Genomic DNA, 57671 nt, shown 5'->3' on the forward strand with positions numbered 1-57671 from the left:
TATCCATATGATTTACCTACTAAAAATACGATTTATAACGTATTAAATTTCAATTTTATTAAGGGAGTTTATTTTTATCAGTTTTATCATATAATTGGTGGATTTTTGCTTGTTTATGTCTTATTAAGCTCGAAAATATTGCAAAAGTTCTTCTCACATAAGGTAATGCTCTTTCTTGGGAATATTTCATTTTCGTTGTATGTCATTCATTTAGTTATATTATGTTCTTTTTCAACAGCGTTATTTAAAGCATTACTAGGTTATTTTTCCTATAAAATCAGCTTTTTATTAATGTTTGGCTGTTCAATGGTAATACTATTTCCATTATCTTATTTCTCTTATAAATACATCGATCTCTCCAGTGTGAAATTTGGTAATTTCGTTTATTCTTATTTAAAAGGTGATAGAGACAAACAACATAAAAATATCCCTGTGAATAACAAATCTGCTTAAGGAATTAATCTTGTGGTTGATATTTACAAATGAAATCAATTATACTCGTTTTAGCCAAATGGCAGGGGCCTGTTCATGACGTCATCGACGATTCAGAAAGGTTCTTGCCTTTTTTCTTATAATAAAATTGGCTATTTACATTTTTAAAAGAGAAGAGTGAAACTTATGAAGGAAAATAAAGTTAACATTTTAAACGTAATGTTTAATTCGGTTAATAGAGAGAATATACTTAATATCCTAACAAAACGGATTGAAGATAATATGAAGACCTTTTTGGTGACGGCGAACCCCGAAATCGTCATGCAGGCGAATCAAGACCATGAATACATGAAAAATATTCAACAGGCAGATTATGTGATTGCGGATGGAATCGGGATTATCATTGGTTCAAAAATTATTGGAGATCCTCTACCTGAACGTATTCCAGGATTTGAACTGATGCAGGAATTACTGAAGAAAGGAAGCGATTCACACTGGAGCGCATATTTCCTTGGAGCGAAACAGGAGGTAGTCGAAAAAGCAGTGGAGAATAGTAAACAACAATATCCAAATTTAAAGATTGCCGGTTTCCATAATGGTTTTTTTGATTGGGATTCAAATCAGATTCAAGAGGAAATTAAGCAATTGAAACCGGATTTGATTTTCGTTGCTCTTGGATTACCACGCCAAGAAAACTTTATTGCCAAAAATCTGGCTCAATTCGATCATGGCCTATTTATTGGTGTGGGTGGGAGCTTTGATGTTCTGGCCGGCACGGTTAAACGTGCACCTATCATTTGGCAAAAGCTGAATCTTGAATGGCTTTACCGGCTTATGAAGCAGCCTAGCCGCTGGCGCCGCATGCTTGTTCTTCCACTGTTTCTCATGCGCATGCTTCAATTCAAGCCAAAGGGTTAAACAAGTGAATTCCTTGATTTTTACGTATAAAGGAGACATCGACAATGAAGGTATTGCATCTAAATGCAGGCAATGAAACAGGTGGGGGAATGGTACATATCCTCTCCCTTTTAAAAGAGCTTAATAGAGAAGAATTTGTGCTCGGTCTTTTAGAAAAAGGAATATTTGAGGAAAATGCAAAAGCTGCCGGTATCCAAACGATTACCTTTGAGCAATCTTCAAGGTACGATTTATCGGTTCTCTTTAAGATCATTTCCTATATAAAAAAAGAAAACATCAGTATTCTTCATACACATGGAGCACGGGCCAATTTATATGGTTATTTTCTGAAAAAATTCACCTCCGTTACATGGATGACAACCGTCCACAGTGACCCAAGAAATGACTTTCTTGGCAGGGGTATAAAAGGGGACCTGTTTACAAGGCTCAATTTAGTTGTGTTAAAAAAACCGGATCATTATTTTGCGATTTCAAAGAGATTTACGGAAATGATGGTGGAGTTTGGCGTCAACCTTACGAAAATAACAACGATTTATAATGGGATTGATTTCAATGCTTCAGTGTCAACAGAGCTATCCAGGGAAGAATTGAAACTTTCTCCGAATGATTTCGTCATATTAATGGTAGCCCGATTGGATCCGGTAAAACGGCATTTTCTCGCTCTTGATGCTGTTGAAGAGGCGATCAAGCTTCATACGGAGATCAGATTGCTGTTAGTCGGAGATGGGCCAATAAAAAATGATATTCAAAGTTTAATTGTAAAAAAGGGTCTCGAGCACCATGTTATGCTTTTGGGGCACAGAGAAGATGTCGATGCACTCTACCAAATAGCTGATGTAACACTGCTGACTTCACAGACGGAAAGTTTTCCACTTGTTTTATTAGAATCAGCAAGAGCAAACACACCAGTGATTACGACTGACGTTGGCGGTGTTCGAGATATGATTCCGGAACCATCGTATGGTTTTATTGTCAATGGCGATGAAAAAGCAGAAATTGTTTCCTCGATTACAGAAGCAATTGATATGAAGAAAGCAGATGCCCTTTCGAAAATGGGAAGCAAATTTAGGGAATATGTATCACATCATTATTCCATACAATCCTTCGTGGACAGTATTTATCAAGCATATAAACAATCCCGGTAATGAATAGCATATCGTCCATAATGTCGAAATCTTGGTAAAAAAAGTATTTTTAATAATAATTTGGCGAATCTGCAACTTTTTCATGATCATTTCGTCATATTTCATGGTATAGTAATTTACATACAAATCCATTTAAAATAAATCCCTCCTTAGTGGGGATTTTTCCTGACCTTTCTCTATTAAAATAGTATTTTGTTAGGTTTAATGGATTAATTCAATATTTACTAAATCGCATCATGAGGAAATTCTATTTAAAATAGATAGTAGTTGTGTTATAATCCACATGGTACTTATATTCACTATGTTTGAAAAGGATTGTTAAATAGATAACTAACTTTCTAGTAACCTAGATGGTTGCTCCATTTTGCCTGTTTTCTTTATCTGAAATAGGTTAAATAGTTATGAGGAGGATCATGATGATCTATATCACCCTGATATTATGCTTTATGTGTTCGATACTTCTTACACCTTTTGTTAAGAAGCTTGCATTTAAAATTGGTGCAACAGATAAACCAAATCAACGAAAAGTTCATCAGAAAATTATGCCCCGTCTGGGTGGTTTAGCCATATACTTAAGTTTTATTATCGGTATGCTGGTGCTTCGTCCAGGTGGCGATTATACGCTGCCAATCATCGTTGGAAGTATGATCATCGTAATTACAGGAATACTAGATGATATGATGGAGCTTTCAGCAAAAGTAAAATTTATTGCTCAAATTGCAGCAGCGGCTGTCGTTGTCATTTGGGGTGGCATTGACGTTGATTTTATCAACGTGCCATTCGGAGGCAAAATTGAATTTGGATATTTAAGTGTCCCATTAACAATCATTTGGATCGTCGGCATTACAAATGCAATTAATCTGATCGATGGCCTAGATGGATTAGCAGCCGGTGTATCCTCGATCGCTTTGATTACTATTTCCGGGATGGCGGTCATCATGGGTGATGGATTTGTAACAGCTATTGCCTCTATCGTGTTAGCAAGTACACTTGGATTTTTGATTTACAATTTCCACCCGGCAAAAATCTTTATGGGTGATACGGGCGCATTATTTCTAGGTTACATGATATCAGTACTTTCATTACTAGGTTTTAAAAATGTAACCATCATTTCCTTTATTGTCCCGATTATTATTCTCGGAGTACCAATCTCTGATACATTTTTTGCAATTCTTCGCCGAATTGTTAATAAGAAGCCATTATCAGCACCTGATAAATCGCATTTACATCATTGTCTGCTTCGATCTGGATTCACCCATCGCCAGACAGTGCTGATCATCTATGCAATGGCAGCCTTCTTCGGATTGGCAGCGATCATCTTTTCGCAGGCCAAACTCTTGGGCGGCTCACTCTTTATCGTCCTCTTATTGATTATGATTGAATTATTTGCGGAAATGATTGGCCTCGTCGGCAAGAATTATCGACCGTTGATCAAATTTATGCGTGTTATATTAGTTACAACTGTCCGAAATAGATAAACAGTGGAGAGCCTGACCGACATCGGTCAGGCTCTTTTGTGCAAGAAAAAGCCGTCTCACAATAGGTGAGACGGCCATTGCTGTATTCCCTTAATTTTCATTCGATGATGTTTCATCATCTGTTTCAGTACTGGAATTAGTATCATTTAAACTGGCATTCGCTGTATTTGAACCGATTTCCAAATGTGTTTTCAAAATCGTTTTAGTTTCTTTAAGCGATTGTTCATCAAGCTTATAATAGTAGATTTTATTTATATATGCATCGTCTCCCTTAAGGTTTAAGGTTTCAATGTTTAGGCCGTTGCCTGTAAGGCCATAATCAATTAACGATTTCATATCATTAAATGACATATTCGTTTGCATATTGTCGCCAACAGCCTCGATAATGTCCGTGTGTTTTGAAATTGATTGTAAAGAAAGTGCTTTTTTCATTAGTGCTTTAATAATTTCCTGCTGCCTCATCCCTCGCATGACATCCGTATCGTGATGCCTTGTTCTTGCAAGTGCCAACGCCTCTTCACCGTTCAATGTCTGCATACCTGGTTTCAAATTAATGGCGTTTGGATGGTCTTCTGAATCCTGTTCAGATAAAGCGTAAGGGACATCAACATCGATTCCATCTAAGGCATTGACCACATCCATGAATGCATAAAAGTTTACTTTTACATAATAATCAATCGGAATATCGAGAAGCTCCTGGACCGTTTCAATCGTCATTTTTGGACCACCGAAGGCATGGGCGTGAGTAATTTTATCCTTCTTATTTTTCCCTGGGATATAAACATAAGAATCACGCGGAATGCTTAACAGCTTTACCGATTTTTCCTTTTTGTTAAAAGTTGCAACTAGAAGGGCATCAGAGCGAATAGCTTCTCCATATTGTTTTGCCCGGCTTTTGCTCTCATCAACCCCGATCAGCAGAATCGAGATATTATCCAAATCTGGATTAACCTGAACCGGTCGTTTGGAAACGGTTTTGACAGGCTTGTACGATTTACTAACAACTGATTCGGCTTTTTTTAGTAAAACGGTCGCATAGGCTGCCCCGCTTAATGCCACGATTAATATTGGAACAAAAATCCACATAAAAATACGCTTCTTACGGCCTTTTTTCTTTTGATTTGATCGATTTGAACGTTGAAGTTCAGACATATGATTTCTCCTTTATATACAAATCTGTATGAATATGTTTAAAAACAAAAGTCCAGCTTTCATTTTACTTTATTTCAGCCTTCACGTAAATTGAATTTTTTTGTCGAAAATGGAAGACAATCATATTTTCTATTATTCTACCTACACCACACCTTCACAAAATAGACGGTTTCACTTATGTCGAAGTTACATGTTCACGTTAAAAAATTTGTCAAACAGACCCTTATAAACACAAGATAAAATTCATAAGATTCAGAGTATATAACGTTTACAAACTTTCAATAAAATGCCCGCAAATATTTTACAAAAAAGACTATTAATCTACTGAAATAATTAGTAGAATAGTCATGCAATACAAAAATTTTTGTCGAAGGGCGGAAAAAGTGTGAAGAGAAAGATAAAAAGAAGCATGAAAAAACGAATGCTTAATAGTTCTCTAGCTGTTGCATTAGCTCTAACAACAGTTCCGTTGAATATTTTCCCACATGCTGCTAAAGCTGAAGGAACTGGAAATACTGCTACACTCCGTATCTTGGAAACTACGGATTTGCATTCGAATGTAATGCCGTATGACTATTTCAAAGATGCACCAGTAACAAATTATGGATTAGCAAAAACAGCCACATTGATCCAACAAGCTAGGTCGGAAGTTGCAAATTCAATGCTATTTGATGCTGGTGACACGATTCAAGGAAATCCTCTTGCCAGTTATGTTGCAAAAGTGAATAAATTAGGGCCAAATGATACTCACCCTATATTCAAAGCAATGAATCATTTGAAGTATGATGCCGGTATCGTTGGAAATCATGAATTCAATTATGGATTGGACTATTTGAATGACGTTTTGGGAGAAGTTCAGTTCCCGATTGTAAACGCTAACATTTACAAAGACGATCACGATAGTAACCCTGATAATGATGTTAACTACTTCACTCCTTACCAAATTATCGATAAAACGATTGTAGATTCCTCTGGTAAAGAGTCAACCATTAAGGTTGGAGTAATCGGATTTGCACCACCGCAAATTATGAGGTGGGATAAAGACAACCTAAGTGGTAAAGTTATTACCAAGGATATTAAGAAACAAGCTGAGAAATTTATTCCTAAAATGAAAGCAGAAGGCGCTGACGTTATTGTTGCGATTGCGCACTCTGGTTGTGACATTGCCGAAGCAGGACAAGAAGAAGCTGAAAATGCTGTTTATGATCTAACAAAGGTTCCTGGAATCGATGCGATGCTGTTTGGACATGCCCACTTGAACTTCCCTGGTGATGCCTCATTTAACGGCAAGAACGGAATCGATAATACGAATGGAAAAATCAACGGTGTACAAGCTGTTGAAGCAGGCTTCTGGGGAAATAACCTCGGCGTACTTGATTTAGCTCTTGTTCAGGATACAAACGGCAAGTGGACAGTTGATAAAGCCAACTCGAAATCCGTTAACCGCCCTGTTGATGCTAAGACAGCTGTTGATTCTAAAATTGAAGCTGATGTGAAGGAAGTTCATGATGCAACAATAGCTTATGTAAATGGAAAAATTGGTGAAACTGAGATTCCAATGCACAGCTTCTTCACCCGTGTAATGGATGATGCGTCAACACAAATTGTTAACGCAGCGCAAATGGATTACGTGAAAAAATGGATAAACACAAATGCACCAGAATATAAGAATGTTCCCGTTCTTTCTGCCGCAGCACCATTTAAAGGTGGTCGTGGTGGTGTATCTGATTATACGAACATCGCAAAAGGCCCGGTAGCCATCAAGAGTGCAGCCGATTTGTATTTGTTTGATAATACATTAAAAGCTGTTGAGGTTACTGGCGATCAAGTTAAGCGCTGGTTAGAAATTTCTGCCTCACAATTTAACCAGATCGACCCGAATAAAGAAGGGAATCAAGATTTACTTGATTATGATTTCCGTCCATACAACTATGATGTCATCGATGGGGTGAAATACCAAATTGATGTGACTAAACCGGTTGGGCAGCGAATTATCAAGCTAACGATGATGGATGGTACTGCTGTTAACCCAGCTCAAAAATTCATCGTTGCAACAAATAACTACCGTGCAGGTGGCAGCGGTGGTCTGCCTGAGTTGAAAGATGCGAAGGTTGTCGTGGATTCTCCATTTGAAAACCGTCAAATCTTAATGGATTATATTAGCGCAAAAGGCACAATCAACCCAGTTGCAGATAATAACTGGAAAATTGCCCCTGTTGGCGGCGTGGCGAAATTAGTATTCCACTCTGCTCCAGAAGCAAAACCATACCTAGGTCAGACACCAAATGTAAAAGACCTTGGCGCATCAACAACGAAATCAGGATATGACCTGTTTGAATTAGACCAAAAAGTACATGTTCAATTATTGGGAATTAACGACCTTCATGGCCAATTGGATTATTCAGCAAAGGTTTCTAACCGTGATGTCGGAGGAATTGAATATTTAGCAGCTTACTTAAAACAAAGAGAAGCAACAAACCCATCTAATACTTTAATGGTACAAGCTGGGGACTTAGTAGGTGCAAGCCGTCCGGTATCTGCCCTATTACAAGATGAGCCGACAATCCGTTTCATGAATGAAATCGGAATGGACGTTGGTACAATCGGTAACCATGAATTCGATGAAGGCGTTGCCGAAATGAAGCGTTTAATCTACGGTGGTGCGCATCCAAAAACGGTGGATAAATATGGTGAATTTGAAGGAGCTGCCTTCCCATATGTTGTCGCAAACGTAGAGGATGAGAAAACCGGTGAGTTAATTTTACCTCCATACGTAGTAAAAGAAGTTGACGGTGTTAAGATTGGCTTTATCGGTGTCGTGACAACTGAAACACCAAGTATCGTTACAGCAAGCGGTGTTGAAGGTGTTAAATTTACTGATGAAGTAGCAGCAGTCAATAAGTATACGGCAGAATTAAAAGCTAAGGGCGTTAAGTCCATTGTCGTTCTTGCCCATGACCCTGGAACTTCAGCATCAAATGGAGATAATCCAACAGGTAAAGTGGTCGATATGGCAAAAGCTATCGATCCGGAAGTAGACGTTATTTTTGGTGCCCATGACCATAAATACTTAAACTCCACTGTAAATGGTAAATTGCTAGTTCAATCATATTCTTATGGAACTGCTTTCTCAGATGTTGACCTTACGATTGACCCGGTAACACAAGATATCGTAACGAAAAAAGCTGTGGTCGAATCAACTTTTAAAGATAGCATTACACCTGATGCAAAAATCAAGGCAGAGCTTGATAAATATAAAGCAGATATCGCACCGATCATTGGTGAAGTAGTTGGTAAATCTGCTGTTGCGCTTACACGTACACAAACTCCTGCCGGCGAATCATCATTAGGTAACTTAATTGCTGATGCGATGAAAGAACAATCAAAAGCAGATTTTGCCTTCATGAATTCAGGCGGTATTCGTGATGACCTTAAAAAGGGTACCATCACATGGGGCGATTTATTCGCAATTCAGCCATTTGGGAATGACGTTGTAACCCTAAAGATTACGGGAGAGCAAGTAAGAACATTATTAAATCAGCAATTTGCCGCTGATAGAAACCGTATTATGTCGATCTCAGGATTAACCTATACGTGGGATGATAAATATGAAATTGGCAAAAAGGTAGAAGATATTTTCTTACCAAACGGTCAGAAAATTGATCCAAAAGCCGAATACACGGTGGCTGTCAACAACTTTATGGCTGATGGCGGTGATGGCTATACCATCCTTAAGCAAGGTAAAGAACGCACAGTATTAAAAACGGACCTAGACACGTTGATTGATTATGTAAAAGCTCAATCAAGACCGATTTATGCTGAAATCGAAGGCCGTATTACAGTACTGGATACGACAGCACCTGTGGCACCAGTGGTAGCTGAAGTAACAGATCAAACAACCAAAATCACTGGTAAAACTGAAGCAGCAGCAAAAGTAGAAGTAAAAGTTGGCTCTACAGTGCTTGGGACGGCTACTGCAGCAGCAGACGGAACTTTTACAATTAGCATCCCTGTACAAAAAGCAGGCACAAAAGTTGTCATTACAGCAGCAGACGCAGCGGGCAACGTAAGCAAAACAGAAGTAACGGTTAAAGACGTAACAGCACCTGCAGCACCAACTGTTAACCAAGTAACAGAAAAGGCTTCGAAGGTTACTGGTACTGCTGAAGCTGGAGCATCCGTAAACGTCACTGCAAATGGTGTATTACTTGGAACAGCCACTGCAGGCGAAGACGGCAAATTTACAGTAGAAATTGCTGCTCAGGAAGCAGGAACTGTCCTTGTCATTACTGCAGGAGACACTGCTGGCAATATCAGCGCTGAAACAAAAGTGACAGTTGCAGATGTAACAGCACCTGAAGCACCATTTTTAGACTTTGGAGTAACACAGTTTGACACCTGGGTAACAGGACAAGCTGAACCGGGTTCAACTGTAGAAGTGAAAGTAAACGGAACGGTAATTGGTTCTGCAACTGCAGATGAAGATGGTGTATTTGAAATTGAGTTCCCTAAACAAGCAGTTGGAACTACATTAGTTATTACTGCTACAGATCAATCAGGAAACGTAAGTGAAGCAACAGAAACAACTGTTTATGAAATTCAAACAGGATGGATTCCATTCGAAGGCGACTGGTATTATGTAGACCCGGCTACAGGTGAATTTGTAACTGGATGGCTTTATGTCGGTGGTATTTACTATTATATGGACGAAGAGACATACACGATGGTAACTGGCCAGCAGACAATTAATAGCGTTAAGTACGTATTTAAAAATTCAGGTGCATTGGCAACTGGATGGGTATCGATTGATGGCAATTGGTATTACTTTACAAAATCTGGCTATGTGCAAACTGGTTGGATTCAGGATGGTAAGAACTGGTACTACCTTGAAAAATCTGGCAAAATGAAAACAGGCTGGGCTCAAGTAAATGGCAAGTGGTACTATCTTGTAAAATCAGGCGAAATGAAAACAGGCTGGGTGAAAGACGGCAATACTTGGTACTTCCTTGCAGATTCTGGTGCAATGCAAACAGGCTGGGTGAAAGTGAATAACAAGTGGTATTTCCTTAAATCATCTGGTGCAATGCAAACAGGCTGGGTACAAGTAAGCGGCAAATGGTACTTCCTAAACAATGATGGAAGCATGGCTGCTAACACTTCAGTCGGCGGATACAAATTAGGAAAAGACGGAGCTTGGATCAAGTAATCCGTCAGCAATAAAGAGGTGGTTCCTTCGGGAATCGCCTCTTTTATTTTTTTGAAAGATAAGATAGAAATTTCGACTTTGAGAATTGTCTAGCTCCAGCGCCAAGGCGCTTCCGCTTTTCTTCAAATTTCCGTTTTTTACTATCCTTTGTTTGTTTTTGTTTTGTCTATAATGGACAAACTGACTAACAAGGAGGATGTTTAATGCTTTATCTTACCTTGATAGTATGTTTTGTTGCCTCTATTCTTATAACGCCACTTATAAAAAAATTAGCCTTTGTCATTGGTGCAACAGACAGGCCAAATCATCGAAAAGTTCATCAGTCGATTATGCCAAGACTTGGAGGCTTAGCGATATTTATTAGTTTTATGGCAGGTATTTTCCTATTAAGACCCGAAAACAGTTACTCCTTCGCTATCATAATTGGCTGCTTAATTATTGTTATCACCGGCTTTTGTGATGATCTGTTTGAATTGCCGGCTAAATACAAGCTACTAGGTCAATTAGCTGCTGCTTGTAGTGTGGTTTTTTTAGGCGACTTGCAAATGGTGTTTATTAACCTGCCGTTTGGCGGACAGCTCCAATTTGGTTTTTTTAGTATTCCCTTCACCATTCTTTGGATTGTCGGCATCACCAATGCCATTAACTTAATTGATGGTCTCGACGGATTGGCTGCGGGTGTGTCTTCGATTGCCTTAATTACGATATCAGGGATGGCCATGATTCAGGGGAATTTTTACGTGGTAGCGGTCGGTTCGATTGTCTTAGCGAGTACACTTGGGTTTTTATTCTACAATTTCCATCCTGCAAGTATTTTCATGGGGGACACGGGAGCACTTTTTTTGGGGTTCATCATTTCGGTCCTATCGCTCCTTGGTTTTAAAAATGTAACCTTTATTTCGTTTGTCATTCCCGTCATCATCCTCGGAGTCCCAATTTCCGATACCTTATTTGCTATTATCAGAAGAATCATTAACAAACAGCCATTGTCCGCACCGGACAAATCCCATCTGCATCATTGCATGCTGCGCATGGGTTATTCCCATCGTCAGACCGTTTTACTTATTTATGCGATGGCAGCCTTTTTTGGTCTCGTCGCCGTGATTTACTCTCAGGCAAGGATCGGCGGGGCGCTTTTCTTAATCGGAATGGTGGTCCTCATCATCGAAATCATTGCCGAAAAAATTGGCTTAATGGGGAAGGATCATCGGCCATTGTTAAATATTGTTCGTACACTAAAAACAAGCACCGCTAAAGACCGTTCATAGTAGTGCTTGTTATTAAACAAAGGGACTCAGGTCAAATGAACCGAGCCCCTTTCTGTTTTTTTTCCCAATTGCCTTCTAATTGAAAACCAAATATAATCAACCTCAAGAACTACCGTTTTTTACCTCATAAAGTCACTTTCTAGATAAACGGTTTCTCCTTTTTCCATTGTGCATTGGCCATTTGTCAGTTCTACCATCCATTCCATGAATGCAGGGGCATGACTTTTGTCCACATATGTTTCAACTTCAACAGTATCTAAGTAATGAATTTCTCTTATGGTGTACTCGGAGGCCCGCAATTCCTTTTCAATTTTCCCAAGCCAGGTATAGTCTATTTTCACGTTGATAATTTGCGTGAGTTTCCTTTCGACGATGCCAACTGCGTCTAGACCCTCTGATGTTGCTTTGCCGTAAGCGCGAATCAGGCCTCCAGCGCCTAATTTAATCCCGCCAAAGTAGCGGGTAATCACCACAACCGTGTCCTTCAGCTTTCTTTTTTTCAAAACCTCAAGAATAGGGACGCCGGCGGTTCCGCTTGGTTCGCCGTCATCATTGGCTTTTTGTATTTGATCATGCTCGCCAATGAGATAAGCAGAGCAGTTATGGGTGGCATCCCAATGCTGTTTTTTCATTGCTTGAATGAATTTCTGGGCTTCATTTTCCGTTTCAGCTCTTTTAATATGGGCAATAAATCGGGACTTTTGGATAATAATTTCGTGTTCCCCCGTCTGTTTAACGGTATGGTATCGAGGCAGCATGACAAGCTCCTTCCTATTTTAAAAAAATATTGATGTAATATACCTTTAATATGGTAGTAACGTTCGAATGATATAATAGACATGGTTCAACAAGAAACTTTTATTAAAAAGAATCGTTGAATTGGATGAAATACTACTATTATACTACTTTTCATCCAAGTATGAGGCCACCTATGTCTGTTCAGATTAGCCAATTGGTACAATTCAAGGTAAAATATGTGAGAAGGCCTTAAGGAATAAGGGGGAAAGTGAACCCCTCCTGGAGGAATGAGATGAAAATTAAGCAGATTAATATGAAATCAATTGATGAAATTCGTGAAGAAATGATTGATACCGTCACATGCAGTAAAAGTGATATCTTCCGAATTGGTGAGCAGTGCCGTCAAGACTACGAGAACATGACAACAGAACTCACGAATATCAAGCAAATGATGGTCAATCTCATTGAAGAGGGCGACAAGCTAGAGGGACAAGTACAAAAAGCTCGGGTTATGTTGTCGGAAGTCAGTATGAATTTTAAACGTTATACTGAGGAAGAGGTCCGTGAAGCCTACGAAAAAGCCCACCAGCTGCAGATGGACCTTTCGATTAACTGGCAGTATAAAAAACAGCTTTTGGAAAAAAGGGACGATCTCGAACGAAGACTAGTCGGATTACATCAAACGATTGACCGGGCAGATCAGCTCATTTCGCAAATTTCAGTGGTGATGAATTACTTAACAAGCGATTTAAAACAAGTCGGCGAAGCATTAGAAAATGCCAAAGCCAAACAAGACTTCGGCTTGAAAATTATTGAAGCACAGGAAGAAGAGCGGAAACGGCTATCAAGGGAGATTCACGATGGACCGGCACAAATGCTGGCGAACGTCATCATGCGCTCGGATTTAATTGAACGCGTATATCGGGAAAGGGGACCAGATGAGGCCTTTTCGGAAATCCATGATTATAAAATAATGGTCCGTTCCGCCCTTTATGAAGTCCGGCGGATTATCTACGACCTAAGGCCGATGGCATTAGATGATTTAGGACTCGTCCCAACCCTCAGAAAATATTTACAAACAATCGAAGAATATCATAACCAATCGAAGATAAACTTTGTAAATGTTGGTCTGGAGAGCCGGCTTCCCACGAAGTATGAGGTCGCACTGTTCCGAATCATTCAAGAGTCCGTACAAAACGCGCTCAAGCATGCAAATGCCTGTGAAATCAAAGTGAAATTAGAAATAACCAATGCTGTGATTACCGTTATGATTAAGGACAACGGCGTTGGATTTGATACTGCGAAGCAAAAGCCTGAGTCGTTTGGGATGATCGGCATGAGAGAGCGAGTCGACCTGCTTCATGGAGAAATCACATTCGATTCAAAAATAGGCAAAGGAACCGATGTATTCATCCGTGTTCCATTAAACAACTAATTTGGCAAGTGATAATAAAATTGAATTTTGAAGAATGAGGGGGCGTAGCAATTGACTACCAAAATTGTCATTATAGACGATCACCAACTATTCAGAGAAGGCGTTAAGAGAATACTAGATTTCGAAAAGTCGTTTCAAGTCGTAGCTGAAGGCGATGACGGCAGCGAAGCATTAGGTCTTGTGCAAGAGCACCAGCCTGATGTTGTCATTATGGATATTAATATGCCGCAAATGAATGGGGTTGAGGCAACCCGAGAGCTTATTGAAAAATACCCAAACACAAAGATCATCATTTTATCGATTCATGACGATGAGAACTATGTGACACATGCATTAAAAACAGGTGCACGAGGCTATCTATTAAAAGAAATGGATGCAGATGCCTTGATTGAAGCGGTCCGGGTTGTGGCTGACGGCGGTTCCTATTTACATCCAAAAGTCACGCATAATTTGGTCAATGAATATCGCAAACTGGCAGCAGGTGTTGCCCGTGGCGGAGGCGGCTACGTGCCAATGGTCGAAATTCGCCGTCCATTGCACCTATTAACACGCCGTGAATGCGAAGTACTGCAAATGCTTGCTGATGGAAAAAGCAACCGCGGTATCGGCGAATCCTTATTCATCAGCGAAAAAACAGTCAAAAATCACGTTAGTAACATTTTACAAAAAATGAACGTCAACGACCGTACCCAAGCCGTCGTTGTCGCAATCAAAAATGGCTGGGTGGAAGTACGATAATTTTTTCAAAAATAGTAAAGAGCACGCTCAAGTTGGGCGTGCTCTTTTTTGATGGAGATAATGCAAATTGTTGCTTTTTCATATAAAATATAAGCAAACATAGTGCAGTTAATAGACAAGGATGGTAAAACTTTATGAAAACGGCAATTGTCACGGATAGTACCGCGTACATACCGAAAGAATTACGAGAAAAATGGAATATACATATGATCCCTTTAAATATCATTTTCGGGAACGAGGCCTATCGTGAAGAAATCGATCTTACCGCGGGTGTGTTTTATGAAGAGGTTAAGACAAAGGCACTCCCAACTACATCCCAGCCGCCGATTGGGCAATTTGTCGAGCTATTTGAACGGCTTTCGGAAGACTACGATGCCGTCATTAGTATCCACCTTTCAAGCGGGATCAGCGGCACGTACCAAGGGGCAGTCACCGCCAGTACGATGGTAGACGGTATCAAGGTTTACCCTTTTGATTCCGAAATCAGCTGCATGGTTCAAGGCTTTTATGCTCTTGAGGCCGCTGAAACTGCCTCACGCGGCGAGGATGCGGTGGCCATTATGGACCGGCTTGAAGAGTTGAAGGGTTCGGCTCGAGCTTATTTCATGGTCGATGACCTATCCCATCTGCAGCGAGGCGGCCGCCTTTCAAGTGCGCAGGCCTTTATCGGCAGCCTGCTGCAGGTTAAACCACTGTTACATTTTGAAAATAAGGTCATTGTCCCTTTTGAAAAAATCCGTACCCGAAAGAAAGCAATGAAACGAATGGTGGACCTGCTCGGTGAAGATGCTGCGAGTGGTGAACCCTATCAAGCCGTCATCATTCACGCCAATCGTGAGGAAGAAGCAGTGGAGTGGCGCAAAGAGTTGGCCGCCCAGTATCCAAACGTCGAATTCTCGATTGGTTACTTCGGCGCCGTCATTGGCACACACCTCGGTGAAGGCTCGATGGGCATGGGCTGGATGAAAAAATAAAAGAGATTAAGTATGCTGCCATTCCGGCCCTTGGGCTGGGGTGGTTTTTAATTTGGTTTCGATTGTGGAATGTAAAAAGGATAACTATGAAGCCCATTTGCGGAATAAATCATGAAATAGGCAGGAAAAAGTCAAAAGTTCGCGGAAATAAATCGAAAACCTGCGGAATAAACTCCTGAACCAGCGGAATTCCGGCCAAAACCCGCGGAATTCGACGGGAAAGGGCCAGACTCTGAAAAAATAACGGGTTGCTAGGACGGAGAATTTTTAAAAAAGGTACCATTGAAGTCAGTTCGCGGAATAATTCGGAAATCCCGCGGGAAAAATTCAAAAGTTCGCGGAAATAAATCGAAAACCCGCGGAATAAACTCCAAAACCCGCGGAATCCCAGCCGAAACTCGCGGAATCCAACGGGAAAGGGCCAGACTCTGAAAAAATAAGGGGTTGCTAGGACGGAGAATTATTAAAAAAGGTACCATTGAAGTCAGTTCGCGGAATAATTCGCAAATCCCGCGGGAAAAATTCAAAAGTTCGCGGAAATAAATCGAAAACCCGCGGAATAAACTCCAAAACCCGCGGAATCCCGGCCAAAACCCGCGGAATTCGACGGGAAAGGGCCAGACTCTGAAAAAATAAGGGGTTGCATGGGCGGAGAATTATTAAAAAAGGTACCATTGAAGTCAGTTCGCGGAATAATTCGAAAATCCCGCGGGAAAAAGTCAAAAGTTCGCGGAAATAAATCGAAAACCCGCGGAATAAACTCCAAGACCCGCGGAATCCCGGCCAAAACCTGCGGAATCTACTTAAGGATCAGTCCCCAAAATAAAGCCTTGAAAAAAGCTGCAACAAAATCAAATAAATTTCGACAAAAATGCAGGAATTTCTCCAATGAATGGAGAAATTTTAAAAAAAAGAAAAAGGAGTGATGAAAGAATTGCTTATGAAAGATCTTCCCATCCCCCAAAGACTCATATTGACTGAAATCCTAAAAAAATACCTAAAACGCGGCCACCCTATACATTCTGAAATCGATAAAGATCTAGCCAAAAGATGGGCAGGATATTGGGGCGAAAGGGCATTAGCTAACTACGTCAAAGAACTTCCACAAGAAAAGTACCTTATCTTCCACGACCTTGAACTTCAACTGAACGGCATTCATTTTCAAATTGATACCCTACTTATCTGCCAAAACTTTATCCTCATTATTGAAGCAAAAAATATCTCTGGTACGTTATATTTTGATAATGTTTTTAACCAGCTTATACGGATTAATCCTGACGGTACTGAAGAATCATTTGAGGACCCTCGTGTACAATGCCAGAGACTTCAATCCCTTCTGAGAAGGTGGCTAGTCAAAAACGGCCTCCATCTACTGCCAATTGATCATCTTGTTTTTTTCAAAAGTGCTAACAAAACGATCTTGAAATCCAATCCAAATATTAGAGCTGACTTTAGCAAAGTTTGCAAAGGAAGAGATCTATTTAATAAAATCGAAGACTGTGAGAGGCGATATAAACAAGTTAAAATAGATCCTGAGAAAATGTATGAAATAGGAAAATTAATCTTAAGTCAACACAGCCCCAAAAAAATAAATATTTTGGAAACATATGGTCTTATGGAAAAGGATATACCTAATGGTGTAATGTGCCCAAACTCTACTTGTTCAAAAATTCCGATGGAATACAAAAAAGGTAAATGGATTTGCCCTAAATGCCATACCTTATCAAAAAATGGCCATATTGAAGCTCTACTTGTACACTTCCTGTTAATTAAACCAACCATTACTAACATGGAATGTCAGAACTTACTTCAACTCCCTTCAAGAGACATTTCTCAAAAATTTCTTCTATCTCTTAATCTGCCGTCTACAGGACATACAAAAAACCGTCTGTACTAACAATGGCCCAATCCTGAGAGTTACTTCATCTTAGAAGAAAATCATATCAAACCAATTTTATGCCCCCAGAAGGTGCCACCATGCGTTTCACTATAAAGAATGGAATTTTAATACTAAGCAACACCCTAGAAGACTCCCTGCCCATCGCGAAAATTCCAACCATCCCACAGCCGCAGATAAATCCAAACTTCGCTTATAATCGTGAACTTCAGCAGCTCCTTACCGGAAAACAACTCCTCCTTGATGATATCCCATTCACTCTCGATGAAATCCAAACACATTATCAAAATGGATATGTTACATACCGGCAACCAATTGTTTACAAAGGAAAACAGCCCATCTGTGCTCGGTGCGGCAACAAGGAGCCACAATGGTTTGCAACCTTTCCATGTTCTCGATGTGAAGAAACCTGCCTTTATTGCCGCCATTGTCTCATGATGGGGCGGATCAGTGCATGTACACCGTTACTCGGCTGGAATGGTCCGGTGCCTGACACCATTTACCCTACGAAGATATTAGAATGGGAGGGAACGCTCTCAGAAGGGCAAACAGTGGCGTCGAATCAGGTGGTGGAGGCAATCCATGGAAATCAGGAGCACCTCATTTGGGCGGTCTGTGGTGCGGGGAAAACTGAGGTCCTATTCGCCGGAATCGAAGCGGCTTTAACAGCCAAGAAGAGAATCTGTATCGCCACACCCAGAACGGATGTCGTCTTAGAACTCACACCAAGACTAAAAGCGGCATTTCCTAACATAACTGTGGCCTCCCTTTATGGCGGCAGCGAGGATCGACATCTTTTTGCCCCGCTGACAATTGCCACCACCCACCAGCTGCTTCGTTTTTACCAAGCATTTGACACCATCATTTTGGACGAGGTTGATGCCTTTCCATATACCGTGGAGGAATCGCTCCAGCACGCCGCTACCCAGGCGCGCAAAACCACATCCGCGATGATTTATCTGACTGCAACACCGAATCAAAAATGGCAAAGTGAATGCCGCGCTGGAAAAAGAGCCTACACAACCATTCCCGCCCGATTCCACCGCCACCCGCTGCCGGTGCCCGAATTTGTTTGGTGCGGAAATTGGCAAAAACGACTGCAAAAAAACAAACTGCCCCAAAATGTCATTGACTGGATTCAAAAGCGACTCCGGGCTGATAAACAAGCCTTACTCTTTTTTCCGCATATTCCTTTGATGGAAAAAGCCCTCACCATTCTTCGACGGATTGCTCCAAACATTGAAGCTGTCCATGCCGAAGATCCTGACCGGAAAATCAAGGTGCAGAAGATGCGGGCAAAAGAAATTCCATTACTGTTAACAACAACCATCCTTGAGCGTGGTGTAACATTTCCAAATATCGATGTTGCTGTCATTGGAGCAGAAGATACCATTTTTACCGAAAGCGCCCTTGTCCAAATTGCCGGAAGAGCAGGGCGGAGCAAGGATTATCCTGATGGGGTGGTGACATTTTTTCATTATGGAAAAACAGACCAGATGATAAAGGCAAGGAGGCAAATTGTCTCGATGAACCGGGAAGGGGTTAGGAGAGGGTTGCTTGATCTATAAAAAGGAGCCAAAAAAATGAATCTATTCCAACAAGACCATTGTCTAATCTGTAATAATGTAATCCATCCTGACATAGGGTGGAGAGCCATTTTTTCCACTGAAGAAGAACATTTCCTTTGCACTAAATGCAAATGGAACCTTGAAAAAATTGAAGGCGAAACCTGTCGGATTTGCTGTCGGCCATTTTGCCAACTTGACGAGAAATTTCGCAAGGGGGATTTGTGTAATGATTGCTTCCGCTGGGAGGGGGATCCGGAGTGGCATGGATTTCTTGAAAAAAATCGATCACTCTTCCTCTACAATGAATTTTTAAAAGAAGTAATTGCGAAATTTAAATTTCGCGGGGACTATGTATTGGCAAAGGTATTTTCAGTATTTTTTAAAGCAGAACTCACAAAAATGAGCCCGGATTTACTTGTGCCGATTCCATTGAGTATGGAACGGCTTTATGAGCGCGGGTTTAACCAGGCAGTGGCACTCCTGAACGAATCCGGCCAACGCCCCTCGGAAATACTTACCCGGGTACACTCAGAAAAGCAATCGAAAAAATCAAGGTCAGAGCGAATTCATCTGCCCCAAGTATTCAAACTCGCCGCAGAAATTAATTTACAAGGAAAAAGGGTTGTCCTAATTGATGATATTTACACAACCGGATCCACACTAAGGCACGCGGCGAAGGTTTTAAAAGCGGCAGGAGCAGCAAGCATCCAATCGCTGACACTTGCGAGGTAGTGAAGGAGGGGGCAGAAATACCTGCCCCTCAACTGGGTCAACTCTTCATCTGAAGTGCTTTTTGCGCATTTTCGATATCATGCCCCAATAAGAGCCCTAAATCATATGCCGGATAATAGCCGTGCTTGTGCATATAATTAAAGACTCTTTCATGCCCATGGATTGCACCCATCAGCTGATTGGTGAAGGTTTTTCGTAACGAAGGTGTGGCTGTTTCGGTAATGGCGGCAGCGAGATTTCGGACCAATGTTTTCGAAAGGCCATGCAGATCTGCGGCAAAAAAGCCCATGTCTTCACGTAAATCTTCTTCCTCCCTTGCTTGATAGCCCTGTGCTGATGGATAAAATTTAAGCAGTTCTCTTAGGTTTCCATCAAGGTCGTGAATACACTTTTTGTAAAGTTCTTTAAGCTCTGGGTCAGTTACTTTTTTAATGGACATTTTCAGCTTCATTAATCCCATCGATTGGAAGGCAGTCAATTCGTGCAATTCTAATGTTTCATGCCAGGCCAGCAATTTTCGTTCTTCGTGCTCCATATAATGAAATCCCCCATTCGTTTTCACATCCATTTACCCTATTCTGGATGCATATTAGTGGCAAATTGTCCTCCTTAATATTATAATAAATATGAACAACCATTCATTTTAGTAAATATTACCTATCGATGTCAAAGGTGGTGTCAAACATTGTCACTATTTACCTGATGTATTTGTCAATAATTCGACAAAATTTTTGTTCTGATTTAGCAGGATAATCATAGGGTAAAATAGAAATGTATACACAAGCCTTAACAAAAGGAGGAGTCCACAAATGAAATATAACGTTCGTGGTGAAAACATTGAGGTAACTCCAGCAATAAGAGAGTATGTTGAAAAGAAAATTACAAAATTGGAGCGCTATTTTACTGAAGCACCAGATGCTAATGTAAATGTGAATCTAAGATTCAATCAAGATAAAACGTCCAAAGTAGAGGTAACGATCCCTCTGCCACAATTAGTTTTACGTGCTGAGGAAACAAACGTAGATATGTATGCTGGGATTGACTTGATTACTGACAAGCTAGAGCGCCAAATTCGCAAACACAAAACAAAGGTTAACCGTAAGTTCCGTGAAAAAGGCGAATTCCCAATAACATTTGCAGCAACTGAAAGCCCAGAAGTGCATGATGTGGATGAAGATGATCTTGAATTAGTTCGTACAAAACGCTTCGATTTGAAACCAATGGACAGTGAAGAAGCGATCCTGCAGATGAATATGCTCGGTCATAGCTTCTATGTATTCAATAATTCAGATACTAACCGTACAAATGTTGTTTACAAGCGTAAAGATGGCCGTTACGGCTTAATTGAAGCGCAATAATAGGAACGAGAACGCCGCTCCAGTATGGCTGGAGCGGCGTTTTTTTGGAAACATGCCTTATTTTTAATATATTATAGTCATCAGAATCTCCTGTATCAAAACCATAAAAGGTTTATAGATTAAGATTTTGATAGTAAGTTTCAAATTCCCAATATATCCAAGGCACTTATCTACGTATCTTGGGTCGTTATTCTACAAATATTCAAACGATAATGATAAATTTGAGTTAATTATCTACAAATTCCCACCATTTATCAACAGTTATACAAAACCCATCCCCAAAAAAAGAAAGCTGGCGATTTGCTCGCCAGCCCTCCACTATGGTGCTCCACAAAATTTGCGGCATTCATTTCACTCTTAAGCCGTATTTACTTCGCCGCCCCACAGCAGTTCTTATATTTCTTGCCGCTGCCGCAAATACATGGGTCGTTGCGGCCGACATCAATTTGCTTCACTTTTGGTTTTTTCTTAACAGGTTCGCCGTCTTCTTTCGGATTCACCGCTTGACCTTTTGCGACTTCTTCACGCTCAAGATTGTTGCGAATCTCAGCCTTCATAATGTACATGGCTGTCTCATCCTCGATCGATTGAATCATCGCTTCAAACATTGCGAAGCCTTCATGCTGGTATTCACGAAGCGGATCGATTTGTCCATATGCACGTAAATGAATTCCTTGACGCAGCTGATCCATTGCGTCAATATGATCAATCCACTTAGAGTCAACTGCCCTTAGTGTCACAACCTTTTCAAATTCGCGCATTTGATCAGGATAAAGGATTTGTTCCTTCTCCTCGTAGCGCTCCTGCACTTTTGCGTAAATGGCATCGACGATTTCCTCTGGATCTTTGCCCTTAAGGTCATCCACGGTAATGTCACCTTCATGAAGAAGGGTGGCATGGATATATTCGACAATCGCCTGGAGGTTCCATTCTTCCTCATCCTCATGACGTGATGCATGGGCATCAACATTACGCTGAATCGAGTTAAGAATCATTTTTTGAACAATTTCGCGAAGGTTTTCAGATTCTAACACTTCATCACGCTGGGAGTAAATAATTTCACGCTGCTGACGAAGAACGTCGTCATATTGCAACAGCTGTTTACGGGCATCGAAGTTGTTGCCCTCGACGCGTTTTTGCGCAGATTCAACAGCACGAGATACCATCTTACTCTGAATTGGCTGGGAATCATCCATTCCAAGCTTTTGCATCATCGCTTTCATATTGTCTGAGCCAAAGCGGCGCATCAGCTCATCTTCCATTGATAAATAAAACTGTGTGACACCAGGATCCCCTTGACGACCGGAACGTCCGCGAAGCTGGTTATCAATCCGTCTGCTTTCGTGGCGTTCGGTACCAATAACCGCAAGGCCGCCAAGTTCAATGACACCTTCACCTAGTTTAATGTCTGTACCACGGCCGGCCATATTGGTCGCAATCGTTACGGAGCCCTTGTGGCCTGCTTCGGCAATGATTTCAGCTTCGCGTTCATGGTTTTTCGCGTTCAAGACATTGTGGTGAATACGTTTTTTGAATAAATAGGTTGAAATTAACTCAGATGTTTCAATCGCAACTGTACCAACAAGTACTGGCTGCCCCTTTTGATTTCGTTCCGCAATATCCTCGACAACGGCGCGGAACTTGCCGTCCATCGTAGAGTAAATTAAATCGGCGCGGTCATCACGGGCAATGGGTCTGTTCGTAGGAATCACGATAACATTCATATTATAAATGTTACGGAATTCTTCCTCTTCCGTTTTAGCGGTACCCGTCATACCGGCTAATTTTGAATACATACGGAAATAGTTTTGGAACGTAATCGTTGCCATCGTCATGCTTTCATTTTGAACTTCGAGGCCCTCTTTCGCTTCAATCGCCTGGTGCAAGCCTTCGCTGTAACGGCGTCCTTTCATTAAACGCCCAGTAAACTGGTCAACAATGACAATTTCGCCTTCCTGCACGACATAATCGATATCGAGGTGCATGCTGACATTCGCTTTTAACGCCTGGTTAATATGATGGTTCAAGGTCACATGCGACATATCAAAAAGGTTTTCAATCCCGAAAGCTTTTTCAGCTTTGCTGATGCCTTCTTCTGTCAGCATAACGCCCTTCGTTTTTTCATCATACGTATAGTCGGTATCCTTTGTCAGCATCCGCACAAAGGCATTTGCTTGGATATAAAGAACAGCCGATTTTTGCGCTGAGCCGGAAATAATCAACGGGGTCCGAGCTTCGTCAATTAAAATCGAGTCAACCTCGTCAATAACCGCATAAAAAAGCGGGCGCTGGACCTTTTGCTCTTTATAAAGAACCATGTTATCACGAAGGTAATCGAAGCCAAATTCGTTATTTGTACCGTACGTAATATCGCAGGCATAGGCAGCTTGCTTTTCATCCTTATCCATGCTGTTCAAATTCAAGCCAACCGTAAGTCCTAAAAATTGATATAGTTCACCCATTTCGGTCGCGTCACGGCTTGCCAAGTATTCGTTGACCGTAACAACGTGAACACCTTTACCCGAGAGGGCATTTAAATAAACCGGCATGGTTGCGGTTAACGTTTTACCTTCCCCGGTCTTCATCTCGGAAATGTTCCCTTCATGGAGAGAAATACCCCCCATCAGTTGAACATGGTACGGATATAAGCCAAGCACACGTCGGGCTCCCTCGCGGACAACCGCAAATGCTTCAACAAGAAGGTCATCCAATGTTTCGCCCTTTTGATAACGGGCCTTAAACTCTTCTGTTTTTTCTCGAAGCTGATCGTCTGTTAACTTTTCTGTTTCAGCTGCAAGGACATCAATTTTCGCTGCAAGCTTGTCTAACCTTTTCAGCTCGCGTTTGTTCAGATCAAATACTTTATTTAAAATCCCCATCATCTGATGAACGCTCCTTTTTATCGAGACTAAAAAATCACTTTTTTAAAAATAAGAAAGTATAAATTTTGACTTTGAGAAATGTCCAGCTCCAGTGCCCTAGCGGCTAGTGTCCTTCGCTCTCCGCCCTACGATAAGTCAACATCGAATCGCCTCCGGCTCTTCGTGTTTCCTTTATTTCAGTTGGAGCGCTCCAGGCCATACGCCGCTGACCAGGGCGCTTGCGCTTTTCTTGTCAAAAATATTCGATAATTTCCCTTATCATCTTACCATTTCCACATTACAGTGACAACAATGGAAGCAAGGGAGCAAAAATTGTCATTCTACTATTATATATCAACGAACTTTTAAACCGTTATCGAATGTTCGATTTTTTGTCAAATATGACAGACTTATGGCATTTTATCTGAGAATACAATTCAGTCGAATGACATGGCAATAAAACTGAATATTGAATGAATGAATATCTGATATTTCGCATAAAGATACATTTATTTCTTTGTTTACACTATATGAATAGTAGTAATCTATCCCTTTAATAACAACGTTTTTATGTTGTTATTAGGGGAAAGCGGGACTTTTGTCTGTATGAAAAAATATTCACAAATTGTACATTGGAATATACTCTCACAATGTTAGATACTACCTTTAGAGAGGTTAATATGGAACATAAATAGAGAAAGAAACCAAAATGGGAAGGGTGAGTTAAGTGGCCATTTGGGGGAAAAAGAAAGATAAAGATAAAGATCCCGAAACGAGAGAAGATAGAAAAAAAGTTGGCCTGATTCGTGGACTATGGCAGAAATTCAGAGGTATAGACTGGAAGAACCCGGTTAACAGGTGGAAATTACTATTCGTGTCACTTGTTGGCTGTATCGTTGTTTTCGGCGGGGGATATGGAGTACTTTCCTTAACCAACTCGCCGTCATTCTGTGCTAGCTGTCATGAAATGGCACCAGAGTATTCAACGTATACAGCAAGCGCCCACAGCAACATTACATGCGTTCAATGTCATATCAAACCTGGGTTCGTCAATATGGTAACCCACAAAATGAAATCGATGAAAGAAGTGTACTACCATGTAACTGGAGTTCCTGAACAAATTGTTCAAACCGAAGAAGAAGCTATTTCAAATGAAAACTGTTTACAATGCCACTCCAAGAACCGCCTTGTCACAGCATCCGGTGACTTGAAGGTTAACCATAAAGGACATATCGAAGAAGGCATTCCTTGTATTTCCTGCCACGCAGGTGTTGTTCACGCTAAAATCGTTAGCCGTGGTATCAATACAGAAGAAGTCCGTGGACATTGGACAAAGGAAACTGCCGAAAAATTAATGGAAAAGAAATACTTGAGACCTAATATGGGATCATGTATTGACTGTCATGACAAAGTAAATAATGGCGAAAAGCCGTGGGAAGATGTTGCCTATAACGTCCCGCCAAATCCGGAGGAAATGGAGAAAAAACTCGAAGAAAAAACAAAAGAAGCATCAGGTGAAGCAGCAAAAGAGGGCGAAAGTAAAGAAGTAGACGCTGCTGTCCATGATGAAAAAACCCAAGCAATCATTTTACAAGCCATTGGTAAGCAGAAAAAGGATGCTAAGATTTCGATGGAATGTAAAACATGCCATAAACAAACAGAAATTCCTAAAACACATAAAAATGTCGATTGGAGCAATAATCACGGCACCACAGCAGTTAAAGACCTAGATAAATGTGTGAACTGTCACCAGGATTCTAAATGGGTTAGAGAAATTCCAAAAGAAGACATCATGTCCCTGCTAAAAATGGGTGATCAAAAGACAAAATATGTACCTAATATGACCCTTGTTAAAGAACAAGCAAGAACGAATAAATTCTGTAGCGCTTGTCACGCTGATCGTCCTGATAGTCATGGAGAAAGCAATCAATGGCTGACAAGTCATGCTGACAAAGCAAAAACAAATGAAATGAAAGCAGAATGCTTTGTCTGTCATGATCGTGAAAAACCAAAAGCTGACGCTGCTGAGCACAAAGCACCAACAGATGTTTATTGCCAATATTGCCATCGAACTGGCTTTAAAGACGATGTTAAAAACTAAGAGATCAAATCTGGGGGGACGCTTTTATGGATGAAGATCACAAACACGACCTGCCGGCCCCTCCTCGTTATCGTTATAAGTTAATCAAATTTGTGACTCTCGCACTGTTTTTTATCGTCGTTTTCCTCTCACTTGGGTTCTCTGGGCTAAAGGCAACCTCTAGCTCAGAGTTTTGCTCATCGTGTCATGAGATGAAACCTGAGGTCTTTACGTGGAAAGCCTCTACCCATAGTGAGGTGGATTGTGTAAACTGTCATACCGACCCAGGGATTAAGCAGATAGCGAAGGATAAAGCAGACGGAGTTATAAAGAATTTACGAAATGAAGAGGATACAACGGCAGCCATAATCCGCATGCCAAAAGAAATTCCTGATAGTGCATGTGAAAAATGTCATAATATTTCAACACGTGAATTTACACCATCAGGGGACATCATTATTCCCCACAAGCAGCATTCAGACAAAAAAATAAAATGTACACAGTGCCATAGCAGCGTTGCCCACGGCAAAATAGCCGATCGAAACATGACCTTTAAGACCGACTATGATAAATGGGACAGCAAGGTTGGAAAGGCAGCGATGGCGGATTTGAAATTTACCCGGCCAGCGATGGAAACATGCATGGATTGTCATATCGCAAGAAAAATTACAACGGAGTGCAGTGCCTGTCATACGACTGGGATGGTTCCAAAGAGCCATAAAAAAGCGGACTTTAAAACAAAAACACATGGCATCGTAGCCAAAACTGAATTAAAGGATTGCAATTCATGTCATAAGTACATGTCAACTGCACCACTGCAAGGATATGAGGAAGCTTCAACAGTTGATAAGTATTTAAATCAGGTAAATAGCGATAAAACCACTAAGAACGAGCACACATATGCAAAGGAAAATACATTTTGCCAAGCTTGCCATAAAATACGGCCAGAAAGCCATACGAAAACATTTATCGGTAATCATGGAACAGAGGCCGGTAAAAACGAACAAAAATGCTATACGTGTCACGACTCTAATAGAACAAATACATCGAGTAATAACACTGTGAATTGTTCAACCTGTCATCAGATGAAACATCTTACTAATTGGCGTAAAGGTCACCCTATTCCTGTCGATAATGTTAAGAGACCGGAAGCAAGATGCTATACCTGCCATGTCGAAAAAACCTGCACAAGTTGTCATAAAAATTAATTGTGAGGAGGGTACTTATGGAAGCACAAGAATTACCAATGATAGAAAAGCCTGAACCATCCAAGGAAACACGAACGAAAAAAAAGAATGACCACTTTACTAAACTACAGGGATTATCACTTATCATTGCTGCGTTGCTTATTAGCTTGATTGGCGGCTATTTTATCAGCGATAAATTTATTTGGACGAATAAAGACCAAAGCAGGATGGACGAACAAATTGCTTATTATGAAGGCTTAGTTAATAAAGAGCCAAATAAACCGGAACACCGAGTTAATCTTGGTTATGCTTATCATTTGAATGGCGAAAATGACGATGCCGTTAAACAATTATTAGTCGCAATTGATTTAGATAAAAAGAATGTTGGGGCATACTTCAACTTGGGACTTGTCTATAACGATGAGAAGCGCTATGACGATGCCCTTAAACAGTCTAAAAAGGCTGTTGAGCTGGCCCCAAAAGATTATAAGGGATATTTGTTAGAGGGAATGGTTTATCGCAAGCTAAAAATGTATACGGAAGCATTAACATCTCTACAAGAAGCAGATAAACTTATGCCAGTTAATAATGATATTATCTTTGAGATTGGGAGAGTTGCAGAGGATCAAGGAAAGGTTAAAGATGCCGAGGAACTTTATAAGAAGGCACTTAGCTATGACCCTCTATATAAACCAGCATCTGAAGCTTTAACAAGATTAGCAGCAAATAATAAAGATAACAACTAAAAGGAGATGACTAGAATTGAAAAAGTCCACTGTATATATTTGGATGAGTGCAATGGTTGTGCTTTCCGTAGCCCTATTCTCAGGCATCACCTTTTTGGATTTAGGGTCAACAATAAAACCAATTGTGGCCGCAGCGAATCCAGTTGGAGGGAAACCGGAATTTAGACAGTCTTTTTATGGAAGCTTTGAGGCCCCCCTTAATAAACCAATGGATGTTGCTAAGATTGGCGAGCTGATATATGTAACGGATACAAAGAATAATCAGGTACAGGTTTTTGACCAATCAGGAAATAATGTACTGAAATTTGGTAAAGCAGGAACAGAAAAAGGGCAGTTTCAATTTCCGTATGGCATAGCAGGCGATAAAAACGAAAATATCTACGTGGCTGACCTGTATAATGGGAACATTTCTATTTTTAGTCCAAAAGGAGAATTTATTAATTTCTTTCCGGATCAGGAAAAAATCATTAAAGCTCCTGGGGGGCTCAGAATCTACGATGATAAATTATATGTCACTGATATAAAAGAAAATAAGCTGTTTATCTTTAATCTAGATGGCAAAAAATTAATGGAAATCGGAGGTCCAGGGCAAGAAGAAGGCAAATTCATTGCTCCTAACGCAGTGGCAGTTGACAGAGACAATCAAATTTATGTAACTGACTCCGGAAATAATCGGGTTCAAATTTTTAATAAAGATGGGAAGTTTATTAAAATTATCAATGGTTCAGAAGATGGAAAGGGTTCACCTATATTCGTTAACCCAAGAGGGATAGCAGTCGATTCAAAAGGCACAGTTTATATTGTAAGTAATATGTCACATAATATCTATGCTTACGATAAAGATGGAAATGAAGTTGAAGTGTTAGGTGGCATGGGAACAGATAACGGGCAGCTTTACCTGCCAAATGGACTGTTTATAGATGAACGAGGTGCATTATATGTAACAGATACAGTTAACCAAAGAATCCAGGTCTTCTATTAATTCCAATGTCACTTAAGGGAGGTGGTGCCTGAAAGTAGGATTATGGTTTTTCATGCTTCAAGTTTCAAGGTAACAGAGACTAAAGAGAGAGAGAGAGAGAGAGAGAGAAAATTTTGGGAGGTTTTAGATATGAGTAAGATCAAATTAGGTTTTTCTGCACTGCTTACGCTCGTTTTATTAAGTGTGTTTGCTGCGTTTGCGTCCGCAGAAGGATCAACAGCTTTCGATCGAAATACTACAAATCCAGCACCTGGAATTAATGTGGGTGACGTTGATAGCTATGGTAACCCAAATACGCACAAAACGCATGGGAATTTTCAAAATAATACCAACTCATGTGCTAACTGTCATAGTACCCATAACGGGAGCAGTGCAACTTTACTTAAATTCCAAAGTTCGGAATATGATATGTGCGTATCCTGTCACGATGGAACAATGGGCTTTTATAATGTATTAGAAGGCTCAGGTGCTGGAACTTTCAACACAACTCATGACAGTTCTTCCATGCACAATGTTGGATCAGGAGTCAAAATTGGGTCGGCACCTGGTGCATTCTCAAATAAATCAACAGGAGAATTAGAATGTTCCAGCTGTCACAATCCACACGGATCTGTCAATGACAGATTGTTAAAAGAAGCTGTACTTGGAACGACATCGTTTGCTTCAGATGTTACTAAGGGAACAAAGGCCATCACTCTTGATTTGACACCAGATCCTGCTTTTGCAGATATCAATGCAAGTACATCGAATTCTGGATTAGTCATTACAAAATCAACAGGACCTAACAATACATCTAAAGTAAACTATTCAAAATTCTGTTCAGCCTGCCATGATGATTATATCCAAGGAAGCGGCAAACTTCGCGCTGACGGACATTACACACATACAACAAACAGCAGTTCTGCCGGTAGAAACTGTGCAGCATGTCACTTTGCACATGGTACTGACATTACACTCCTTAAAGATACACAAGGAAAAACGATTGCTGATTATATGAAACCAGTAGACAAAGGCGGAAATGGCTGGTCTGAAGCAAAAGCGAAAGCCTACATGAAAGATGTAAGCGGCAGCGGTACTTCATCGCTTAAGAAATACACAAATATGGCTGTATGCTGGACATGTCACCAATCATCACATGCTCTTGATACTCAACAGCCTGCTAATGAATTCTTAACAGATGGGGTCGATAGAAACGGCAATCCAATTAAGATATTCAAAGGAAAAAATGATATTAAATAAAAAAAGCTAACCAATAGTCCTACATATTAGTTAGCCCAGCAAAAATGAATAGTCAATAAACTAGGTAGTAATATTCGTTATTACTGCCTTGTTTTATTATTCCAGCCTGTTGGAAAATTGTCAAAAATATTTAACTTAACAAAGAAAATTAATGTTTATTCAGTTGATATAATAAATAAAGAGCCTTTTTAAACTTAATTATGTAAAAAAGAAAAGGATGAATATCATGAAAAGGATGAACTACAAACGAAAGTTAATTTCATACGTTGTTATATGGAGCGTTTTTATCGGTTCCCTCCTTTCATATTCTCCTGATAACATTGCGCTTTCAGCATCAGGTGTTCCGGAAATAAAGATTTTAACGCCGGATTTAGGGGCAGTGTTTAATGTTTCAACGGTTGAATTTACGGGAAGAATTTCCGATGATCTCACTACTCCAGACAAACTTCCAGTAAAAGTATTTGATACTCTGGGTGATTCACAACAGCCTATTGATATAACAGGTGAGGGAAAGTTATCGATTACACTAGAGGATAAATATGCTGACTTTTCCTATTCAAGAGATTTCAGTGAAGGGGCTCATACCTTAACATTTGTCGTGACGGATGAGGATGGTGTCAGTAACAAGGTTGATCAAGCCTTTACTGTTACGCTAACTGGTAAAGAAGAGGTGAATGGTACTTCACCAGCAACCGTTAATGAGGCGGTAACAAATCCAGAAAAATCTTCTGTTGAAGAACTCGGTACGAGTCAACCCTCCGCTGAAGCAACTGTTGCAAGTCTGCCTGTTGATGATGTAACAGGTAAAAGGCCCTATATGTTTAAAATGTTTCTTATTCCCAAAGATGCTGAAGATAAATATGTACCTGGAAATACCGTACCAAGCACCTACCTTCCGGCCGAGGATATGACTCGCGTTCCTTTGGGATATCAAATATTAATCGAAGTAAGAAGTACTCAACTATTAACTAAAACTCAACCATTGATAACGTTTTTTGGAGATATTACAGGAACAGAAAAGTTAGTAAAAACAACAAAGATATCAGATGAAATCAATGCATATGTATATTCATTTACACCTGATAAGCAGTTTAATCCCGGTACAACCTATTCTGTTTATTTAAATCCGAAATTCTCGAATGATTTGGGGAATGAAATCATTCCTAGATTCCTTAAATTTACAACTGTCAGTGGGAATTATGAAAACTATGAATTTCCTGCAGGCAAAGGAAATGATGTAAGGGATAAAGACTATATCCATGGCCCGTTTTCTAATGTAACCAATGCTTGTTCCTTCTGCCATAGCACCCATAATGGAAAGACACCAACGCTTGAAGGCGGAAAATATGGTGCTAAAGCCAATAATTTGTGTATGGCTTGCCATGATGGAACGAATGGATCACCAAAGCTAGAGAGCAATATGGATAACAATAAACATTATAAAGATTCAAGTGTTTCATGTACCAGCTGTCATAATCCGCATACTCCAGGGACGAAAGAAAATCCAAACAGTTTCCATAGTATTGAAAGCCCGGACAGCAATGGTAGTCACTACAAAGCTTATAACAAAGCTAGTACTGCTAAAGGTAATGCGGATGATTTCTCGTTATGTTTAAGCTGCCATAATGGTATTAGGGATGAAACAGGTAAAGAGACTTCGAATATTAAAAAATATTACACTGATGAAACTCTATTGGTACAATCAGTTCATAATTTGCAAGCAACCGAGGATAGCGGCAGTAAATTAAATGGTCAGCTTCCTTGTGCTGAGTGTCATGAGACTCACGGTTCAGATAATCTTTTTAACTTAAGAAGAGAATTAGGGAATAAACCCGCCTTACCTACAGAAAATCAATATAAGACAATTGGGACCACATGGAACGAAAAAAACGAACGGAATTTTTGTTTGAATTGTCACAATGTAGGTGCTGAGATTTATGGTAAAAAGGCAGTAATTGATAATACAATTTCAGGTCATCAGGACGATAGTAAAGCTTGTTCTGAATGTCATAGTGACCAAACAAAGACATATAAAAGCTTTAGAGAAAAGTCGATGAGTGCAGCCCATGCACCGTTCCGGGGTGTAGCCCCTTCAACAAACCCATAAACAAGGAAAACACGAGAGTTTAAAGAATTCTCGTGTTTTCTTATTTTAAGATTTATTTCATCTTCAACCACTCCTGCAGCCCGTCAATCTTCCTCCATAAATGCAGGTGCATATCGGCATAAACAATCGCTTCGTTTTCATCACCAAAACCATAATAGTCAGGGGGATAGGCGGGAAGCCGTTTTTTTCCGGTAAGGTAGGCAATTACATGTTTGTTCACTGTTTTTGCTGCTTTCAGAAGCATTTCAGCCTCCTTTGTGAAGCTGTTCTCGTGCAGCTCGAGCAAAAGCTTATTATATAAGAATTGCGCCGAAGCCTCCTCATATTGTTGGAGCAAATTACCTGCTTTTTTATATTCTTCTAAATCTACATAGGCGACAAATAAAGAGTAACGAACCCCTTGGTTATCCATCGGATTTAACTCGAGAAGTTCTTCATACTGCTCCACAGCCTCATGTTTTTTTCCTAACAGGGAGAGTGCCTCGGCAAAGTGAAGTTTTGCTCGCATGAAGGGTCTTGTTTCTATTAAGCCCCAGAAGTACCCGGTGTTTTCTTTGAAAAAGGACTTGCCGAGTTCCCTTTCCCCTGCCTTAATTCCTTTTTCATAGAGTAAAATCGCTTCTTCAAGGCTGTTTGTCCTTTCAGCCAGGATGACATAGGCATCGATACAATTGGGGTTCAGCTTTAATGCTTCTTCTGCAAATTTATAACGCTGTTTCCCATCTGACTTATATGCATCATAGATTAAGTTTCTTGCCCGTTCTTCATCTCTCCGGGGAACCTTCCGAGCCGTTTTTTTATGCGCATGATCCGAGCTGGTTAGTGTCTGGACAATAGGTCCTGTTCCTTCATGTCTTTCCTCGTTCATTGAGCCACGATTTTTAGGAAATGGAATAACGGGTGCTTTATCTTTAGCCGGCATATCAGAAGTCTCATTTACACCATATACAAGGCCCATTAATTCGGCAATTTCCTCAGCTAATTCCGATTCAAGCTCTGAAACAATGGAGGAAATACTGCCGGCTGAAACGCTGTATTGCTTTGCCAATTCCTTTTGGGTAACCATTTCTTCCATCGGAGCGATCGTTGACAGCAAATAATGAAGTGCTGCTACATAAATATTTGGATTTTGGATCCGTTTTTGCTTTTTTTGGCAAAAATTCATCCAAAGAATAATGCCCGTGTCCACGACTGGAGGGGGGAGAAGCAATTCTAGCCTCTTCTTGAAGAGATCGGCCACTTCTTTATAAATAGGTGCCGGCCAATCCATTTCATCCACTTCAAGCAGGCCGCCTACCATTGGCAGTTCACTTAAGACCTCCATAAAAAAATCAGTCAAATACTCGTGTGGGGAATCGTAATCAGCGTCAAGGCTGCTATCTTCAATGTAGGAAAAAGCATGTTCAGGTTTGAGTTCAGGTAAATCAAACGGTGATGGGAAAAAGACATAACTTTGCTCGTATGGAAGAATGATACCAATAAAGAAAGAGCCCTCTTCAATCGTGACCGGTACATTGGTAATGACGGTCTCCAGTTGTTCCAAGTTGAAGCCATCTTCGACCCTCAGCTTGTTATTTTCAACACTCAATACCTTTCCGGCAATCGTTCTGGCAGATGTCCATGTTTGTAAAATTTGCTTCAGCTTAGGGCGCTTAATTTTCCCACCTTCAACCGTGATAAATTTTTCAATAATTGTTTTTCCATCATCTAATCCTTCAAAAAGGGAAAACCAAATGGCATGAATCAGCTCATAAAACTCCTGTTCTTGCTCATTTTCGATGTCAATTATTGTTTCAAGAATTTCAAAGTCTTCGTGTATTTCATTCCCATAGTGGTAATAAGCAAAATGAAGAAGTTGTTTTTGCAGCTCGTCAATTTCGTTTTCAATAATTTGGGTGATGGAAACAGCCTCACTCTCCCCACAGCACTTTTTATACTTTTTTCCACTCCCGCAAGGACAAGGATCATTACGATTTATTTTCTCCATCTCACTCGCTCCTTTTTATGGTTTTATCTCTTTTAACCATTATTCCATTTGCGCTGCCCGTCCTGAAATTCAAAAACAAAACGGTATGTATTCATTATGTATCGATCAGTTGACTTCATAGGTGATACTTCCATAGTTATTCTTCTTTTATAGTACCATTTTTGACAGATCGATATATATAAATACTATGGAAAATTGGTGGATTCTTGCGTAAGATGCAGGACTGTTTCAAATCCCTGCTGATTGAAGTTTCACATTCCCCCATTATCACGCTATAATGAAAAAGGAACTGACCAGACTTATTTAGAATAAACTACTAAATGGATTTAATTTTAAATTTTTATAGAGGTGAAGGAAATGGAAATAGCGGAAATTCGTAATGAACTTGAAAAAACAGCTAAGAAACTAGCGGACTTTAGGGGGTCTCTTTGACCTTGAAAATAAAGAAGCCAGAATCGCTGAACTAGATGATATCATGCTCCAGCCTGATTTTTGGAATGATCAGGAGAAAGCACAGCTAGTCATCAGTGAGGCGAATGGCTTAAAAGATCAGGTAAATGAGTTTGTCGAATTGAATGACTCATATGAAAACCTGGAATTGACCTATGAGCTTATCAAAGAAGAAAATGATGAGGAATTAAGGGCGGAACTGGAGGAAGAACTCCAGCAGTTAACAGGCCGCTTGAATCAATTTGAACTTCAGCTTCTCTTGAGTGAGGAGTATGATAAAAATAATGCGATTTTGGAGCTTCACCCTGGGGCTGGAGGGACAGAATCACAGGACTGGGGCTCGATGCTCCTACGGATGTATACCCGCTGGGCGGAGAAAAAGGGCTTTAAAGTAGAAACACTTGATTATCTTCCCGGTGATGAAGCCGGAATTAAAAGCGTGACACTAGCGATTAAGGGCCATAATGCTTACGGTTATTTGAAAGCGGAAAAGGGCGTACATCGCTTGGTACGGATTTCGCCGTTTGATTCTTCTGGCCGCCGTCATACATCGTTCGTATCCTGTGAAGTGATGCCTGAGTTTAATGAGGAAATTCAGGTAGATATTCGGACAGAGGATTTAAAAATTGATACGTACCGTGCCACTGGTGCGGGTGGACAGCATATCAATACCACGGATTCGGCCGTTCGGATTACCCATTTACCAACAGGGGTTGTTGTCACATGCCAATCAGAACGTTCACAAATTAAAAACCGCGAGTCAGCGATGAAAATGCTTAAAGCTAAGTTGTATCAACGAGAAATTGAGCGGCAGGAACAAGAACTTTTGGAAATCCGCGGCGAGCAAAAGGAAATCGGCTGGGGGAGTCAAATCCGTTCCTACGTTTTCCATCCATATTCGATGGTAAAGGATCACAGGACAAATACCGAGAGCGGAAATGTTCAAGCCGTCATGGACGGAGATTTAGATCAGTTTATTAACGCTTATCTGCGTTCAAGAATTTCGTAACTAGATGAAAATAGTAAAGCCTTTGTCGACCCATTCGGCAAAGGCTTGATTTTTGGGATTTATTGCCGATCATGGTGAGAAAACGAGGCACGTGATTAATGTTAAATGTCTATTCCTTTTTTGAAGATGTTTTAATGTCGAATGGGGGTAATTCAATTACTTCATTAATAATGCCAAGCATTGTTCCATTTCTGTCCAGTTTATCTCCAATATGACGGAGATGACTTCGAAATTCAGAGGCATGATTGTTAACCGTATTCTCTAGCGAGTAAATGCTTTCTTCCACCTTCTCTAATCGCTGGTTCACCCCAACAAACTGCTGGTCCATGCTATCGAAACGCTGGTCCATTGCTTCGAATTGCTTGTTTATTTGTTCCATCATTTGCTTCAACAATTGCTCCATTTATTCCACCTCCTTCTCAACAGATTATACCATAATATGATAAGATTTTTGGTATTCTATTTGGGCAATAATTTATCAAATTCGCTTCCTTATGAAAATGAGGTCATTGGCAAAAGCTAATCTTAAATTTAGCCCTTTACCACGTCACTTTACTGCCATTTACACCATATTTTTCCCATGCTATACTCACTTTCGGTTAAAAGAAATTATAGTAGAAGAAGGAATTTTTGAGGAGAATATCGGTATGAATATTTTAAGCAATCTTACACAAACCTTTCCGAAAACGAGCGTGGCAATTGATTATCTTTTTGTTCTGATTGGTGCCGCAATTATTGCCCTGTCGTTTAACGTGTTTTTGCTCCCTAACCAGGTGGCTTCAGGCGGCGTTAGCGGAATCAGCACCATTCTAAAAACAGTGGTTGGATGGGAGCCGGCCTATGTCCAATGGGCCTTTAATATTCCTTTATTTATTGCCGGTGTCGTATTATTAGGAAAGCAATTTGGCGTGAAGACACTTGTTGGTACGATTTTTTTACCGTTTGTTGTTTTTTTGACAAAGCATTTGGAGCCATGGACTCATGACGCATTGTTAGCTGCTTTGTTCGGGGGAATTGGCGTGGGACTTGGCCTTGGGATTGTGTTCCGGGGAAAGGCATCTACCGGCGGGACAGACCTTGCTGCGCAGATTATTAATAAATATACAGGTTTTACACTTGGCAGATGCGTGGTCATGATCGACGGATTGATTGTCCTAACGGCCGCCATTGTTTTTGATATTGAAAAGGGATTGTATGCATTAATTGCCCTGTATGTGACAAGCAAAACGATTGACCTTATTCAAGTCGGGTTTGGCCGATCCAAAATGGCAATGATTATTACCAATAAACAAGAGGAAGTTCGTGCAGGAATTTTGAATAAAATTGACCGTGGTGTGACAAAACTATCTGCATATGGTGGTTTTACTGACCATGAAAGGCCGGTTCTAATGTGCGTGGTTGATCAAACTGAGTTCACAAAATTGAAACAATTGGTCAAAACCCTTGACCCATCTGCCTTTGTGGTCGTTATGGATGCAGCAGAGGTTCTAGGTGAGGGTTTTAAACGCTCATAGTCACTGGTATAATAACACAGTGGTGGTATTTATTTCTGAAAGGGGATTAGTTATGAAGAAAAAGCTACTAACATTGCTGCTGGGAACTTCCCTAGTAATGGGTCTTGCTGCTTGTGGGGGCGGCAATGATAACACAACAAAAGATAAAGGCAACGGCGGTGGAACCGAAACGGCTTCAGCAGGTGATGCCCAAAAGATTTACGATCAAAAATGTTCAAGCTGTCACGGCGGCGATCTTAAGGGTGCAGTTGGTCCAGATTTAACAAAGGTCGGAGCAACGTACTCCAAAGATGAAATTCTAGATATAATTAAAAACGGTAAAACCGGTGATAAAGGCACAATGCCTCCTGGGATGGCCTCTGGCGATGACGCTGATAAAGTGGCAGACTGGCTTTCAGGGAAAAAATAAATAATCAAAAAACGTTCTGTTAGAAATTAGTGAACTGCACCCCAATTGTTAGACACAATCTAACAATAAGGGGTGCAGTTTTTTGTATGACTAAATTTACCGCAGAAGATAAATTAGTAGCTGTTCAGCGTTATTTAGAAGGTGGAAAGAGTTATCCATTGATTGGAGAGTCCCTTGGTACATCTACTAGTGTGGTTATGAACTGGGTTATGCAATACCAGCATCATGGGGTTGAAGGGTTATTAAAAAAATCCTATACAAGCTATTCTGCACAGTTTAAACTAGACGTACTTAATTATATGAATGAACATGGGACGTCTCCGAATGAAACAGCTATGATTTTTAACATTACTTCTCCTGCTTTAATTCGAAAATGGAGAATACAATTCGAATCACAAGGAATAGACGCCCTCGAATCAAAGAAAAAGGGGCGTCAAACCATGAAGAACGAAAAAAAGAAATTAACACCCGTTGAAGGTTCCGTTGAATCACTACTAGCAGAAATAGAACGATTACGCATGGAGAATGCTTACTTAAAAAAGTTGAATGCCTTAGTTCACGATAAGGAAAAATTACAAAGCAAGACAAAGCGAAAGTAGTTTTTGAACTAAGGGCTGAATTTCCTGTAAATGCATTACTCAAACTAGCTGTTATTCCACGTAGTACGTACTATTACTGGGTAAGTACATTCAATCGCCCTGACAAAGATGCCGAATTAAAAACATTGATTCAGGCTATTTATCACGAACATAAAGGACGGTACGGGTACAGGCGTATTACGGATGAGCTAAAGAATCAAGGGCATAGGGTGAACCATAAAAAAGTACAGCGACTAATGAAAGAGTTAGGGTTAAAGAGCATTGTTCGCATGAAAAAATATCGTTCATATAGAGGGGAAGCCGGCAAGACAGCACCAAATATTTTAGCGCGTAACTTCCATACAGAGGAACCAAATAAGAAATGGGTAACCGACATTACAGAATTTAAATTGTTTGGCGAGAAGCTCTATTTATCCCCCATGTTAGATCTATATAACGGGGAAATTATCATCTATACTATCGCTTCAAGACCAAAATATACTCTTGTTAAAACAATGCTAGAACAAGCATTTGAACGACTATCAGAAGGAGATAAACTTCTTATCCACTCGGATCAAGGTTGGCATTACAGAATGCCCCAATACCAACACGCATTAAAAGAAAATAACATTACGCAGAGTATGTCACGTAAAGGAAACTGTTACGATAACGCTGTAATGGAGAACTTCTTTGGTATCCTAAAATCGGAATTGTTATATACACAGGAGTTTGAAAGTGTTGAACATTTTAAACAAGAATTAGCGAAATATATTGATTACTATAATCACAAACGAATTAAGGCAAAATTAAAAGGTTTGAGCCCAGTACAATACCGAACTCAAACCATAGAAGCTGCCTAATCAAAATAAATGTCTAACTTTTTGGGGTCACTTCATTAGCGGAGCGTTTTTTATTTTTCGATAATGGAGAATTTTGTCGACTTTTGTATTGTTTGAAAAGAAACTGTAATAATTTTACCGCTTTTTTTAGCGAATTATGATGTTATAATAAAACCATGCGAAATTATGCACATATTATTTTGTATTTTAATTCATTTTGCAAATAAACAAAGATTATTGTCGAAGACCAAGATTCGAAAATAACTTTAACTATAGGTGATAAAAATGATAGAACTGCAAGAGGTATATAAAAAATATCCGAATGGTGTCACAGCCATTAATGGAATAGACGTCCGAATTAACCAGGGTGAATTTGTTTATGTCGTGGGCCCAAGTGGTGCAGGGAAATCGACTTTCATAAAAATGATGTACCGTGAAGAAGTACCATCTTCCGGGACTATTTCAATGAATGGCGTTAATCTCGCCAAATTAAAAATGAAAAAGGTTCCGGTTTTTAGAAGGAACCTTGGTGTGGTTTTTCAAGACTTTAAACTGCTTCCGTCCTTAACCGTATATGAAAATGTAGCCTTTGCCCTTGAGGTCATTGAGGCACAGCCGAAGTTCATCAAAAAGCGTGTAATGGAAGTTCTTGATCTTGTTAACCTAAAGCATAAGGCGAGAATGCTTCCGACTGAGCTTTCCGGCGGGGAGCAGCAGCGTGTTTCGATTGCCCGCTCGATCGTCAACTCACCAAAGGTTGTGATTGCGGACGAACCTACGGGAAATCTTGATCCTGAAACTTCATGGGAAATCATGAATATTTTTGAGGAAATTAATACAAGAGGAACAACGATTGTTATGGCAACCCATAACAGGGAGATTGTTAACACATTGAAACATCGCGTCATTGCCATTGAAGGCGGCAGGATTGTTCGCGATGAACAAAGAGGTGATTACGGTTATGAAAATTAGAACAATTGGCCGTCACGCCCGTGAAAGCTTAAAGAACATTAGCAGAAATGGCTGGATGACCTTTGCATCCGTGAGTGCCGTGACTGTGACCCTAATATTAGTCGGTGTCTTTTTCGTTATTATGATGAATCTAAATAGAGTGGCACAAACCATAGAAGATGACGTGCAAATCCGCGTTCACATCGATGTTGCTGCGAACAAACAAGATCAGCAATCATTAAAAAGTGAGATTGACAAAATTTCAGAAGTGAAAAGTGTTAAATTTTCACCGAAAAAGAAAGAACTAGATAATTTAGTTGATAGTCTCGGTGAAGATGGAAAGGCTTTTAAGCTTTTTGAACAGGATAATCCGCTAAACGATGTATTTATCGTAAAAACGAAAAACCCGGCAGACACAATGAAAGTCGCAAATAAGCTTGAAAAGTTCAATTATGTGGCAAAAGTAAAATACGGCCAGGGCAAGGTTGAAAAATTATTTAAGTTTATTAATGCAAGCCGTAACGTTGGTATCGTCTTAATCATTGGTTTGTTCTTTACGGCCATTTTCTTAATCTCGAATACAATTAAAATTACGATTATTGCTAGACGACGAGAAATTAAGATTATGAGATTAGTAGGGGCAACGAATACCTTTATCCGCTGGCCATTCTTCCTGGAAGGTTTATGGCTCGGCATTCTTGGATCGATTTTGCCAATTATCCTTATTTCGATTGCCTATTATCGTGCCTATGATTATATTGGCCCGAGGCTTGAGGGAACATTTATTAAGATCCTGCCTTTTGAACCATTTGTTTATCAGGTTTCCGGCATTTTGATTTTAATGGGGGCTTTGATTGGTGTATGGGGCAGCGTTATGTCCGTAAGAAAGTTTTTAAAGGTATAAATTTCTTCAGGGAGGACGTTTTTCTGTCCTTCCTGGATTTAGTTTAATAGAAAAAATTCTCAGAATAACAACTTTTGATTTACATAGATAAAGAACGGTTTATCTGTACATAGCGAGATGGAGGGGAAACATCAGAAATGAAGAAGTCAGTGATCACGATTGCCGTTGCTGCAACGGTCGGTTTGGGGACGATTTTTGGAGCGGCTCCTTCAAAAATTGAGGCGGAATCGATCTCAAAATTGAAAGGTGAACAAAATAAAATTCAAGAGAAGCGTTCCGATTTAAAATCAGGTATTAATCAAGCGAATGATAAAATTAGTGATATCCAAAATCAGCAGGCAGACGTGAAGAGTGAAATGAAACGGATTGATTTTGCGATTGGTGATACAACAACGAAAATTAATGAAAAAACAGCCAAAATAGAAGAAACAAAAGCCGAGGTTGCGAAATTACAAGAAGAGACGAAGGTCATCAAAGAGCGCATTGAAAAGCGTAATATGCTTTTGAAGGATCGGGCCCGCAGCTATCAGGAAACAGGCGGAATGGTCAATTATTTAGATGTCCTAATGGGCTCAACAAGCTTTAGCGATTTCATTGACCGTGCAAATGCTGTCGCAACGATTATGCAGGCAGACCAAGATATTTTAAAGCAGCATGAGGCCGACAAAAAGGAGCTTGAGTCAAAACAATCTCAAGTTGAAAAAGAACTGGCTAGTCTGGAAACAATGCTAGCAGACTTAGAAAAAATGAATCAGCAATTGAGTGCGCAAAAAGCGGAAAAAGATAAATTATTAGCAACATTAAAAAATCAAGAAGCAGAAGAACACGAACACATAATGGATTTGACGGAGCAAGAGCAACTCCTAGCGGCGCAAGAGGCTGCGATCCAAAAGGCAATCAAGATGGAGCAGGAAGCTCAAGCCAGAGCCGCTGCAGAAGCTGCAAAAAATAACCAAGCAAGCGGTGGCGGTGGTGCCTCTACGGTGATTCCGAACAATTCAAGTGGATATTGGACCCAGCCCGCTGTCGGGCGTTTCAGCTCAGGTTTTGGAGGCCGTAGTGGTGGCAATCATTATGGAGTCGACATTGCCAATGCTACGCAAGTACCAATTGTTGCAGCTGCTGATGGTGTTGTGATTAAATCCTATAGTTCTACGAGTTATGGAGAATGTATCTTTATATCACACTCAATTAATGGCCAGGTTTATACAACTGTCTATGCTCATATGTCTTCACGTATAGCCAGCAATGGTGCTGTAGTGAAAAAGGGCCAGCAAATTGGCGTCATGGGGAATACTGGTGCTTCTGAGGGCCAACATTTACACTTTGAACTTCATAAAGGTCCTTGGACACAGGATAAACGATATGCCATTGATCCAGTGGGCATCGTGCCGCTTCCAGGACGTTAAGCTGTTTGGGAGAAGCTTTTTGCTTCTTCTTTTTTTTGCCTATCAATTACTCATAACTCGTCCATTCCTCACATATAAGTTAATAATCGGGCAGGAATTCGGTGCCTTTTTATTCAATTAATATGACAGGTAGTTAATTTGAGGAGGATTCTGGATGAATCGTAAATGGATTGCCCTATTGGTAACGGGTTCGCTTCTTACAGGCGCAGGGGGCACCTATGCCGGAATGAACGTTTTAAATAAAACCGAAGCAGCCCCCAAATTGGAGCAGGTGGGAACACCTAAAGAAAAAGCTATTAATTCCGAGGCTGATACAGATGAACTGGAGAAAGTAGAGCAAGCCTATGATCTAATAGTAAACCGCTATGTTGAAAAAGTGGATCAGGAAAAGTTGGTTGAAGGTGCGATCCAAGGGATGCTTTCGGTTTTAAAGGATCCATATTCCGTTTATATGGATAAGGAAACAGCCCAGCAATTCACGCAAACACTGGAATCGTCTTTTGAAGGAATTGGAGCAGAAGTAGGTATGGAAGATGGAAAAATTGTCATCGTCTCACCTTTTAAAAATTCTCCCGCTGAAAAAGCAGGCATCAAACCGAATGATCAAATTTTAAAGGTTGACGGGAAAAGTGTCGAAGGCCTAGACCTAAATAAAGCAACGCTTAAGATTCGTGGAAAAAAAGGGACAACAGTAAAATTAGAAATTGCTAGAAAAGGGTTAAAAGAATCTCTATCCATTGATGTCAAGCGTGATCAAATTCCGCTGGACACCGTGCACGCTTCCATTAAGAAGCAAGACGGCAAAAAGATTGGCTATATTGAAATAACATCTTTTTCTGAAGATACGGCGGCAGATTTTAAAAAGGAATTAAAAGCGCAGGAAAACGACGATATTAAAGGCCTGATTATTGATGTACGCGGCAACCCCGGCGGACTTTTAGACAGTGTCGGAGAAATCTTAAAAGAATTTGTCCCGAATGATAGGCCATATGTTCAGATTGAAGAGCGTAACGGAAAAAAACGACGCTACTTCTCCACCATTTCCGAGAAAAAGGATTATCCCGTGCTTGTCCTTGTCAATAAAGGCAGTGCTTCCGCATCGGAAATTTTAGCAGGCTCATTGAAGGAAGCGGCCGGCTATCAGCTTGTTGGCGAAACGACGTTTGGCAAAGGAACAGTCCAGCAAGCGGTGCCAATGGGGGATGGCAGCAATATTAAGCTGACATTAGCGAAATGGCTGACCCCGGATGGAAATTGGATACACAAAAAGGGAATCAAACCGGATGTGGCGATCAAACAGCCGGCCATATTCGCAACCCATCCGATTCAAGTTGAGAAAACACTTGTTGAGGATATGAACAATGAACAGATCAAAAACGCCCAAGAAATATTAGATGGTTTGGGATTTGCACCTGGACGGACAGATGGATACTTTAGTGCCAAAACCAAGGTAGCCATTAAGGGCTTCCAGCAGCAAAATGACATCGAGCCAACTGGAAAAATTGATGCCAAAACCGCTGCTAAACTTGAAGAAGCAGTTGTGAAAGAAATGAAGAAAGAGAAAAATGACCTTCAGTTGCAAATGGCGTTGAAGATGATCACGAAATAACCAAAAAGCAGAGGCTGCGGCCTCTGTTTTTGTGTTTATTTTCGTAAATTAGGACTTTGGTGGAAATAGTGTCTAGGTTGGCGGAATTATCGGGAATTTCCGCGGAAATAGTAGTTGAGTTGGCGGAAATAAGTCGGAATCTTGCAGAATCCAAGCAATATTTGGCGGAATCTGCATTTAATCTGTCGAGAAAACTAGAATTAAACTCTTCAATGACAACTGAAAACTAGAATGCTACGACATTTTCACTTTTTTCTAGAAACTAGCAATAGGTTTTATGGTTCTAATTTGGTAAAATAATCTTTAAGAGACTTTTATATCATAACTTACTAGAAACTTTAATAGAGGCAGGTGACAGGAAATGGTGCAAATATGGCTTGTGGAACTTCTTAAAGGAATTGGCAAGTTATTTCTTCATCCTGTTTTATACTATCTCGTTTTCCTTGCAGGGATTTTAGGTGTAATGAGGGTAAAACGTGAACGGAAAAACTTTCATATTCGGGCACAAGATGCTTATTTCGAGCTCCGTCAGGTATTCCCCTTAGGACTTGTTGTTGGAATGTTTCTATCCATTGTTGTGGTTGCAGCAGGGATCACCGTACCATTCGCGGCCATCCTTCTTATTGCAGGATTTACGCTATTGTGGTCACTGACCACAAATGTTCGGTTGATGTCACCGGTATACACGGTTGGCGCTGCATTTTTCACCATTATTTTACTTGCAGAAAATAACTGGTCGATACCACTTTTTTCAAAAGCATTTGATTCGATTAGTGATAAGGTTTATCCTTCTGTTGTTGTTGTTCTTGGCCTATTGCTAATCGCAGAAGGAATCCTCATATTTAAAAATGGAAGCAAGGGGACTTCACCAAAAATTACAAAAAGCAAACGCGGTCAAAGCGTTGGTGCCCATGAGGTGAAACGGCTTTGGATGCTGCCTTTGTTCTTGCTGATCCCCGGGGATGCACTCCAGCTTCCCTTCGATTGGTGGCCGGTCTTTCATTTAGGAGCCAACGAGTACTCGCTAATTCTTGTTCCATTTGCGATTGGCTTTCATCAGCAAATCAAAGGGATGCTTCCGAATGAAGCCATCGAGCTTCATGGCAGGAGGGTGATCGTACTCGGAGTGCTTATATCGCTCCTTTCGATCGTAGGTTATTGGTACCCGCTCCTATCGATCGTGGTTGCCGCACTTGCTGTGATTGGGCGGGAATCATTAGCATTAATCACTATTATGAAGGACGATAGTTTACCGTTTTATTTTTCAAAAAAAAATAATGGCTTGATGATTATTGGGATTATTCCAGAATCACCTGCTAATAAAATGGGTCTTAAGACGGGGGAGATTATCACAAAGGCTAATGGAGTACTGGTTCGGGATGAAAAAAGCTTCTATGAAGCACTGCAAAAAAACCGTGCCCACTGCAAGCTCGAAGTCTTAGATACCAAGGGCGAAATTCGCTTCGTCCAACGCGCCCTCTACGAAGGCGACCACCACGAACTCGGCGTCCTCTTTGTCCAAGATGAGCGAAAATACAAGGAAAAAATTGGATAATGGTGCCTGACACCCTTTTTAAGATTACCACTTAGTCTATATTGGCTATGTGGTTTTTTTATTTCTTGATAGGAAATGTTCCCTTAGCTGCTTAAGAGACAAAATTGTTGACAGGATGAGAAAAATATTATATTATTATCTCGAATTGATAATATTTTAATTTGAAATACATGAATTAGAGATTACTTTTTAAGGTGGTGTAAGGTATGGGTTTTTTGGATAAATTATTTGGGAAAACAGTTGAGGAGGAAACGACAATGACAAAATTAAACATTGGTATTATTTTAGGAAGTACACGTCAAGGACGCGTAAGTCCACAAGTAGGAGAATGGGTGAAAGGGATTGCTGACAAACGTGGTGATGCAAATTATGAAATCGTTGATATTGCAGACTTCAAATTGCCATTCTTGGGCACAACTGATGGTTCAGAACCAGGCATCGCAGAATGGAACCAAAAACTTGCTAACTTAGACGGGTTCGTATTCATTGTTCAAGAATACAACCACAGTATCACAGGTGCATTAAAAAATGCCCTTGATTTTGCGCGTGAGGCATGGAATGACAAAGCTGCTGGGATCGTAAGCTATGGTTCAACTGGCGGTGCTCGTGCAGCAGAACATTTACGTGGAATTTGCGGTGAATTGAAAATTGCCGACGTTCGCACACATCCAACATTGTCATTATTTACAGATTTTGAAAACGGAAGTGTCTTCAAACCAGCTGAATTGCATCTTACAAATGTAAATGCAATGCTTGACGAAGTTGTTGCTTGGAGCGGAGCATTAAAAACTATTCGATAAGAAAAGCGCAAGCGCCCTGGTCAGCGGCGTATGGCCTGGAGCGCTCCAACTGAGATAAAGGAAACACGAAGAGCCGGAGGCGATTCGATGTTGTACTTATCGTAGGGCGGAGAGCGAAGGACACTAGCCGCTAGGGCGCTGGAGCTGGACAATTCTCAAAGTCCAAATTTATATATTCTTATCTTTTAAAAAAAGAGAGGGGATGAGTATTCATCCCCTCCTCCTTATAATGTACGATACTTTTTCAATGAAAAGATGTTAAGCAGGATGAATAGTGCAGCGAAGACCACTAAGGCCATAAGGTCCCCGCTAATCTCACTAACACTGTATCCCTTATACATAACGCCTCTTAATGCATCCCCTGCATAATACATCGGGAACACCTTCGCAATCACCTGGAGCCAATTCGCCATCCCCTCAAGCGGGAAAATCCCGGCAAAAAATATTTGTGGAATGACCGCAATCGGGATAAATTGCATCATTTGAAATTCGGAAGCGGCAAACGTCGATAACAATATGCCTAAAGATAATGCCACCAATGCTAAGAGCAGATTAATCAAAAGGACATTCCATATCGATCCAACGAGCACAATATCTAAAACAGTAATCGAATAGAAAACAACAATAACCGTTTGAATAACCGCAAACATGCCATAGCCAATCAAATAGGCTGTAACGATTTCGCCCCTTTGGATTGGAGTAGATAATAACCGTTCTAATGTTCCTGTTGTCCGCTCGCGCAATAATCCAATCCCTGAAATGATAAAAACAAAGAAGAAGACAAAGAAACCAACCAATATCGGGCTTAATACATCAAAAAACACTGTGTCTTTATTTCCATAAACATAGTTTGTTTCAATCTTTTTTGGCATCATCCCTGCTATTGCCGGATTTTGCTGGATCAGTTTGGCTTGTGCAAGGGCTGAAACAGTTTGGTTTACCTTTGCTTGTAGGCCCTTAGCAGAACTAGGATCGTCATTCTGAAGCGTTAATTCCATGGTGCCGTCTTCCTGCTGCAACAATCCGTTCAGGTCATCATCAACCACGGTGTCTTTCGTTACCGTCTCATATTCCTTCACCTTTATATCGGCATCTTTAAAGGCTTTAACAAGACTGGAATCAACCCCGACAACACCTAATTTCGGTTCCACGGTATTGCCATTAAATAAAAAGTACATCAGGGTCAAAATTAATAACGGAGCGACAAACATCAAAGCTAAAGTTCGTTTATCGCGAAGCATTTGCTGACAGATTCTTTTGATTAGCGCGGTAATTCTCATGACTGTTTCACCCCCGCTTTCAGGAAAACCTCATCGAAATCGTCTGTTCCGTATAACGCTTTTAACTCGCTAGGTGTGCCGCTTGTAAGAATGCAGCCATCACGTACCATGGCGACATAATCGCATTTAACCGCCTCATCCATCACATGCGTAGTCACAATAATGGTTTTTTCTTCTTCATTTTTCAAACGTAAAAATTCCTTCCAGATCGACAATTTCAATTCCGGGTCAATTCCCACGGTTGGTTCATCTAAAATTAAGATTTTTGGGTCTTGAATGAGCGCGATTGCCAGTGATAAGCGTCGTTTCATTCCCCCTGAATAGGCAGCTACACGCTTCTTTAGATCCTCCGTCAGATTTACTAAATTGGCCACATAGGCAATCCGCTTTTTCTGTTCGCCCTTATTTAATCGATAGAGGGAAGCAAAAAACTTCAGATTTTCTTCACCTGTTAACTCGACATACAAGGCATCGGACTGCGCCATATAACCAATTTCCTGTAATAACCGTAGATTCGGCATTTTTTCACCCAAAACATGTATTGAACCTGTATCCGCTTTTTCCATTCCGACAATCATTTTTACAAGTGTTGTTTTCCCGGCACCTGACGGACCGATTAACCCGAATAATTGGCCTTTCGGGATGGTTACGTTAACATCATTCAAAACCGGCCTTTTTCCAAAGCTCTTATTCACCTGTTCAACTTTAATGGTTGGATTCATTGTCATTCCCCCCTAGAGGTAAAATCATTCTTATATTTATTTTACAGCTTCAGGCAATTTTAACAATGAACAGATTGGTGAATTATGTCTATCATTTCAAATTGAGGTACCCAAAGTGCACCCACAACAATGTTTATGGATGAACTTTTTGAAAAATGCATCAAATGAAAAAAAGAGGTGACAAATCGTCACCCCTAAGACAGTTTAATTTTCTGCAAATTTATTTACCACTTTTTGTTCAGTTGATTTCACTTCGTTTGGATCCTCCGCTTGTTTTGCGCGTTTAATAAAGAAAGCAAGGATAAGCGCAATACTGGCAATTCCAACCGATACAACAAATGAATCATTAATTCCTTCCAACATCGCTTTCATGGCAATCTGTTGCTTCATGTCAGCTAACAAGGCTGGAGTAGGCTGCTCGGTTAAATGTTTCATCGCCGCTGCGCCTAGATCCACCGCATGTGTTTTTGTCCGATTGGTCATGATGGTCACGAGCAGCGCCGAACCAATTGCGCCCGAAACCTGCTGCAATGTACTGTTCATCGCAGTACCGTGCGGATAATACCTGGCCGGTAATTGGTTTAAACCATTTGTCATGACAGGCATCATTACCATTGACATCCCAAACATCCTTGCTGAATATAAGAGAATTAAATGGGAATAAGAGGTATCAAGTGCTAATTTACTGAAAAAATAACTTGTTACAATCGTAATCGATAGGCCGATAATCGCTAAAATGCGGCCGCCAAACTTATCAAATAATTTTCCGGTAATAGGTGACATGATCCCCATCAATATGGCACCTGGAAGCATCATCAAGCCGGATTTCATAGGAGAAATCCCACGTATTGTTTGAACATAGATCGGTAAAAGCAGCATCGCTGAAAACATCGCCATCGAAATGACAACCGAGATAGCTGACGATAAAGCAAACATTGGGTATTTATAGATTCTAAATTCAAGCATTGGTTTTTCAAGTTTAAATTGACGTAAGATAAACAAAATTAATGAAATGGCGCCGACGATAATCGTGCCATATACTAGTGAACTATCCCAGCCCTTATCACCGGCAGAGCTAAATCCATACAGCAATCCGCCAAAGCCAAGACTTGATAACACAAGTGATAGGGCGTCAAGACTGATCTCGACTTTTTCTTTTTTATCTTTAAGTAAGAAAATACCGATTAAAAGAACAATCACGGCAATCGGTGATACGAAGTGGAATAACATTCTCCAGTCGAAATGCTCAAGCATCCAACCGGATAATGTCGGGCCAACAGCCGGTGCAAAAATGAATATAAGCCCGAAAAGCCCCATCGCTCCGCCTCTTTTTTCAGGTGGAAAGCTTGTTAACATGACGTTCATTAACAGCGGCATCATAATGGCAGATCCGGAAGCTTGAATGAGCCGCGCAACTAACAAGACTGGAAAGGCGGTGGAGAAACCTGCAAGAAATGTACCTACTGTAAATAAACTAATTGCGGTTAGGAATAAACCTCTAACAGAGTATCTTTGAATCAAAAAGGCTGTTGCCGGAATCATAATCCCATTCACCAGCATATAACCTGTTGCAAGCCATTGGACAGTCGATGCCCCGACATCTAAATCCTTCATGATCGAAGGAAGTGCCACATTTAAGAGGGTTTCGTTTAACATGGCAATAAAAGCCCCAATCATCAGGATGGCAAGTATCCCATATGGTGGCCGTGCATGATTTGTATTGACGTTTTCCATTATTGTCCTCCTTGAACTAGTAGTCTACTTTTTTGTACCTTTATTTCAAGTACCAACAATAATATCATTTGCGTCTCAATTTGTGCAACAAAAATATTTTCCATTTCTGGTGACACTATTTCCCATCGTCATTTTCCATTTAATCCCGTAACCTGTCTAGGACCCAATAGGGTGATGCGCGATAAGATCAGGGCCATTTCTTGAGGGGATTTTTCCATTCCGCTTTCAAGCCAATGCTGGATCACTCCGAGGTGGGCTGAACTTACATAGGCTATAAGAAAATCAACGGGAACCAGCATCTCCTCTTGTTTTAACGAGGTAATGATTTTTTGAAAAAAAGTCCCTTTAATGAAATCCTTCAATTTTACCTGAAATGCTGCATCTCCATTTGGGCCGAGGACAACCTTCATAAAACTGGAATTCTCATGCAAGTATTCAAATAAGTAAACAATAAATGGAAAGGGCTCCTGTTGACCATCAAAGGTTAAGGCATCCTTAGGATTGATATTATGCGTAAACTGTTTGATCCCATTGATAATCTCATCTTCACATTGCTCTAATAAATCGTATTTATCGCGGTAATGTAAATAAAAGGTGCCGCGATTAATATCCGCAGTTTCTGTTAAATCACGGACGGTAATCGCTTCAAATCCTTTTTTCTCCATTAGCTCTGTAAGCGCATCGCGGATCATCCGTTTTGTACGAATAATTCGTCTGTCTGACAATCGCTCTGTCATGTCCACATACCTCCAGCAAACCCTTTTTATCGAAAAATAAACACGAACTATAGTCGTGTTTATTAATAGACATTTATTAACAAATTGTTTATTGCTATCAACAATAAACAAATTATAATAAACTTATTGACTGTTAATCAACATATTGTTCATTATTTTTGTGATGTCAGGCCTTTTATTGGTTTTGTATAAAGGGAACTTTTGGTATATTTTTCGGTATGGCTGCTAAACCTATAATGGTAAATTTACCGTTAATGAAAGGTGGTTTAGCCATGATTATTAGTTTGTTGCAAGGTATTCAGTATCAAAATCAAGAAATTTTTACAATTGAAGGAGCGGCGGCCATTGTGTTTTATTTCGCGGTATACTCCTTCATTGGTTGGCTACTTGAAAATAGCTATAGCTTCGTTACAAAGCGAAAATTTTTCAAAGAGAATTTTTTATTTGGCCCCTTTAAACCGATGTACGGATTTGCTCCGGTGCTATTGGTTTATTTAATTCCGCCAGGAACAAATTGGGGCATCCTGATTCTTTTATGCCTCTTCATTCCGACTCTAGTCGAGTATGTGAGCGGGGCGATGCTCCAGAAATTATTCAATAAGCAATGGTGGGATTATTCAGAAACACCCATGCAGCTGCATGGACATATCTGCCTGCCCTTCTCCATCTGCTGGGTGTTCTTATCCCTTATATGTATAAAATGGGTCCACCCGGTAATTGCCACTATGTATGGATCCATAGAACCATACTGGGCATGGGTATGGTCAGCAGCAGGACTATACTTCCTCGCCGACCTAGCTTTAACAATCCGAAAACATGCTTTACAAAATTTAACAAATGGTGCCTGACACCCTTTGCACTCCTTCGATAGTAGAAAGAAGGAGTTTTTTGTTTTAATGGTTATTTATTTTAAGGAGCTCTTGAAGCTCTGTGTACATAAAAGATTAAAATTCAATGAAAATATGAAAGATAGGAATAAATAGTGCTACATTGTAGGGGAGGGTTCTACACAAACAAACTATTTTGATTTGCCGCCTTGGGATCATCACTAAAAAGGAGGGCTTATTGTGAAAAAGCGAATTTTGGTTGTTGAGGATGAAAAACAGATCGCGAAAATTTTAAAGATTGAACTAGAGTTTGAAGGCTATGAAGTGGTGGTTGCCTATGACGGAAAATCGGGATTGCAAGCCGCTTTGAGCGAGCAATTGGATTTAATCCTATTAGATGTCATGCTGCCCGAAATGAACGGGATAGAGGTTTTAAGAAAAATACGTGTAGAGAACAACGTGCTGCCTATCATCTTACTAACAGCCAGGAATATGACGATGGATAAGGTAACCGGACTTGATCAGGGAGCAAATGATTATATTACGAAGCCCTTTGAAATGGAAGAAGTATTGGCAAGAATTCGCTCTTGTCTTCGCCAGAACTCCATTGCTGTTAAGGCGGTGCAGCAGTCTGAGGAAACCGTACTTTCTATAGGGGATTTAACTGTAAACCTTGATACGAGAGAGGTAATCAGGGGGGAGGCTTCCATTACGTTAACGCCCAAGGAATTTGATTTGTTAGCCTATTTGCTTTCCAATAAAAATAAAATTGTCACCCGGGAAAATATCATTCTTCATGTATGGGGCTATGAATATGAAGGGGAAACAAACGTCATTGATGTGTTTATCAGACATTTACGAAAGAAAATCGAAGAAGGCTTTTCAGACCCTACCATTATTCAGACGATCAGGGGAATCGGCTATACAATAAGGGAGAAGTAAGCGAATGAAGATTACGACCAAAATTAATTTGATTACAACCGCATGGATCCTAGTCGTGTTAATTGCTGTAAACGCAGTGGTCTTTTTTTCGTTTATGAAAATTACCGTCAATATGGAGGATAATGCCCTGTTCCAAAAGGCAGGTCAATTGATAAAGGAGCTAAAACAGGATGATACATCGGCAGCTACTAAAGTCCAATTAACCCCATATCTGACACCGCATTCGTTCATTAGAATTATTCAATCGGGTGGGAAAGTTACCCATCAAGTAACGAATGATACGCACTTGGCTGCAAAAATTAAACCGCAATTTTCCAGTGAAAAAGGGACGACGAGGAGTACTATTAGACTAAATAATCAAGAAGAACAAATTGCGATTGTCAGGGTACCGATCAAGAAAGATGGGCAGGTTATCGGTACGCTGGAGTTCGGAGAGAAGTTAAAGGGATTGGAATTAGGAAAGGACTTATTACTGTCTATTCTTGTGTTTTGTACAGTTTTAGGAGCTTTACTATCACTGCTGGGTGGCAGGTGGCTGTCTAATCTGATTATGAGGCCCATTTCCAACATGATTAATACGATGGAGGACATCGAACAAAGCGGGATCCCGAAAAAAATTGTCATCCAACATGAAACAAAGGATGAATTGCAAAAATTAGCGGTTACGTTTAATCGAATGATTGAAAGATTGGAGAGTAACTTGGAAAAACAGAAGCAATTTATTTCTGATGCTTCGCATGAATTAAAGACCCCGCTCACGGTGATTAAAAGTTATGCGGACCTATTGCTAAGACGGGGGATCCAAAATAAAGAGGTTGCCCACGATGCCATTGAATCGATTCATTCAGAAGCGACGAGAATACAAAGAATGACAGAAAGGTTTCTCGATTTAGCAGATACAGAATCAGGCAATCTGTTAGAAACAAAACCAATCAATTTAACAGCCCTTTGCGAGAATATCCGAAAACAGTTAAAAAGTGCCTATAAGAGGGAGATTGACCTCCATTATCAAGGTGATTCCATTACCGTGATTGCTGATGAATTAAAGCTTAAGCAGGCCATCATTATATTAATGGATAACGCCATTAAATACAGTTCGGAAAAAATAGATGTCTATCTAGAGAAAAAGGAACCATTTACTGTCATTAGGGTGAAGGATTACGGGATTGGCATACCTGAATCTGAAATTGGCAATATCTTTGAACGTTTTTATCGGGTGGACAAGGCTAGAAGCCGCGAGACAGGGGGAACCGGCCTTGGATTGGCAATCGCCAAAAATATTATCAAACAGCATCACGGGGAAATTAAAGTAAGAAGTACGGAGGGAGTGGGGACAGAAGTGGAATTGTACCTGCCAAAGAGGAAAGGAACTGACCTTTAAGTGATCAAAATCATAATTGTTACTGTAATTCTTTTACTCATCCTCTTTCTTGTTTATGCTATCTTGCCAACCGTAATGATTCGTGTTTTCAGTTTGGGAATTACAAAAAGAACCAATACTGACGCCATCGCCTTAACGTTTGATGATGGTCCCAATCCTGTCTATACACCCCAATTGCTTGATCTTTTGAAAAAATATGATGTGAAGGCAACATTTTTTGTAGTGGGCAGCAAGGTAAAATCCTATCCGGATATCATTAAACGGATGAGCCGGGAGGGACATACGATTGGAATCCATCACTTTGAACATATTTCAAGCTGGATCCATTCACCATCTCGAATAAAAAAACAGCTTCAGATGACAGAACAAGCCATCACGGAATGCACTGGAGAGAAGGTTACTTTTTACCGGCCGCCATGGGGGAGTTTTAATTTATTCAGCCTGCTGGTGAGTAATCGATATAAGGTGATTCTGTGGTCGCACATCTTCGGTGATTGGAAGGCTGCAAAAGGTAAAAACGGATTGCTAGAGGAATTGCTGACAGCCACAGAACCCGGTTCGATACTATTGCTCCATGACTGCGGGGAAACGTTGGGTGCGGATAAGGAAGCTCCTTACTACATGCTCAAAAGCTTAGAAATCTATTTACAACAAAACAAAAATAACGGAACAAAATTTGTAACCTTTAAAGACCTGTGAGGGCACCATGAATGTAGAGACAATCGTAAATTATATTAATGTATATGGCTACCTAGTCATTTTTCTCTTTTTATTCTTCGGTATTGTTGGCATTCCTGCTCCTGAAGAATCGCTGCTCTTTCTTGTCGGGGTGCTGTGTCTACATCACAAGCTCTCGTTGGAACTGGTCATGGTCTCTTCCGTTCTCGGTGCCTTTGCCGGCATGCTGACAGCCTATGTCTGTGGGCGGTACGCCGGGGTGCCTTTTATCAAAAAATACGGCAAGTATGTAGGCATTACCGATGAGCGCTTGGAAAAAGTAAGCAGTAAATATACGAAAAATGTCCGTAAAAGCATCTTGTTTGGTTTTTATCTTCCCGGTATCAGGCAAATAAGCCCATACTTTGCCGGGATCGCACACATTCCTTTCACGAAGTTTTTCCTTTTTTCTCTGCTTGGTACACTTCTCTGGACAATCCCCTTTATTTTGGCGGGATATTTCACGGGAAAGATATTCCATATTAATCCAAATTTTGCTCCTTATTTGGGCATCATTTTCTTAGTCCTTTTTTTCCTATATGTTATATTAAAGTATATAAAAGGAAAAAAACGCAAATCAACTAAATAGAGCAATATAGAACAAAACCCGAAGCGTCATTTTTCGGGTTTTTTATTTTAGCTAAATTCAATAACGCCTCTGTCTTCGTCCAACTGGACTCGCCAATCATTTATAAAAAAACACTGAATGAATCATTAAAAATCCATTAAAAACCGCGTTTTACAGGAAATCAGTGATACATTTGAAATGGAAAGCAGACATCATCCCATTTCAAGGAACGATTTCTAAATGAACAGGAGATGGAACAAATGAAAAAGATTTTGTTTTTACCACTCTTACAAATGCAGTCAGGTCATCATCAAGTTGCTGAGGCATTAATGGACCTGTTAAAAAATCATACCGACAATATAAGTGTTAAGAAAATTGACTTACTAAGCTATACCAATAAATCTTTAGAAAAAATGATTACCAATGGCTATTTAAATTGGATTCGCTATGCACCGGAAACGTACAATCTTGCTTACAAAAGCTTTTTCTATATGCCAGCCGCTAAAGAACATTCCTTTAAATGGTACCAACCCTTCTTTTTAAAGAAAATGGAACAATTGCTGGAAGAGGAAAAGCCGGATTTACTTGTTTGTACCCATGGATTCCCTTCCTACCTTCTCAGCAAATTAAAGAGGAAAGGGAAATGCAACATCCCAGTTATTAATGTGTATACGGATTTCTTTGTCAATAATGTTTGGGGGAAGGATGGAATTGACCTTCATTTTCTTCCAAGCCAGCAGGTGAAAGAAACGCTGTTCGAGCGGTATCACATTCCGAAACAGCAAATGATTGTCACAGGTATTCCCGTTCATAAAGAAATCATGAGGAATGAAGCTATACGTAAAAGCAATAATGGACGGCCGAAAGTTTTAATAGCAGGAGGGAATAGTGGTTTAGGGGGAATCGTCAAGCTAGCGGATGAGTTAAAACACTCCACGGAATTGGATTACTTCGTCCTTTGCGGCAAGAACCGAAAGCTGTATGATGAAATTCTTTCCTGGAATATTAAGCACATTAAACCATTGCCCTACCTATCATCAAGGTCAGAAATGAACAAGCTCTATGAAGCGGTTGATGCCATCATGACAAAACCTGGCGGGGTCACCATAAGTGAAGCCTTACAAAAGAGACTTCCCATCATTGTTCATACGATGCTTCCAGGTCAGGAAAAAGTTAACCTACGCTATTTAACGGATCAAAAGCTAGTATTTGAACTTGACCACAACACTTCCTTAGAAAAGCAATTACTTACAGTGTTAAAGGATCAGAAAAAAATGAATCACTGGGAGCAGGCTATTGATTCCTATCAAAAAGGAATAGAGATAGCAACCAAAGAAGAAATGGTGGAATTAATCAAAAAAGTCCTTGATCAACACTCAAAAGCAATCCCGTCAGAATTAGTCATACATTCTCAACGTTTTCACAGTGCTAGAGCATTAAATGGTGCCTGACACCCTTTACACTATGAGGAGCTTATCAATGCTATGCTATGCGTCCGCCCCCTTTTTTTTGTCATAAATCGTTTAATCTAACATAGAATCTAAGGTTAGTGAATTGATAACAAAAGGGGGAAGGATTTTTCATGTTCTATGCTGTATGGCTGGAAGGTCAATTGGTGTGGAATATCCCATTATTAACGGGACTGATTTGTATCGCTGTCCTCTACGGCTGCTTAGTAACATTTTATACGAACATAAACATCTATCATAAACAACCCCTGCTGTTTTTCCTCTGCCTATTCATATTATTCGTAACCCTGGGCAGCCCTTTATCTACACTCAGTCACTTATCATTCAGTTTTCACATGATGCAAATGAGTATTTTATACTTCATCATACCGCCTCTTTTTCTAATTGGAATTCCGGAATCTTTTCCAAAAATACAAAAAGGAATAAATAAATTATTCCTCTCTCCGTTGGTTGCCTTGTACACCTTTGCCGTCCTCTTCTTGATGTACCATTTGCCGATAGTGTTAACGTTCCTTTCAAAAAATTCATTTGTTCATAATGGATATCTAGTGCTACTGTTAATCCTGGCATTAAGTATGTGGCGCCCCATTGTAAAGGGGCAAAATAAACGGTACGTCTTTTTGAGTGGGCTCTTATTGATGCCTGCTTGTGTGCTATTCATCATAACTGGCTTTATTGGCGGATTGAATAATCCTTTCCTCGCGCAAATGACCGCTAATCTTTGTATTTCACCCTCGGCATTAAGTTCTCTTCATATCCTTCCACCTCCATTCAATACCGGAATAGACCAAATAATGGCAGGAATTCTCATGATCGTTATGCATAAATTTGCGTTATTTCTAACAGTTCGTTTCGGAAAAAAAGTACACGTGCATGAATGGGGGAGAATGGGGTAACAACCATCTCTCCCTTTTTCTATTCATACATTCCTCAATAAATAAAAGGTTCTTTGCCAAAAAAATTTCATATATGAACGAAAAAATAGCCCCTCTGAGTCATAGGAAATCCCCTTCGTATCGTTTACTTTAGACTTGTTACA

Annotated in this window: 46 protein-coding genes and 1 pseudogene; 37 read left to right on the forward strand and 10 right to left on the reverse strand. The window is 40.3% G+C overall.

From position 1 onward, the window contains the following. The 4 genes from ACIQXV_RS19200 to ACIQXV_RS19215 form a co-directional block, all read left to right on the forward strand. Positions 1-453: acyltransferase family protein (locus tag ACIQXV_RS19200; RefSeq protein ID WP_402961159.1), on the forward strand; the 453-nt coding region annotated here is incomplete at its 5' end. Between the two features lie 165 nt (positions 454-618). Next, a complete protein-coding gene (locus ACIQXV_RS19205; protein WP_402961161.1) occupies positions 619-1350 on the forward strand; it encodes a WecB/TagA/CpsF family glycosyltransferase in 732 nt (243 codons plus the stop codon). Between the two features lie 44 nt (positions 1351-1394). Beyond that, entirely contained in the window at positions 1395-2495 is a 1101-nt protein-coding gene (locus ACIQXV_RS19210) for a glycosyltransferase (RefSeq protein WP_402961164.1), read from the forward strand. A 416-nt stretch (positions 2496-2911) separates the two neighbouring features. Further along, positions 2912-3973, forward strand: a complete 1062-nt coding sequence (locus tag ACIQXV_RS19215) for a glycosyltransferase family 4 protein (protein WP_402961467.1) — start codon at positions 2912-2914, stop codon at positions 3971-3973. A gap of 90 nt (positions 3974-4063) precedes the next feature. On the opposite strand, the gene ACIQXV_RS19220 is transcribed toward ACIQXV_RS19215, so the two are convergent. Then, positions 4064-5125 (reverse strand): LCP family glycopolymer transferase, encoded by a 1062-nt coding sequence (locus ACIQXV_RS19220; protein WP_402961167.1) that lies wholly within the window; start codon positions 5123-5125, stop codon positions 4064-4066. Positions 5126-5534: 409 nt separating this feature from the next. Between ACIQXV_RS19220 and ACIQXV_RS19225 the strand changes: the two genes are divergently transcribed. Continuing rightward, positions 5535-10331, forward strand: a complete 4797-nt coding sequence (locus ACIQXV_RS19225; RefSeq protein WP_483874208.1) for a bifunctional 2',3'-cyclic-nucleotide 2'-phosphodiesterase/3'-nucleotidase — start codon at positions 5535-5537, stop codon at positions 10329-10331. Between the two features lie 203 nt (positions 10332-10534). Then, positions 10535-11599 carry a glycosyltransferase family 4 protein gene (locus tag ACIQXV_RS19230; protein ID WP_402961172.1) on the forward strand — a complete coding sequence of 355 codons (1065 nt, stop codon included), beginning with the start codon at positions 10535-10537 and terminating at the stop codon, positions 11597-11599. Between the two features lie 119 nt (positions 11600-11718). Here ACIQXV_RS19230 and ACIQXV_RS19235 read toward each other — a convergent pair whose 3' ends face one another. Beyond that, positions 11719-12357 (reverse strand): YigZ family protein, encoded by a 639-nt coding sequence (locus tag ACIQXV_RS19235; protein ID WP_402961174.1) that lies wholly within the window; start codon positions 12355-12357, stop codon positions 11719-11721. Between the two features lie 272 nt (positions 12358-12629). Here ACIQXV_RS19235 and ACIQXV_RS19240 point away from each other — a divergent pair, with 272 nt between their 5' ends. The 6 genes from ACIQXV_RS19240 (at position 12630) to ACIQXV_RS19265 (ending at position 19681) form a co-directional block, all read left to right on the forward strand. After that, positions 12630-13772 carry a sensor histidine kinase gene (locus ACIQXV_RS19240; protein ID WP_402961176.1) on the forward strand — a complete coding sequence of 381 codons (1143 nt, stop codon included), beginning with the start codon at positions 12630-12632 and terminating at the stop codon, positions 13770-13772. Between the two features lie 51 nt (positions 13773-13823). Beyond that, the gene (locus ACIQXV_RS19245; RefSeq protein ID WP_402961178.1) at positions 13824-14510 is read left to right on the forward strand and encodes a response regulator transcription factor; all 687 of its coding nucleotides are present in this window, start codon (positions 13824-13826) and stop codon (positions 14508-14510) included. A 134-nt stretch (positions 14511-14644) separates the two neighbouring features. After that, a complete protein-coding gene (locus tag ACIQXV_RS19250) occupies positions 14645-15484 on the forward strand; it encodes a DegV family protein (protein ID WP_402961180.1) in 840 nt (279 codons plus the stop codon). Positions 15485-16409: 925 nt separating this feature from the next. Then, complete coding sequence (locus ACIQXV_RS19255; protein WP_402961182.1) at positions 16410-17381, forward strand: nuclease-related domain-containing protein; 972 nt, start codon at positions 16410-16412, stop codon at positions 17379-17381. Between the two features lie 80 nt (positions 17382-17461). After that, positions 17462-18949, forward strand: a complete 1488-nt coding sequence (locus tag ACIQXV_RS19260) for an ATP-dependent helicase ComFA (protein WP_402961184.1) — start codon at positions 17462-17464, stop codon at positions 18947-18949. Between the two features lie 15 nt (positions 18950-18964). Continuing rightward, positions 18965-19681: a ComF family protein gene (locus ACIQXV_RS19265; protein WP_402961186.1), complete on the forward strand. Its 717-nt coding sequence runs from the start codon at positions 18965-18967 to the stop codon at positions 19679-19681. 37 nt (positions 19682-19718) lie between these two features. On the opposite strand, the gene ACIQXV_RS19270 is transcribed toward ACIQXV_RS19265, so the two are convergent. Continuing rightward, the gene (locus tag ACIQXV_RS19270) at positions 19719-20216 is read right to left on the reverse strand and encodes a spore coat protein (RefSeq protein WP_402961188.1); all 498 of its coding nucleotides are present in this window, start codon (positions 20214-20216) and stop codon (positions 19719-19721) included. A 274-nt stretch (positions 20217-20490) separates the two neighbouring features. On the opposite strand from ACIQXV_RS19270, the gene hpf reads away from it, so the two are divergent. Further along, positions 20491-21039, forward strand: a complete 549-nt coding sequence (gene hpf / locus ACIQXV_RS19275; RefSeq protein ID WP_402961190.1) for a ribosome hibernation-promoting factor, HPF/YfiA family — start codon at positions 20491-20493, stop codon at positions 21037-21039. A 368-nt stretch (positions 21040-21407) separates the two neighbouring features. Here hpf and secA read toward each other — a convergent pair whose 3' ends face one another. Beyond that, a complete protein-coding gene (secA, locus tag ACIQXV_RS19280; protein WP_402961192.1) occupies positions 21408-23921 on the reverse strand; it encodes a preprotein translocase subunit SecA in 2514 nt (837 codons plus the stop codon). A 706-nt stretch (positions 23922-24627) separates the two neighbouring features. On the opposite strand from secA, the gene ACIQXV_RS19285 reads away from it, so the two are divergent. The 6 genes from ACIQXV_RS19285 (at position 24628) to ACIQXV_RS19310 (ending at position 32241) form a co-directional block, all read left to right on the forward strand. Beyond that, entirely contained in the window at positions 24628-26001 is a 1374-nt protein-coding gene (locus ACIQXV_RS19285; RefSeq protein WP_402961194.1) for a cytochrome c3 family protein, read from the forward strand. Positions 26002-26027: 26 nt separating this feature from the next. Then, complete coding sequence (locus ACIQXV_RS19290; protein ID WP_402961196.1) at positions 26028-27188, forward strand: cytochrome c3 family protein; 1161 nt, start codon at positions 26028-26030, stop codon at positions 27186-27188. Between the two features lie 17 nt (positions 27189-27205). After that, positions 27206-27913 carry a tetratricopeptide repeat protein gene (locus ACIQXV_RS19295; protein ID WP_402961198.1) on the forward strand — a complete coding sequence of 236 codons (708 nt, stop codon included), beginning with the start codon at positions 27206-27208 and terminating at the stop codon, positions 27911-27913. A 16-nt stretch (positions 27914-27929) separates the two neighbouring features. Continuing rightward, on the forward strand, positions 27930-28895 hold the full coding sequence (locus ACIQXV_RS19300; RefSeq protein WP_402961200.1) for a 6-bladed beta-propeller: 966 nt from the start codon (positions 27930-27932) through the stop codon (positions 28893-28895). A 129-nt stretch (positions 28896-29024) separates the two neighbouring features. Beyond that, entirely contained in the window at positions 29025-30134 is a 1110-nt protein-coding gene (locus tag ACIQXV_RS19305; protein WP_402961202.1) for a cytochrome c3 family protein, read from the forward strand. Positions 30135-30360: 226 nt separating this feature from the next. Next, entirely contained in the window at positions 30361-32241 is a 1881-nt protein-coding gene (locus ACIQXV_RS19310; protein ID WP_402961204.1) for a cytochrome c3 family protein, read from the forward strand. A 52-nt stretch (positions 32242-32293) separates the two neighbouring features. Here ACIQXV_RS19310 and ACIQXV_RS19315 read toward each other — a convergent pair whose 3' ends face one another. Next, complete coding sequence (locus ACIQXV_RS19315) at positions 32294-34228, reverse strand: SEC-C metal-binding domain-containing protein (protein WP_402961206.1); 1935 nt, start codon at positions 34226-34228, stop codon at positions 32294-32296. A gap of 357 nt (positions 34229-34585) precedes the next feature. Here ACIQXV_RS19315 and prfB point away from each other — a divergent pair. Then, positions 34586-35687 (forward strand): peptide chain release factor 2 gene (gene prfB / locus ACIQXV_RS19320; RefSeq protein WP_402961207.1). Its coding sequence is split into 2 segments (ribosomal slippage): positions 34586-34657 and positions 34659-35687, totalling 1101 coding nucleotides; the frame shifts between segments, so codons are not numbered across the junction. A 109-nt stretch (positions 35688-35796) separates the two neighbouring features. Here the strand turns inward: prfB and ACIQXV_RS19325 are convergent. Further along, a complete protein-coding gene (locus ACIQXV_RS19325) occupies positions 35797-36090 on the reverse strand; it encodes a hypothetical protein (RefSeq protein WP_402961209.1) in 294 nt (97 codons plus the stop codon). A gap of 244 nt (positions 36091-36334) precedes the next feature. Between ACIQXV_RS19325 and ACIQXV_RS19330 the strand changes: the two genes are divergently transcribed. The 10 genes and pseudogenes from ACIQXV_RS19330 to ACIQXV_RS19375 all read left to right on the forward strand — a co-directional run bounded on the left by ACIQXV_RS19330 (position 36335) and on the right by ACIQXV_RS19375 (position 46255). Then, on the forward strand, positions 36335-37201 hold the full coding sequence (locus ACIQXV_RS19330) for a YitT family protein (protein WP_402961210.1): 867 nt from the start codon (positions 36335-36337) through the stop codon (positions 37199-37201). Between the two features lie 52 nt (positions 37202-37253). Next, on the forward strand, positions 37254-37610 hold the full coding sequence (gene cccB, locus ACIQXV_RS19335) for a cytochrome c551 (RefSeq protein WP_402961212.1): 357 nt from the start codon (positions 37254-37256) through the stop codon (positions 37608-37610). Between the two features lie 86 nt (positions 37611-37696). Continuing rightward, positions 37697-39048 (forward strand): annotated as a pseudogene (locus tag ACIQXV_RS19340) (IS3 family transposase). A gap of 264 nt (positions 39049-39312) precedes the next feature. Beyond that, on the forward strand, positions 39313-39999 hold the full coding sequence (gene ftsE, locus ACIQXV_RS19345; protein WP_402961214.1) for a cell division ATP-binding protein FtsE: 687 nt from the start codon (positions 39313-39315) through the stop codon (positions 39997-39999). Then, positions 39989-40882, forward strand: coding sequence for a permease-like cell division protein FtsX (gene ftsX / locus ACIQXV_RS19350; RefSeq protein ID WP_402961216.1), 894 nt, complete (start codon positions 39989-39991; stop codon positions 40880-40882). The genes ftsE and ftsX overlap by 11 nt, the downstream gene beginning before the upstream one ends. A gap of 137 nt (positions 40883-41019) precedes the next feature. Then, positions 41020-42291 (forward strand): murein hydrolase activator EnvC family protein, encoded by a 1272-nt coding sequence (locus tag ACIQXV_RS19355; RefSeq protein WP_402961218.1) that lies wholly within the window; start codon positions 41020-41022, stop codon positions 42289-42291. A 154-nt stretch (positions 42292-42445) separates the two neighbouring features. Continuing rightward, positions 42446-43900, forward strand: coding sequence for a S41 family peptidase (locus ACIQXV_RS19360; protein ID WP_402961220.1), 1455 nt, complete (start codon positions 42446-42448; stop codon positions 43898-43900). A gap of 68 nt (positions 43901-43968) precedes the next feature. After that, positions 43969-44130, forward strand: a complete 162-nt coding sequence (locus ACIQXV_RS19365) for a hypothetical protein (RefSeq protein WP_402961222.1) — start codon at positions 43969-43971, stop codon at positions 44128-44130. Positions 44131-44261: 131 nt separating this feature from the next. Then, on the forward strand, positions 44262-45455 hold the full coding sequence (locus ACIQXV_RS19370) for a PDZ domain-containing protein (protein ID WP_402961224.1): 1194 nt from the start codon (positions 44262-44264) through the stop codon (positions 45453-45455). Positions 45456-45661: 206 nt separating this feature from the next. Next, positions 45662-46255 (forward strand): NADPH-dependent FMN reductase, encoded by a 594-nt coding sequence (locus ACIQXV_RS19375; RefSeq protein WP_402961226.1) that lies wholly within the window; start codon positions 45662-45664, stop codon positions 46253-46255. Positions 46256-46479: 224 nt separating this feature from the next. On the opposite strand, the gene ACIQXV_RS19380 is transcribed toward ACIQXV_RS19375, so the two are convergent. The 4 genes from ACIQXV_RS19380 to ACIQXV_RS19395 all read right to left on the reverse strand — a co-directional run bounded on the left by ACIQXV_RS19380 (position 46480) and on the right by ACIQXV_RS19395 (position 50728). Next, complete coding sequence (locus tag ACIQXV_RS19380; protein ID WP_402961228.1) at positions 46480-47535, reverse strand: ABC transporter permease; 1056 nt, start codon at positions 47533-47535, stop codon at positions 46480-46482. Then, complete coding sequence (locus ACIQXV_RS19385) at positions 47532-48257, reverse strand: ABC transporter ATP-binding protein (protein ID WP_402961230.1); 726 nt, start codon at positions 48255-48257, stop codon at positions 47532-47534. Before ACIQXV_RS19385 ends, ACIQXV_RS19380 begins: the two co-directional genes overlap by 4 nt. A 204-nt stretch (positions 48258-48461) precedes the next feature. Further along, positions 48462-49991, reverse strand: coding sequence for a DHA2 family efflux MFS transporter permease subunit (locus ACIQXV_RS19390; protein ID WP_402961232.1), 1530 nt, complete (start codon positions 49989-49991; stop codon positions 48462-48464). A 128-nt stretch (positions 49992-50119) separates the two neighbouring features. Further along, positions 50120-50728, reverse strand: coding sequence for a TetR/AcrR family transcriptional regulator (locus tag ACIQXV_RS19395; RefSeq protein ID WP_402961234.1), 609 nt, complete (start codon positions 50726-50728; stop codon positions 50120-50122). Between the two features lie 272 nt (positions 50729-51000). On the opposite strand from ACIQXV_RS19395, the gene ACIQXV_RS19400 reads away from it, so the two are divergent. The 7 genes from ACIQXV_RS19400 to ACIQXV_RS19430 all read left to right on the forward strand — a co-directional run bounded on the left by ACIQXV_RS19400 (position 51001) and on the right by ACIQXV_RS19430 (position 57528). After that, the gene (locus tag ACIQXV_RS19400) at positions 51001-51576 is read left to right on the forward strand and encodes a putative ABC transporter permease (RefSeq protein ID WP_402961236.1); all 576 of its coding nucleotides are present in this window, start codon (positions 51001-51003) and stop codon (positions 51574-51576) included. Between the two features lie 219 nt (positions 51577-51795). Continuing rightward, entirely contained in the window at positions 51796-52497 is a 702-nt protein-coding gene (locus ACIQXV_RS19405) for a response regulator transcription factor (RefSeq protein WP_402961238.1), read from the forward strand. Between the two features lie 4 nt (positions 52498-52501). Beyond that, a complete protein-coding gene (locus ACIQXV_RS19410) occupies positions 52502-53878 on the forward strand; it encodes a sensor histidine kinase (RefSeq protein ID WP_402961240.1) in 1377 nt (458 codons plus the stop codon). Beyond that, positions 53879-54577, forward strand: coding sequence for a polysaccharide deacetylase family protein (locus ACIQXV_RS19415; protein ID WP_402961242.1), 699 nt, complete (start codon positions 53879-53881; stop codon positions 54575-54577). Between the two features lie 7 nt (positions 54578-54584). Then, entirely contained in the window at positions 54585-55184 is a 600-nt protein-coding gene (locus ACIQXV_RS19420) for a DedA family protein (protein ID WP_402961244.1), read from the forward strand. Positions 55185-55423: 239 nt separating this feature from the next. Next, positions 55424-56614: an MGDG synthase family glycosyltransferase gene (locus tag ACIQXV_RS19425; protein WP_402961246.1), complete on the forward strand. Its 1191-nt coding sequence runs from the start codon at positions 55424-55426 to the stop codon at positions 56612-56614. Positions 56615-56745: 131 nt separating this feature from the next. Further along, on the forward strand, positions 56746-57528 hold the full coding sequence (locus ACIQXV_RS19430; RefSeq protein WP_402961248.1) for a cytochrome c oxidase assembly protein: 783 nt from the start codon (positions 56746-56748) through the stop codon (positions 57526-57528). Positions 57529-57671: the final 143 nt, after the last annotated feature.

The sequence above is a fragment of the Neobacillus sp. NPDC097160 genome, assembly GCF_044762155.1.
In the GTDB taxonomy this organism is placed as follows: domain Bacteria; phylum Bacillota; class Bacilli; order Bacillales; family Cytobacillaceae; genus Neobacillus.

Excerpts from the sequence above, each read along its gene's own strand:
- ACIQXV_RS19205 (WP_402961161.1), top strand. The coding sequence starts at position 619 with ATGAAGGAAAATAAAGTTAACATTTTAAACGTAATGTTTAATTCGGTT.
- ACIQXV_RS19210 (WP_402961164.1), top strand. The coding sequence starts at position 1,395 with ATGAAGGTATTGCATCTAAATGCAGGCAATGAAACAGGTGGGGGAATG.
- ACIQXV_RS19215 (WP_402961467.1), top strand. The coding sequence starts at position 2,912 with ATGATCTATATCACCCTGATATTATGCTTTATGTGTTCGATACTTCTT.
- ACIQXV_RS19220 (WP_402961167.1), bottom strand. The coding sequence starts at position 5,125 with ATGTCTGAACTTCAACGTTCAAATCGATCAAATCAAAAGAAAAAAGGC.
- ACIQXV_RS19225 (WP_483874208.1), top strand. The coding sequence starts at position 5,535 with ATGAAAAAACGAATGCTTAATAGTTCTCTAGCTGTTGCATTAGCTCTA.
- ACIQXV_RS19230 (WP_402961172.1), top strand. The coding sequence starts at position 10,535 with ATGCTTTATCTTACCTTGATAGTATGTTTTGTTGCCTCTATTCTTATA.
- ACIQXV_RS19235 (WP_402961174.1), bottom strand. The coding sequence starts at position 12,357 with ATGCTGCCTCGATACCATACCGTTAAACAGACGGGGGAACACGAAATT.
- ACIQXV_RS19240 (WP_402961176.1), top strand. The coding sequence starts at position 12,630 with ATGAAAATTAAGCAGATTAATATGAAATCAATTGATGAAATTCGTGAA.
- ACIQXV_RS19250 (WP_402961180.1), top strand. The coding sequence starts at position 14,645 with ATGAAAACGGCAATTGTCACGGATAGTACCGCGTACATACCGAAAGAA.
- ACIQXV_RS19255 (WP_402961182.1), top strand. The coding sequence starts at position 16,410 with ATGAAAGAATTGCTTATGAAAGATCTTCCCATCCCCCAAAGACTCATA.
- ACIQXV_RS19260 (WP_402961184.1), top strand. The coding sequence starts at position 17,462 with ATGCGTTTCACTATAAAGAATGGAATTTTAATACTAAGCAACACCCTA.
- ACIQXV_RS19265 (WP_402961186.1), top strand. The coding sequence starts at position 18,965 with ATGAATCTATTCCAACAAGACCATTGTCTAATCTGTAATAATGTAATC.
- ACIQXV_RS19270 (WP_402961188.1), bottom strand. The coding sequence starts at position 20,216 with ATGGAGCACGAAGAACGAAAATTGCTGGCCTGGCATGAAACATTAGAA.
- hpf (WP_402961190.1), top strand. The coding sequence starts at position 20,491 with ATGAAATATAACGTTCGTGGTGAAAACATTGAGGTAACTCCAGCAATA.
- secA (WP_402961192.1), bottom strand. The coding sequence starts at position 23,921 with ATGATGGGGATTTTAAATAAAGTATTTGATCTGAACAAACGCGAGCTG.
- ACIQXV_RS19290 (WP_402961196.1), top strand. The coding sequence starts at position 26,028 with ATGGATGAAGATCACAAACACGACCTGCCGGCCCCTCCTCGTTATCGT.
- ACIQXV_RS19295 (WP_402961198.1), top strand. The coding sequence starts at position 27,206 with ATGGAAGCACAAGAATTACCAATGATAGAAAAGCCTGAACCATCCAAG.
- ACIQXV_RS19305 (WP_402961202.1), top strand. The coding sequence starts at position 29,025 with ATGAGTAAGATCAAATTAGGTTTTTCTGCACTGCTTACGCTCGTTTTA.
- ACIQXV_RS19310 (WP_402961204.1), top strand. The coding sequence starts at position 30,361 with ATGAAAAGGATGAACTACAAACGAAAGTTAATTTCATACGTTGTTATA.
- ACIQXV_RS19315 (WP_402961206.1), bottom strand. The coding sequence starts at position 34,228 with ATGGAGAAAATAAATCGTAATGATCCTTGTCCTTGCGGGAGTGGAAAA.
- ACIQXV_RS19325 (WP_402961209.1), bottom strand. The coding sequence starts at position 36,090 with ATGGAGCAATTGTTGAAGCAAATGATGGAACAAATAAACAAGCAATTC.
- ACIQXV_RS19330 (WP_402961210.1), top strand. The coding sequence starts at position 36,335 with ATGAATATTTTAAGCAATCTTACACAAACCTTTCCGAAAACGAGCGTG.
- cccB (WP_402961212.1), top strand. The coding sequence starts at position 37,254 with ATGAAGAAAAAGCTACTAACATTGCTGCTGGGAACTTCCCTAGTAATG.
- ftsE (WP_402961214.1), top strand. The coding sequence starts at position 39,313 with ATGATAGAACTGCAAGAGGTATATAAAAAATATCCGAATGGTGTCACA.
- ftsX (WP_402961216.1), top strand. The coding sequence starts at position 39,989 with ATGAAAATTAGAACAATTGGCCGTCACGCCCGTGAAAGCTTAAAGAAC.
- ACIQXV_RS19355 (WP_402961218.1), top strand. The coding sequence starts at position 41,020 with ATGAAGAAGTCAGTGATCACGATTGCCGTTGCTGCAACGGTCGGTTTG.
- ACIQXV_RS19360 (WP_402961220.1), top strand. The coding sequence starts at position 42,446 with ATGAATCGTAAATGGATTGCCCTATTGGTAACGGGTTCGCTTCTTACA.
- ACIQXV_RS19370 (WP_402961224.1), top strand. The coding sequence starts at position 44,262 with ATGGTGCAAATATGGCTTGTGGAACTTCTTAAAGGAATTGGCAAGTTA.
- ACIQXV_RS19375 (WP_402961226.1), top strand. The coding sequence starts at position 45,662 with ATGGGTTTTTTGGATAAATTATTTGGGAAAACAGTTGAGGAGGAAACG.
- ACIQXV_RS19380 (WP_402961228.1), bottom strand. The coding sequence starts at position 47,535 with ATGAGAATTACCGCGCTAATCAAAAGAATCTGTCAGCAAATGCTTCGC.
- ACIQXV_RS19385 (WP_402961230.1), bottom strand. The coding sequence starts at position 48,257 with ATGAATCCAACCATTAAAGTTGAACAGGTGAATAAGAGCTTTGGAAAA.
- ACIQXV_RS19390 (WP_402961232.1), bottom strand. The coding sequence starts at position 49,991 with ATGGAAAACGTCAATACAAATCATGCACGGCCACCATATGGGATACTT.
- ACIQXV_RS19395 (WP_402961234.1), bottom strand. The coding sequence starts at position 50,728 with ATGACAGAGCGATTGTCAGACAGACGAATTATTCGTACAAAACGGATG.
- ACIQXV_RS19400 (WP_402961236.1), top strand. The coding sequence starts at position 51,001 with ATGATTATTAGTTTGTTGCAAGGTATTCAGTATCAAAATCAAGAAATT.
- ACIQXV_RS19410 (WP_402961240.1), top strand. The coding sequence starts at position 52,502 with ATGAAGATTACGACCAAAATTAATTTGATTACAACCGCATGGATCCTA.
- ACIQXV_RS19420 (WP_402961244.1), top strand. The coding sequence starts at position 54,585 with ATGAATGTAGAGACAATCGTAAATTATATTAATGTATATGGCTACCTA.
- ACIQXV_RS19425 (WP_402961246.1), top strand. The coding sequence starts at position 55,424 with ATGAAAAAGATTTTGTTTTTACCACTCTTACAAATGCAGTCAGGTCAT.
- ACIQXV_RS19430 (WP_402961248.1), top strand. The coding sequence starts at position 56,746 with ATGTTCTATGCTGTATGGCTGGAAGGTCAATTGGTGTGGAATATCCCA.